The sequence below is a fragment of the Sphingobium baderi genome, assembly GCF_001456115.1.
Classification (GTDB): Bacteria; Pseudomonadota; Alphaproteobacteria; order Sphingomonadales; family Sphingomonadaceae; genus Sphingobium; species Sphingobium baderi_A.
This window is the reverse complement of sequence record NZ_CP013265.1, coordinates 53,952-109,791: the sequence shown is the minus strand read 5'-3', so window position 1 is coordinate 109,791 and position 55,840 is coordinate 53,952. Positions and strand designations below refer to the sequence as shown.

General features: G+C 62.9%; 56 protein-coding genes and 1 pseudogene (2 of these 57 only partly in view). 19 read left to right on the top strand and 38 right to left on the bottom strand.

All coding sequences use genetic code 11. The features are described from left to right. The 15 genes and pseudogenes from arsH to ATN00_RS20600 form a co-directional block, all read right to left on the bottom strand. Positions 1-126: the 5' portion of an arsenical resistance protein ArsH gene (gene arsH / locus ATN00_RS20670; protein ID WP_056383962.1), read on the bottom strand. Its footprint begins 615 nt before the window's first position; only the first 126 of its 741 coding nucleotides appear in the window; its start codon is at positions 124-126; the stop codon falls past the left edge of the window. Then, positions 126-557, bottom strand: a complete 432-nt coding sequence (arsN2, locus tag ATN00_RS20665; protein ID WP_056383886.1) for an arsenic resistance N-acetyltransferase ArsN2 — start codon at positions 555-557, stop codon at positions 126-128. The genes arsH and arsN2 overlap by 1 nt, the downstream gene beginning before the upstream one ends. Continuing rightward, positions 554-1,621: an ACR3 family arsenite efflux transporter gene (gene arsB / locus ATN00_RS20660; RefSeq protein WP_056383883.1), complete on the bottom strand. Its 1,068-nt coding sequence runs from the start codon at positions 1,619-1,621 to the stop codon at positions 554-556. The genes arsN2 and arsB overlap by 4 nt, the downstream gene beginning before the upstream one ends. Then, positions 1,618-2,058, bottom strand: a complete 441-nt coding sequence (gene arsC, locus ATN00_RS20655) for an arsenate reductase (glutaredoxin) (protein ID WP_056383881.1) — start codon at positions 2,056-2,058, stop codon at positions 1,618-1,620. The genes arsB and arsC overlap by 4 nt, the downstream gene beginning before the upstream one ends. Further along, positions 2,055-2,591 (bottom strand): arsenate reductase ArsC, encoded by a 537-nt coding sequence (locus ATN00_RS20650; protein WP_062069247.1) that lies wholly within the window; start codon positions 2,589-2,591, stop codon positions 2,055-2,057. The genes arsC and ATN00_RS20650 overlap by 4 nt, the downstream gene beginning before the upstream one ends. Before the next feature lie 12 nt (positions 2,592-2,603). Further along, positions 2,604-2,942: an ArsR/SmtB family transcription factor gene (locus ATN00_RS20645; protein WP_013849891.1), complete on the bottom strand. Its 339-nt coding sequence runs from the start codon at positions 2,940-2,942 to the stop codon at positions 2,604-2,606. A gap of 52 nt (positions 2,943-2,994) precedes the next feature. Next, positions 2,995-3,393 (bottom strand): zincin-like metallopeptidase domain-containing protein, encoded by a 399-nt coding sequence (locus ATN00_RS23785; protein WP_231746509.1) that lies wholly within the window; start codon positions 3,391-3,393, stop codon positions 2,995-2,997. Between the two features lie 17 nt (positions 3,394-3,410). Continuing rightward, complete coding sequence (locus ATN00_RS20635; protein WP_062061480.1) at positions 3,411-4,403, bottom strand: tyrosine-type recombinase/integrase; 993 nt, start codon at positions 4,401-4,403, stop codon at positions 3,411-3,413. After that, positions 4,400-5,341 carry a tyrosine-type recombinase/integrase gene (locus ATN00_RS20630; protein ID WP_062061477.1) on the bottom strand — a complete coding sequence of 314 codons (942 nt, stop codon included), beginning with the start codon at positions 5,339-5,341 and terminating at the stop codon, positions 4,400-4,402. Before ATN00_RS20630 ends, ATN00_RS20635 begins: the two co-directional genes overlap by 4 nt. Further along, the gene (locus ATN00_RS20625; protein ID WP_062061472.1) at positions 5,338-6,549 is read right to left on the bottom strand and encodes a tyrosine-type recombinase/integrase; all 1,212 of its coding nucleotides are present in this window, start codon (positions 6,547-6,549) and stop codon (positions 5,338-5,340) included. The genes ATN00_RS20630 and ATN00_RS20625 overlap by 4 nt, the downstream gene beginning before the upstream one ends. A 116-nt stretch (positions 6,550-6,665) precedes the next feature. After that, positions 6,666-7,289 (bottom strand): annotated as a pseudogene (locus ATN00_RS20620) (ArdC family protein); the annotation flags it as partial. Positions 7,290-7,381: 92 nt separating this feature from the next. Further along, entirely contained in the window at positions 7,382-9,394 is a 2,013-nt protein-coding gene (locus ATN00_RS20615) for a ParB/RepB/Spo0J family partition protein (RefSeq protein ID WP_062069245.1), read from the bottom strand. Positions 9,395-9,505: 111 nt separating this feature from the next. Continuing rightward, positions 9,506-13,705: a strawberry notch family protein gene (locus tag ATN00_RS20610; protein ID WP_062069243.1), complete on the bottom strand. Its 4,200-nt coding sequence runs from the start codon at positions 13,703-13,705 to the stop codon at positions 9,506-9,508. A 66-nt stretch (positions 13,706-13,771) separates the two neighbouring features. Then, complete coding sequence (locus tag ATN00_RS20605; RefSeq protein ID WP_015449216.1) at positions 13,772-14,638, bottom strand: DUF7146 domain-containing protein; 867 nt, start codon at positions 14,636-14,638, stop codon at positions 13,772-13,774. Positions 14,639-14,700: 62 nt separating this feature from the next. After that, on the bottom strand, positions 14,701-15,027 hold the full coding sequence (locus ATN00_RS20600) for a single-stranded DNA-binding protein (protein WP_062069241.1): 327 nt from the start codon (positions 15,025-15,027) through the stop codon (positions 14,701-14,703). 665 nt (positions 15,028-15,692) lie between these two features. Here ATN00_RS20600 and ATN00_RS20595 point away from each other — a divergent pair. The 4 genes from ATN00_RS20595 (at position 15,693) to ATN00_RS20580 (ending at position 19,654) form a co-directional block, all read left to right on the top strand. Beyond that, complete coding sequence (locus ATN00_RS20595; protein ID WP_062069239.1) at positions 15,693-16,781, top strand: replication initiation protein; 1,089 nt, start codon at positions 15,693-15,695, stop codon at positions 16,779-16,781. Positions 16,782-16,975: 194 nt separating this feature from the next. Next, the gene (locus ATN00_RS20590) at positions 16,976-18,178 is read left to right on the top strand and encodes an AAA family ATPase (RefSeq protein ID WP_062069236.1); all 1,203 of its coding nucleotides are present in this window, start codon (positions 16,976-16,978) and stop codon (positions 18,176-18,178) included. A gap of 47 nt (positions 18,179-18,225) precedes the next feature. Continuing rightward, positions 18,226-19,239 carry a ParB/RepB/Spo0J family partition protein gene (locus tag ATN00_RS20585; protein ID WP_028056255.1) on the top strand — a complete coding sequence of 338 codons (1,014 nt, stop codon included), beginning with the start codon at positions 18,226-18,228 and terminating at the stop codon, positions 19,237-19,239. A 64-nt stretch (positions 19,240-19,303) separates the two neighbouring features. Beyond that, on the top strand, positions 19,304-19,654 hold the full coding sequence (locus ATN00_RS20580) for a hypothetical protein (RefSeq protein WP_197413763.1): 351 nt from the start codon (positions 19,304-19,306) through the stop codon (positions 19,652-19,654). 44 nt (positions 19,655-19,698) lie between these two features. Here ATN00_RS20580 and ATN00_RS20575 read toward each other — a convergent pair whose 3' ends face one another. The 3 genes from ATN00_RS20575 to ATN00_RS20565 form a co-directional block, all read right to left on the bottom strand. Then, positions 19,699-20,382 (bottom strand): RES family NAD+ phosphorylase, encoded by a 684-nt coding sequence (locus ATN00_RS20575; protein ID WP_013041559.1) that lies wholly within the window; start codon positions 20,380-20,382, stop codon positions 19,699-19,701. Then, entirely contained in the window at positions 20,382-20,780 is a 399-nt protein-coding gene (locus ATN00_RS20570) for an MbcA/ParS/Xre antitoxin family protein (RefSeq protein WP_007686501.1), read from the bottom strand. The genes ATN00_RS20575 and ATN00_RS20570 overlap by 1 nt, the downstream gene beginning before the upstream one ends. Positions 20,781-20,876: 96 nt before the next feature. After that, the gene (locus tag ATN00_RS20565; RefSeq protein WP_231746508.1) at positions 20,877-21,740 is read right to left on the bottom strand and encodes a hypothetical protein; all 864 of its coding nucleotides are present in this window, start codon (positions 21,738-21,740) and stop codon (positions 20,877-20,879) included. A 125-nt stretch (positions 21,741-21,865) separates the two neighbouring features. Here ATN00_RS20565 and ATN00_RS20560 point away from each other — a divergent pair, with 125 nt between their 5' ends. From ATN00_RS20560 to ATN00_RS20550, 3 genes are read left to right on the top strand one after another with little or no spacing between them, the layout of a single operon-like run. Continuing rightward, positions 21,866-23,539, top strand: a complete 1,674-nt coding sequence (locus ATN00_RS20560) for a Mu transposase C-terminal domain-containing protein (protein WP_030540650.1) — start codon at positions 21,866-21,868, stop codon at positions 23,537-23,539. Further along, positions 23,536-24,372, top strand: coding sequence for a TniB family NTP-binding protein (locus ATN00_RS20555; protein ID WP_030540651.1), 837 nt, complete (start codon positions 23,536-23,538; stop codon positions 24,370-24,372). Before ATN00_RS20560 ends, ATN00_RS20555 begins: the two co-directional genes overlap by 4 nt. After that, a complete protein-coding gene (locus tag ATN00_RS20550) occupies positions 24,369-25,631 on the top strand; it encodes a TniQ family protein (protein ID WP_048575061.1) in 1,263 nt (420 codons plus the stop codon). The genes ATN00_RS20555 and ATN00_RS20550 overlap by 4 nt, the downstream gene beginning before the upstream one ends. Positions 25,632-25,885: 254 nt before the next feature. Here ATN00_RS20550 and ATN00_RS20545 read toward each other — a convergent pair whose 3' ends face one another. Continuing rightward, complete coding sequence (locus ATN00_RS20545; RefSeq protein WP_062069231.1) at positions 25,886-27,091, bottom strand: MarR family transcriptional regulator; 1,206 nt, start codon at positions 27,089-27,091, stop codon at positions 25,886-25,888. 121 nt (positions 27,092-27,212) lie between these two features. On the opposite strand from ATN00_RS20545, the gene ATN00_RS20540 reads away from it, so the two are divergent. Beyond that, positions 27,213-28,235 (top strand): site-specific integrase, encoded by a 1,023-nt coding sequence (locus ATN00_RS20540; RefSeq protein WP_062069229.1) that lies wholly within the window; start codon positions 27,213-27,215, stop codon positions 28,233-28,235. On the opposite strand, the gene ATN00_RS20535 is transcribed toward ATN00_RS20540, so the two are convergent. Further along, positions 28,202-29,068, bottom strand: coding sequence for a recombinase family protein (locus tag ATN00_RS20535; RefSeq protein ID WP_006961816.1), 867 nt, complete (start codon positions 29,066-29,068; stop codon positions 28,202-28,204). The genes ATN00_RS20540 and ATN00_RS20535 overlap by 34 nt on opposite strands. Positions 29,069-29,209: 141 nt before the next feature. Then, positions 29,210-32,119, bottom strand: coding sequence for a Tn3 family transposase (locus ATN00_RS20530; protein ID WP_021224283.1), 2,910 nt, complete (start codon positions 32,117-32,119; stop codon positions 29,210-29,212). 141 nt (positions 32,120-32,260) lie between these two features. Here ATN00_RS20530 and ATN00_RS20525 point away from each other — a divergent pair, with 141 nt between their 5' ends. Then, the gene (locus tag ATN00_RS20525; protein WP_197413762.1) at positions 32,261-32,578 is read left to right on the top strand and encodes a hypothetical protein; all 318 of its coding nucleotides are present in this window, start codon (positions 32,261-32,263) and stop codon (positions 32,576-32,578) included. Continuing rightward, on the top strand, positions 32,575-33,024 hold the full coding sequence (locus ATN00_RS20520) for a hypothetical protein (protein WP_062069227.1): 450 nt from the start codon (positions 32,575-32,577) through the stop codon (positions 33,022-33,024). Before ATN00_RS20525 ends, ATN00_RS20520 begins: the two co-directional genes overlap by 4 nt. Before the next feature lie 180 nt (positions 33,025-33,204). Here the strand turns inward: ATN00_RS20520 and ATN00_RS20515 are convergent, their stop codons facing one another. Then, positions 33,205-34,236, bottom strand: coding sequence for a tyrosine-type recombinase/integrase (locus tag ATN00_RS20515; RefSeq protein WP_231746507.1), 1,032 nt, complete (start codon positions 34,234-34,236; stop codon positions 33,205-33,207). A gap of 153 nt (positions 34,237-34,389) precedes the next feature. On the opposite strand from ATN00_RS20515, the gene ATN00_RS20510 reads away from it, so the two are divergent. Then, entirely contained in the window at positions 34,390-35,325 is a 936-nt protein-coding gene (locus tag ATN00_RS20510) for a helix-turn-helix domain-containing protein (RefSeq protein WP_062069225.1), read from the top strand. A gap of 132 nt (positions 35,326-35,457) precedes the next feature. Here ATN00_RS20510 and ATN00_RS20505 read toward each other — a convergent pair whose 3' ends face one another. Next, a complete protein-coding gene (locus tag ATN00_RS20505) occupies positions 35,458-35,943 on the bottom strand; it encodes a restriction endonuclease (RefSeq protein ID WP_062069223.1) in 486 nt (161 codons plus the stop codon). A gap of 330 nt (positions 35,944-36,273) precedes the next feature. Here ATN00_RS20505 and ATN00_RS20495 point away from each other — a divergent pair, with 330 nt between their 5' ends. The 4 genes from ATN00_RS20495 to ATN00_RS20480 all read left to right on the top strand — a co-directional run bounded on the left by ATN00_RS20495 (position 36,274) and on the right by ATN00_RS20480 (position 39,046). Continuing rightward, a complete protein-coding gene (locus ATN00_RS20495) occupies positions 36,274-36,831 on the top strand; it encodes a 2'-5' RNA ligase family protein (protein ID WP_156415398.1) in 558 nt (185 codons plus the stop codon). A 209-nt stretch (positions 36,832-37,040) separates the two neighbouring features. After that, on the top strand, positions 37,041-37,607 hold the full coding sequence (locus ATN00_RS20490) for a hypothetical protein (protein WP_062069214.1): 567 nt from the start codon (positions 37,041-37,043) through the stop codon (positions 37,605-37,607). 396 nt (positions 37,608-38,003) lie between these two features. Next, positions 38,004-38,675 carry a ParA family protein gene (locus ATN00_RS20485; RefSeq protein WP_062069211.1) on the top strand — a complete coding sequence of 224 codons (672 nt, stop codon included), beginning with the start codon at positions 38,004-38,006 and terminating at the stop codon, positions 38,673-38,675. Continuing rightward, entirely contained in the window at positions 38,672-39,046 is a 375-nt protein-coding gene (locus ATN00_RS20480) for a hypothetical protein (RefSeq protein ID WP_062069208.1), read from the top strand. Before ATN00_RS20485 ends, ATN00_RS20480 begins: the two co-directional genes overlap by 4 nt. Positions 39,047-39,144: 98 nt before the next feature. On the opposite strand, the gene ATN00_RS20475 is transcribed toward ATN00_RS20480, so the two are convergent. The 10 genes from ATN00_RS20475 to ATN00_RS20430 form a co-directional block, all read right to left on the bottom strand. Continuing rightward, positions 39,145-39,861, bottom strand: a complete 717-nt coding sequence (locus ATN00_RS20475; protein WP_062069205.1) for a sigma-70 RNA polymerase sigma factor region 4 domain-containing protein — start codon at positions 39,859-39,861, stop codon at positions 39,145-39,147. Then, the gene (locus ATN00_RS20470) at positions 39,858-40,157 is read right to left on the bottom strand and encodes a hypothetical protein (protein WP_180275584.1); all 300 of its coding nucleotides are present in this window, start codon (positions 40,155-40,157) and stop codon (positions 39,858-39,860) included. The genes ATN00_RS20475 and ATN00_RS20470 overlap by 4 nt, the downstream gene beginning before the upstream one ends. A gap of 143 nt (positions 40,158-40,300) precedes the next feature. Continuing rightward, entirely contained in the window at positions 40,301-40,501 is a 201-nt protein-coding gene (locus ATN00_RS20465; RefSeq protein ID WP_062069190.1) for a DUF5818 domain-containing protein, read from the bottom strand. Continuing rightward, entirely contained in the window at positions 40,494-40,763 is a 270-nt protein-coding gene (locus tag ATN00_RS20460; RefSeq protein WP_143560113.1) for a hypothetical protein, read from the bottom strand. Before ATN00_RS20460 ends, ATN00_RS20465 begins: the two co-directional genes overlap by 8 nt. 80 nt (positions 40,764-40,843) lie before the next feature. Next, a complete protein-coding gene (locus ATN00_RS20455) occupies positions 40,844-41,734 on the bottom strand; it encodes a CsgG/HfaB family protein (RefSeq protein WP_062069184.1) in 891 nt (296 codons plus the stop codon). A gap of 169 nt (positions 41,735-41,903) precedes the next feature. After that, entirely contained in the window at positions 41,904-42,581 is a 678-nt protein-coding gene (locus tag ATN00_RS20450; RefSeq protein WP_082635351.1) for a hypothetical protein, read from the bottom strand. Then, the gene (locus ATN00_RS20445) at positions 42,568-43,026 is read right to left on the bottom strand and encodes a hypothetical protein (RefSeq protein ID WP_143560112.1); all 459 of its coding nucleotides are present in this window, start codon (positions 43,024-43,026) and stop codon (positions 42,568-42,570) included. The genes ATN00_RS20450 and ATN00_RS20445 overlap by 14 nt, the downstream gene beginning before the upstream one ends. A 118-nt stretch (positions 43,027-43,144) precedes the next feature. Further along, positions 43,145-43,549 carry a thermonuclease family protein gene (locus ATN00_RS20440; protein WP_062069168.1) on the bottom strand — a complete coding sequence of 135 codons (405 nt, stop codon included), beginning with the start codon at positions 43,547-43,549 and terminating at the stop codon, positions 43,145-43,147. 64 nt (positions 43,550-43,613) lie between these two features. After that, complete coding sequence (gene mobF, locus ATN00_RS20435) at positions 43,614-46,874, bottom strand: MobF family relaxase (RefSeq protein WP_062069166.1); 3,261 nt, start codon at positions 46,872-46,874, stop codon at positions 43,614-43,616. Positions 46,875-46,876: 2 nt separating this feature from the next. Continuing rightward, positions 46,877-49,231, bottom strand: coding sequence for a type IV secretion system DNA-binding domain-containing protein (locus ATN00_RS20430; RefSeq protein ID WP_062069164.1), 2,355 nt, complete (start codon positions 49,229-49,231; stop codon positions 46,877-46,879). Here ATN00_RS20430 and ATN00_RS20425 point away from each other — a divergent pair. Next, entirely contained in the window at positions 49,230-49,454 is a 225-nt protein-coding gene (locus ATN00_RS20425; RefSeq protein WP_062069162.1) for a hypothetical protein, read from the top strand. The genes ATN00_RS20430 and ATN00_RS20425 overlap by 2 nt on opposite strands. Positions 49,455-50,060: 606 nt before the next feature. Then, positions 50,061-50,285: a hypothetical protein gene (locus ATN00_RS20420; RefSeq protein ID WP_062069159.1), complete on the top strand. Its 225-nt coding sequence runs from the start codon at positions 50,061-50,063 to the stop codon at positions 50,283-50,285. A 219-nt stretch (positions 50,286-50,504) separates the two neighbouring features. On the opposite strand, the gene ATN00_RS20415 is transcribed toward ATN00_RS20420, so the two are convergent. From ATN00_RS20415 to ATN00_RS20400, 4 genes are all read right to left on the bottom strand, one after another. Continuing rightward, a complete protein-coding gene (locus tag ATN00_RS20415; RefSeq protein ID WP_062069156.1) occupies positions 50,505-50,810 on the bottom strand; it encodes a hypothetical protein in 306 nt (101 codons plus the stop codon). 342 nt (positions 50,811-51,152) lie between these two features. Then, complete coding sequence (locus ATN00_RS20410) at positions 51,153-51,734, bottom strand: hypothetical protein (protein WP_062069153.1); 582 nt, start codon at positions 51,732-51,734, stop codon at positions 51,153-51,155. Positions 51,735-52,267: 533 nt separating this feature from the next. Then, entirely contained in the window at positions 52,268-53,416 is a 1,149-nt protein-coding gene (locus ATN00_RS20405) for a DUF2493 domain-containing protein (protein ID WP_082635350.1), read from the bottom strand. 74 nt (positions 53,417-53,490) lie between these two features. Continuing rightward, a complete protein-coding gene (locus tag ATN00_RS20400) occupies positions 53,491-53,937 on the bottom strand; it encodes a DUF736 domain-containing protein (RefSeq protein ID WP_062069150.1) in 447 nt (148 codons plus the stop codon). A 920-nt stretch (positions 53,938-54,857) separates the two neighbouring features. On the opposite strand from ATN00_RS20400, the gene ATN00_RS20395 reads away from it, so the two are divergent. Together ATN00_RS20395 and ATN00_RS20390 are read left to right on the top strand one after the other, a co-directional pair. After that, entirely contained in the window at positions 54,858-55,445 is a 588-nt protein-coding gene (locus tag ATN00_RS20395) for a hypothetical protein (protein ID WP_062069147.1), read from the top strand. 81 nt (positions 55,446-55,526) lie between these two features. After that, on the top strand, positions 55,527-55,832 hold the full coding sequence (locus ATN00_RS20390) for an integration host factor subunit alpha (RefSeq protein ID WP_062069382.1): 306 nt from the start codon (positions 55,527-55,529) through the stop codon (positions 55,830-55,832). Here ATN00_RS20390 and ATN00_RS20385 read toward each other — a convergent pair. Continuing rightward, positions 55,805-55,840 carry the 3' end of a hypothetical protein gene (locus tag ATN00_RS20385; RefSeq protein WP_062069144.1) on the bottom strand. The gene runs 165 nt beyond the window's last position, so 36 of the gene's 201 nt are visible here — the last part of the coding sequence; its start codon lies off the right edge, out of view; its stop codon occupies positions 55,805-55,807. The genes ATN00_RS20390 and ATN00_RS20385 overlap by 28 nt on opposite strands.

The window sequence follows — 55,840 nt, the reverse complement described above, 5'->3', positions numbered from 1 at the left end:
GTAGAGGAGGAGGATGCGAGGTTTCGGCTCAAGCGCGCCGAGCCCGGCGGCGAGATCGGGCCGGATCATTGCACGGTCCAGCGCGGGCATGTGATCGGGTTCGGGAAGGATACGAAGACGCGACATCAGGCAATCCATTTGTACAAAAGGGCGGCGCTCGCCGGGCATAGCGATCGGAACTCGGCCGATTGCGCGATGACGGCAGGAACGTCGGTCCGTTCGGCTGTTTCATAGCCGTGACGGCGAAAGAAAGGCTCGGCGGTCGTGGTGAGCAGGTACAGGCTAGTCGCGCCCTCATCAGCTGCAGCGCGTTCGACTGCCGTGAGAATGGCACCGCCCAATCCGCATCCGCGCCGATCGGCCTTCACGACCAGCGAGCGCAGCAGGCGGTCGGAGCCGTCGCCTTCGATCCCGCCATAGCCGACAATGCCCGCATCATCCTCGAACCGAAAGAAGCGGCGTCCCGCCTCGGCGAGATCACTGGCAGGCAGACCCGCCGCGCTCAGCTCCGCCATCAGGTCGGAAAGCGACCTGGGATCCAGCAGTGTAGCGATCATGCAGGAACGCGTTGCTCGTACCAGGGCCGCGTCTTCTTCACGATGCTGACGACAGACAGCATTACCGGCACCTCGACCAGCACGCCCACCACGGTCGCGAGCGCGGCCCCGGAATTGAGGCCGAACAGGCTGATCGCGGCTGCAACCGCGAGCTCGAAGAAATTGGACGCGCCGATCAGCGCGGCCGGAGCGGCGACGCACCAGGCCACGCCGAAGCGCCGACTGAGCCAATAGGCCAGGCCCGCATTGAAGTAGACCTGGATGAGGATGGGAATGGCAATCAGTGCGATGACCAGCGGATGAGCCAGGATCGCCGGGCCCTGGAAGCCGAACAAGAGGACGAGCGTCGTCAGCAGCGCAACCAGCGACACCGGCCCAAGCGTTGCCAGCAGCCGATCCAGCGCCGGCTGCCCGCCTGACGATAGCAACGCCCGACGAATGATCTGCGCGACGATGACGGGCACGACGATATAGAGCAGGACCGAGATGAGCAGCGTGTCCCAGGGCACTGTGATCGAGGCGACGCCCAGCAGCAGTCCGACCAGCGGTGCGAAGGCGAAGACCATGATCACGTCGTTGAGCGCCACCTGGCTCAGCGTATAGGTCGGCTCGCCGTCGCATAGGTTCGACCAGACGAACACCATCGCCGTGCAGGGGGCGGCGGCGAGCAGGATGAGCCCGGCGATATAGGCGTTGATCTCGCCCTGCGGCAGCAGCGGCCGGAAGAGCCATCCCAGGAACAGCGTGCCGAGCAGCGCCATTGAAAAGGGCTTCACCGCCCAGTTGATGAAGAGGGTGACGCCGACGCCCTTCCAGTGTTGGCGAACCGACCCCAACGCGCCGAGGTCGATCTTGAGCAGCATGGGGACGATCATCAGCCAGATCAGCACAGCCACGACCAGGTTCACGCGCGCGATCTCGGCCGATGCGATGGCTGCGAACAGATTCGGCAGCGAATAGCCGAGCGCGATGCCGACAGCGATGCAGAGCGCCACCCAGACGCTCAAATAGCGTTCGAAGCTGTTGATCGCCGGCTTGGGTTGTGCCGCAACGGTCGCGTTCACGCCCCGATCCTCTTGCCGGCGGCGTCGATGACCTGCTCGCCATCTTCCTTGGTGAAAGCCCCGCGCTGGGCGGACGGGAGAAGATCGAGCACCTCTTCCGATGGACGGCAGAGTTTCACGCCGAGCGGCGACACAACGATTGGCCGGTTGATGAGGATCGGATGCTCGATCATCGCATCAATGAGCTGGTCATCGCTGAACGTCGGATCGGCAAGACCCAGCTCGGCGAAGGGCGTGCCCTTCTCGCGGAGCAACTGGCGTGCGCTGATGCCCATGCGGGCGATGAGCGAAACCAGGCGCGGGCGGTTGGGCGGCGTCTTGAGATATTCGATCACATGCGGCTCGATCCCGGCGTTGCGGATCATCGCCAGCGTGTTGCGCGACGTCCCACACTCGGGATTGTGATAGATGACGATATCGATTGCGGCATTGCTCATGCACCAGGCACCTTTTCGCTTGGGAGGTCGGCGCGGCCCTGTTCCTTGCCGATCCGGTTCAGCCGGTTCTGTAGACTCATCTTGTCGAGGCCTTCGAACGGCAGGTTGGTGAACAGCGAGATGCGATTGAACAGCATCCTGTATGTATCGAAGAAGGCCGCGTGCTGCACCGTTTCGCTGTCCTCGATAGCGGCCGGATCGGGCACCCCCCAATTGGCGGTCAGCGGCTGCCCCGGCCAAACCGGGCAAAGCTCGTTGGCGGCATTGTCGCAGACCGTAAACACGAAATCCAAGGACGGCGCATCGGGGCCGGAAAACTCTTCCCAACTCTTCGAGCGGAACCGGCTTGCGTCGTAGTTCAGCTTCTCCAAGAGATGAATGGTGAACGGATGGACCTCGCCCTTGGGCTGGCTTCCGGCGCTGAACGATTTGAAACGGCCTAGCCCTTCACGGCTGAGGATCGCCTCGGCCATGATGGAACGGGCGGAATTGCCCGTGCAAAGAAACAGTACGTTCAACAGGCGATCAGTCATGTTGATGTCCTTTCAGGCAGCACGACAGGCAAGCAGTTCATCCGCAAGTGGATGGCAGAGCTCGGCCCGGCCACCACAGCAGTCCTTGACGAGGAACAGCATCACGGAGCGGAGCGCATCGAGATCGGCGCGGTAGTTGATGATCCGGCTGCGCCGCTCGGATGTGACCAGGCCGGCACGCGCCAGGGTCGCCAAATGCACCGACATCGTGTTCTGCGGGACATCCAGCGCCTTGGCGACCTCGCCGGCAGGAAGGCCTTCGGGTTCGTGACGCACCAGAAGGCGGAAGGCGTCGAGGCGCGTGGCTTGGGCAAGCGCGCCCAACGCGACGATGACAGATTCGTTATCCATATATCCACGATAGCGGATATATGGATATGGTGCAATCGGCGACATGGCGAGATCAAGCAGCCGCCTGCTCGTCCAGATCATCCTCGCAAGCGAGATCGGTTGCCCGCAGCAGAAACCCGGCGGCTTCCTCCGCTCGCGCAGCCGCCGTCAGCAATGCGCGATTATCCTTGCGCAAAATGGCGAGCCAGGAGCCGATATAAGCCGCGTGATCGTCGAGATGGGTGGTTGGGAGACCCACATCGGCGCCAACCAGCGCTGCTGTCAGTTCGGCGACCAACTCCTCGAACGCATATGCCTGATCGCCGAAGCGCTTCCCGAACGATCGGGCAAGCCGGGCTGGATGGCCTGTCCAGTGACATTTATGCCGATATCGGCATAAATCGCATAATGCCGTGATCCGGATTATGCCGCATGGGTTCCGCTGGAAGCTGGATTTCCGGGCATCGGCCATGCGTCTGTTCGGCATAATCAGAGCCCTTCCAAGAACGCGAGGAGTTGATCGTCGGGCCGGAACCGGCCTGACGGGGTGGGCGGAGCCGCGACGCGAGCGAGCGCCTTCTCCTTCATCCGCATGTCGGCGTGGATGTAGATCTGGGTTGTCTCGACGTTCTCGTGACCAAGCCAGAGCGCGATCACCGCAGGATCGACGCCGTGGTGAAGCAAGTCCATCGCCGTGCTGTGGCGCAGCGTATGCGGCGTGACCCGCTTGGCGCCGATGCTCGGACACGCGCGCGATGCCGTGAGGCAGTGCTTGCGGACCAGATGTTCGAGTGCGTCGCGGCTCAGCCGTTCGCCCCGGATCGACGGGAACAGCGGTCTGCTCTCGTCCTTGTCGTTGCCGATCCACGCCGCCAGCAGCTTGGCAGTCTCGCGACGAAGCGGTGTGGCGCGCTCCTTCCGGCCCTTGCCCATGCAACGGATGTGTGCGCCACTTCCGAGCACGACATCCCCGCGCGTGAGGCCAACCAGTTCGGATGCCCGAAGGCCCGTCTGGACCGCGAGCAGCAGCAGCGCATGATCGCGCCGCCCTGCCCATGTCGTGCGGTCCGGCGCTGCCAGCAACGCCGCGATCTCGTCGGCGTCGAGGAACGTCACCGTGCGCTTCACATAGCGTTTGTTGGGCATCGCGAGGATGCGCTGGCAGTGCAGCAGCCAGGTCGGATCGCTCATCGCCACGTAGCGGAAGAACGAGCGGATCGCGGCGAGCCGGGTGTTGCGGCTGCGCGCGCTGTTGCCACGCGCCGTCTCGGTATGGACGAGGAAGTCGGCGACCAGATCGGCGTCGATATCCTCGACCGTGAGCCTGACCGGCGGCTTGCCGTGGTGGGCGCTCGCATACCGGAGCAACAGCCGGAACGTGTCGCGATAGCCTGCGACCGTATGACGGCTCGCCTCCATCTGGACGCACAGCCGGTCGGTGAAGAAGCGCTGGATCAGCGCAGGCAAGGCAACCGCGCTCATTGGACTGCCTCCCGGCCATCGGCCGTTGCTCGCGCCATCGCCAGATCGAGCAGTTCCGGGACCGCTTCCAGATACCAGTATGTGTTGGAGGGATCGCTATGGCCCAGATAGGTCGTCAGCCGGATCATCTCGCGCGCCGGGTCTTTGCCTGTGCGATACCAACCGATCATCGTCTTCACCGCGAAGGTGTGGCGAAGGTCGTGGATGCGCGGCCCCCGGCCATGCTTGCAGTATGGCTGTGGAGTCCGAAGCCCGATCTGCTGGCAAGCCCGCGCGAAGTTGTAGCGGGCCGCGCAGTCAGTGAGCCTCGTCCCCTTGTCTGTGACGAACAGCGGCTTGGCCGGATGGCCGAGCAGCCGGTCGCGTTCGGCAAGATAGTCGATCAACGTCGCGACGACGCTCGGATCGAGCGGCAACAACCGCTCTTTGCCGAGCTTGCCTTGCCGGACGCGCAGCACGCCATGATCGGTATCGAGGTCATCACGATCAAGCCCGAGCGCCTCGTTGATCCTCAGGCCCGTGACCGCGATCAGCCCGAACAACGTCGAGCAGGTCAGCCCGCGCAGGCCGTAGATCGATGGCAGCGTCTCGGCCGCTGCGATGATCGACCCGATCTCGGCATCGGTGTAGATATGCGGGCGCGACCGCTGGAAGCCTCCCGGCAAGAGGCCGCGCGGCGGCGGTTCGTGCCCCGGATCGAAGCTGCTCAGCCACTGCGCGAACAGCCGCACGATGCTGAGCCTCGCCGCTCGCGTCGATGGGCAGGCTTCGGCCAGCGTGGCGTGCCAGCGCAGGAACAGCGCCGTATCGATATGGGCGGCGCCCTCGTGGTCGGCGAACCGGGTGAAGCGACGCAAGATGCGCTCGCTGGTGCCAAGGTCGTAGCCGAGGCTGCGGCGAACGCTCAGATAGCGGTCGAGCTGGGAGGCGAGGCTCATTGCGCGCCTCCCGCCACCGGCCAGGGCAGCGCGACCGATCGCAGTCCGTCGATGTCGAGCCGGGCATATATCATTGTCGATGATCGGGAGCGGTGCCGCAGCACGTCGCCCACCTCGTCGAGCGACGCGCCCGTATTCACGAGCTGGGTGGCAAGGCTATGACGCAGAAGGTGCGATCCCACATAGGGCGTCGCCGGCTTCTGGCCGGTCGCCTTGAGGGCATCCTTGAGGATGGCGTTGACGATCTGCCCATCCTTGAACGGGCGATGAGGCGCGCGATGGGTGACGAACATCGTGCGGCAAGCCGCCGGTCCTCGCTCCTCGCGAAGATAGCGGCTCAGCGCGTCGCCGACCTCCACGGTGATCGGCACGCGGTCGTGCAGTTGGCCCTTGCCACGCACCGTAAGCTCGCCCGAGCGCCAGTCGATATCATCGAGCTGGATCGCGATGACCTCGGCCGCGCGCAGGCCAAGCCGGGCCATGAGCAGCAGCATCGCATAGTCCCGCGCGCCATGTCGGGGATTGTCGCGCACGCAAGCCAGCACCGCCTCGACGCCTTCCGGCGACAGGTGGCGCGGCAGTCGCGCTCCCCAGACCTTCGCCGTCTTCGGCACGCTCAGCGCCAGATTGGTCGCCGTGGCCCCGCAGCCGAACAGATATTGAAGGAAGATACGGACATGGGTGGCGACCGTCTTGTCGCGACGGGCGCTGGTCAGCACATGCTCCATGAAGCCGATCACGTCAGCGGGACGCAGGCTGCCCGGATCGATGATCGTCTCGCCGAAGCGATAGTCGAGGAAGCGGCGCGCGAAGCCTATCGTATGGGGGATGCTCCGCGGACTGAGGCCGCGCTGTTTGACGAGATAGGTCTCGAAGTCCGCCAGCAGTGTCGCGCGCGCCTGCTGCACCTCGGTCAACGGCACCGGCTGCGTCACGCCGATATCGAGCAGATGCTGCGCGAAGCGACGGGCCAACTTATACGGCCATGCCGTGCCCGCATGCTTGCGCGGCACCTGGCGGCCCACCTGCTCGGCCATATCGAGCGTCAACGCCGAAGGACTGATACCCTCAGCATCCATCACGCGGCCCACTTTCCGCAGGATCAATCGATAGGCATTGATCGTGGCGGGCGTGTAGTTCTCCGCCGCAAAACTCTCGGCGAACGAGTCCAGATAAGGCTCGATGCTGGTCTGCAAATATTCAGGCATGATCGTCGTGCTCCATGTTGTTGGAGCGACGAAGATTATGCCGAATGGGATTGGCGCGATCATACTGCCAACCGCGCGCTGCCGACCAGATGCGGCATAATCCGGATCACGGCATTATGGCCGGCCTCATGCGCGATGGTGGCTGCCCAGGCGGCGCGCGTGTCGAATTGCTCGATCGGCGGCATGGTGATGACGTCCTGGCGCAGATCGTAATAAGCACGATCGCCGCCACATCGCAGCCGCGCGGGCAGCCGGTCGACGAAGCGCTCCGCCCGCGGACCGAGCCGGTCGCCCGGCGGGACGAGGGAGAGGGCTTCGGGATAGAAATCGCCCGGGAGTGCGTCGATCTGGTCGGCATTGAAGACCGCATAGGACCGCATGACCCGGCGCTGCTCATCGACGAGCTCACCCGGACGTTCGTAGGAATCGACCTTCTTCGAATAGGCCTTGTAGAAGATCGCAAATTGCGACTGCTCACCGGCGCGGACCTGGCCGCCGAGGCTTTGTGCTTGCCGATAGGTCATCCAGTAGCGCGACCGATAGCCACACTGCTCGGCAGCCAGCCATAGCCAAAAGGTGTTCATGCCACGATAGGGCTCGCCATTGGCCCGCAGAGGGCGCCCTTGCGCGGCGCATGATCGCCAGGGCCTTACCCAGGGACGCACACCGGCCTCGAGCCGGTCGATGATGGCGCGCGTGATGGTCTCGGCCGGCGAGGGCCGGCCCGATGATTGGGTCATGGTGGATACTCCGCGAAAGAGCGGCTGTCTCAGCGCCGCCGATGAAGGGCGGCGGGCGACACGAAAGCGCCGCCCGCCGTTAGGCGTTGGCCTCAGGCGGCCTGTTCGAGGTCGCCAGCATCGCCATCGGGGGCGATCTCCCCTGATCCGCCGTCGCTGTCGTCTTCATCGCTGAGGAAAGCGGAATAGCTCCGGAAGCTTTCGGGCTTTTCGATCGCGCCGAACCGCATCTCGTCCGGCAGCCAGGAGAGCGCCTTTTCCCGGACTTCGGCCTCAACGATGCCCTGCCCCGAACAGAGCGCAGCGCAGGCATTGGCAAGGTCACCCTTCTTGGCGTCCTTGTATCGGCCGCGCAGCACCGGCCCGCCGATCTCGTCGAGCGCTTCGAGCATGACGTCCTTCTTCACCCGCCCGAAAAAGTTCTGGGCATCGGGCCGCCACCATTGCGCGACATCAATGTCGAGCAGCCGTCCGAGATGATCGTGGAAGCCGTTGCGGCGCCCGCCATCGTCGACGTTGAGTGTCGGCTCGAGCGTCTGCGCCAGGACATGGGCGAGCCAATCGGCGCGCGCCTGTTCATCCAGTTGCCGGAAGGCATCGAAGCGGGACGACAGCGTGTTCCCGCCTGCCCAGCTCACATCGAGCGCCTGGCGCTGTTCGGTCAGGACATTGCTCGCCGCGCTGCCTTCATCGCGGAAGCTGACGATCGGGAAGCTCGCGGCGGCCGCCTGCAGCGTCGAGTGGTCCCGGACATAGCTGCTGGCGAACACCGTCCGGTGCGCCATCAGGAATATCGTGAGATCGAGCGCGAACCCGGCATCCGAGGCGACATGGGCCGCCAGGATCTGCCGGCGCTGGGTCGCGAGTTCGTCAACCAGCATCGCGCTGAGCCGGGAGGCCGCGACCTTGCCGGACGGTGATTCGGGTTCTGCGTCCTCGCCCGCCTGACGAATGGCGCGCTCACTGAACATGCGGCTGTGCACCCGCGGACTGCCATCGGGCGCCAGATAGATGAAGGTGCCCAGCTGGTCCTTGATCGCATCGTCGACCATCGTGCGCGACGCCTCGATTGTATCGAGTTCCCGCTCTATGTCGGCGAGCCGCGCCGAAGCCGCCTCGGCCTCGGGCGTGCCGTCCTCGAGTTCAGTTTCCAGCTCTCGGATGAGCGCATCGCCCTCATCCGAGAGACTGTCGACGCGCTCCTGCTCGTCCCCACTCAATTCGCGCAGCGGCGGATGATATTCGTGGAGCTGGCACTCCATATCATAGGGCACATGCGTCGCGAGAACCGGCGTCACGAACGCCAGCTTCTGTTCGGCAGCGAGTGCTTCCGCGGCCGCTTCAAGCTTCTGGGCGGCCAGCTGCTCGATGAGCTCCACGTCGATCCAGCTCTCGTCCACATCTTCACCGAACAGGTCGCGCTCGATCCGGCCGCCCGCGCCGACATAGGCGTCGCGGCCGACGAACCGTGCCTTGGCGTCGGTCGCCTTGACCGTTCCGTTGAGGAGCGCACGGCGGATATTGTCGGGATTGTCGCCATAATAGGACCGGCTCATGCTCTCGAACACGCGCGCCTGGCGATCGACGTCGGGCGTGACGGCATAAGCCTGGGCGACCCCCAGCGTGATCTCGCCCGCCGCCAGCGCCGCGAATACGAGAGGAGCCAGTTCGGCAAGCCGTACCCGCTGCTCAACGAAGCGGGTCGTGACGCCGAAACGTTTCGCCACATCCTCGGCACTCGCGCCCTTGTCGAGGAAGTGCTTGAAAGCCGAGCACTCATCCGCCGGGTTCATCGCGACGCGGTGGAAATTCTCGGCAAGGCTCGCTTCGGCCGATCCGGCATCATCCTCGAGCACCAGCACCTGAACCTCATGGTCCCCGGCAAGCCGCCCTGAATCGATCAGGCGCTGGAGCGCCCGCAAGCGGCGGCCGCCCGCCTTGACGGTGAAATGTCCTGCCTTTTTGAGCGGCGTGACCACGAGATTCTGCAACAGGCCATGCGCGGCGATATTGTCGGCGAGGCTATCGAGGTCGGCATCGCGATTGGATTTGCGGACATTGTCCTTCGAGAGCGAGAGGTTCTTGACCTTCACGGACTGGATCATCGGTTGTCTCCTTCGAGGGTTGCGCCGACCTCGTCGGCCGGCTTGAGCCACTCAGGCCCACCCGGCCGAAGGCCCCCTCCCCTCTCTTCGGTCGCTGGGCGCGGCCGCTGTTCAGCCTGCGAGTCCGTCCAGGATCTCGACGGCGCGGCTCGAGGGAACGAACAGCCGCGTGCGGTGCTGGATGATCTCAGTGAAGCAGCCCACCGCCTTGAGATGCGGCAGCGCCTCGGGCTTCCAGTCGAGCAATTCGAGGCGTTGGTCGCCAGCGACCAAGGCGCGCTTCAGCCGCAGCGCTCCGATCGGCATGATTTCACCCGAGGTGCGGACATGCTCGACCCGAGCATTAAGGTCGATCTCGACATGGGCCGCGATGCCGAACGCGCCCGCGATGCGTTCCACAAGCGGCGCCGGAATAAGGCGCCCGAGAAGCGACTGGCCGTCATCGCTCGTCAGCCGCCAGACCTGGACATGATCGTCGGGCAGTTTTCCCCAGACCGGGAGCAGCAGGCCGGTGACCAGATAGATGATCTGCGTGCGTGTCTGCGCCGCCATTGCGTCGCATTCAGCCTGCCAGGCTTCGTCGAAGCTCGCGCGATCCACGTCGGTCCAATGTGTTTCGGCGAAGAGGTCCTGCCGGTGCCGTTCGGTGCGCGTCGGCCGCACCAGCTCGTAGCGGCGCACGGTCCGTCCCTCTTCGTCCGTCAGCGAGAACGTGGGTCGGCAAATGGCGGCCTTGCCGGAACGCGGGTTGATCAATCGGCGCGCTTCCGGGTCGGCCAGAAGCCAATGCGCTCGTTCCAGGGGCAGCGGCCGATATCGTTCCTCGGTTTCGATGCGCAGGATTTCGGTTTCGGCGCCGCTCACGGGATCGCGCCGGATCACCGTGCGGTCGAGGATCGAAATACGGTCGGCCGCGATCGTCTCGACGCCAAGATCGAGGGTGCCGGCCTCGCGGGCCTTTTCCACCCGTGCTTCGATCAAGCCCAGATATTCGTCGAAGATCGCGTTCTGCAGGTCGATACGCAGCGCCAGGATGCGGTTCAACCACCGCTGGATCGTGGGCAAGGTCTCGGTGAGCCCCCCACCCTCGCCCGCCAGATTCAGCCCGGTGAGCGTTTGAAACTGATCGAAGCGCACCGATTGGAGCTTTCCCTGGAACAACAGGCGAAACCACTGGTCGAGCGATTCCCGCGCGAAGTCGGACTCCAGATTGTCACGGGGATCGAAAAGTCCCTGTCCACCGGTCTGGCGCTGGCCGCGGGTCAGCGCGCCGAGGCTGTCGAGGCGTCTGGCAATCGTCGAGATGAACCGCCGTTCGCCGCGGCAATCGGTGGAAACGGGCCGAAACAGGGGTGGACTGGCTTGGTGGGTGCGGTGCGTGCGGCCTAGCCCCTGGATCGCCGCGTCAGCACGCCAACCGGGCTCGAGGAGATAGTGAATGCGGCGCCTCTGATTGAGCGCGTCGAGGCTGGCATGATAGCTCCGTCCCGTGCCGCCGGCGTCGGAAAAGATCAGAATGCGCTTTTCGCCGCGCATGAAGCTGTCGGTCTCCGCGAGGTTCGTGCGCGCGCTGCGCCGTTCGATCCGCTGACGGCCCTCGGCATCGACGATGATCCGCCGGCTGCGACCCGTCACCTCGGCCACTGCCTCCGTCCCGAAATGCCCGATGATATGATCGAGCGCCGAGCCGACCACCGGCAGCGCACAGAGTTGCTCGAGGAGCTGGTCGCGCATGGCGATCGCTTCCCGGCACAGCACCGGCTGCCCGGCCTCGTCGATCATCGGTTCCGAGCGCACCGTGCCGCTATCGTCGGTATAGGTGCGCATCTGGCGCACCGGAAAGGTCGCCGTCAGATAGTCGACCAGGAATTCGCGCGGGGACAGCTCGATATCGAGCCAGGCCCGCTCCTCGGGGGACAGGTCGGCAAGGGCACGATCGAGCATCGCTTCCGAGGTCGACACGAGCTGGACGACGGCGCAGTCGCCGCGCGCGAGATCGGCGGCGATCGCCGGGATCAGCGACGGCAGCTTCATCGACAGCAGGATCTGGCCGAAGAAGCGTTGCTTGGTCGATTCGAAGATCGACAATGCCGCGGCCTTCGCGCCGCTATTGTAGGTGGCACCGCTGAAACCGTCGGTGACGCGCGTGGCGGCGAGCGCGGCCTGCAGATTGTTGTGAATGATCGCCCAGGCATCGGCATAGGCATTGTAGACGGCGATCTGTTCTTCGCTGAGCCGATGCTCGAGGATGTCATATTCGACGCCGGCGAAGCTGAGCGCCCGCGCGGCATAGAGGCCCTGCGCCTTGAGGTCGCGGGCGATCAACTCCATCGCTGCGATGCCGCCGCGGCGAAGCGATTCCACGAAGGCCCGCCGGTCGGCGAAGGCCGTCTGCGGTCCCCACAATCCGAGGCGTGTCGCATAAGCGAGGTTGTTGACGTCCGAGGCGCCCGTCGCCGAAGCGTAGAGAATCCGGGCGCGCGGAGCGAGATTTTGGAGGCGGACGCCGGCGATGCCCTGTTCGGATCCTTTCGTGGCGCCGAACCGGCCCTCTCCACCGGCCACCCCGGCCATGTCATGCGCCTCGTCGAAAACGATGACGCCGCTGAAATCCTCACCCATCCATTCGATCAGCTGGCGCAGCCGCGTGCCCCTGTCACCGCGGTTGGAGCGCAGGGTGGCATAGGTCAGGAAGAGGATCCCATCGCCCAGCGCGATCGGGGTGCCGAGCTTCCACTGGTTGAGATGCTGGATGTCGAGCGGCAAGCCGCCAAGCGCCGACCAGTCGCGCCGCGCGTCTTCGATCAGCGTCTCGCTCTTGGATATCCAGAGGTGGCGGCGGTTGCCGCGCAACCACTGGTCGAGGATGACGCCCGCCACCTGCCGCCCCTTGCCGGCGCCCGTGCCATCGCCAAGGAAAAAGCCCGTCCGATAGGCATTGCCGGCCTCTGCCGGCGACAGCGAAAGCCCCTCCTCGCTAGATACGAACCGGCCCGGAAGGTCACGCTCGAACGCCGCGCCAGCGTAGATCAGCGTTTCGAGCTGCGCGTCCGAGAGCAGGCCGTCGTCCAAGATCCTGGCCGGCAGCACGGGTTCATAAGCGACCGGGGGTGCGGCAATCGATCCCATTGCCTGCGATTCGACCAGCGCGCTTGGGTGCTCACGGGCATCGGCAATCAGCAGACGGCTCGGCCGATAGGGCAGGTAAATCCCTTGCGGTTCGCCCGCGGGCGCGGGCTCATCGAGACGGTGATAGGCGACCGCGCGGGTCGTGGGCAGGGTTACCGCCACACGCGAGCTTACGGGGCGGGTCCGCCGCGTGAGGCCCCGGAACAATCCGCTGGGGCGGGAGATCGGTTGCGGCGTGGGGGCGCACGGGGTCGCCATCGCATCGATGGCCGCGAGCGCAGCGCCGAACGTCGTACAGGTCTGGCGTGGGACGCAATCCCCTGCCCCGCCCTTTTCGAGGAGAATGAGCTGAACCGCTTGCCCGGTGCCGTGCTTGGCATAGGCATTGGGCGGCAGGTCGAGATGCAGCCGGAGATGTGCGCCCGCGGTGGCGTGCAGCCAATCCGCGTCCCCTGTCTCGATGCGATCGGGAAGAATAACGGCGCAGCGCCCGCCTGGTGCGAGGCGCAAGAGCGCGGAGCGCAGGTGGCGAAGCGCGGCATGGCGGTCGCGCCCCCGTCCCTGGCTCCGCGAGAAGGGCGGGTTGATGAGCACGACGCTCGGCACCAGTTGCGGATCGAGCATGTCGTCGATCAATTCGCCGTCATGCGTGCTCAATGTGCCCTCGGGAAGGGCATGACGCAGCAAACGCGCGCGCCAGGCATCGATCTCATTGAGGAGAAGGCGAGCGCCGGCAAAATGACCGTGTACGGCCAAGAGCCCGGTCCCGGCCGAGGGCTCGAGCACGATATCGCGTGCCGTGATCGCGGCTGCCCTGGCGGCAAGGAAGCCGATCGGTGCCGGTGTCGAGAATTGCTGGAACGCGACCTGCGTTTCGCTACGCACGCTGTGCGTCGGAAGCGCCGCCGTCATGGCGATCAGCTGGGCGAGCCGCACATTCGCATCTGCGGGGAGTGTTGTGTTCTTCAGATGGAGTATCTGCGCGAGTTCGAGCACATCATAGGCGTCGCGCAATGACCATGAGCCATCCGCGCTCGAGCCACCGAAGGCGGAGGTCATCCCGGCAAGGAGGTCGTTACGTGCAACCGAACGGCCTTCGGACAGCCGGTCGGCTATGCCTTGAGCAGCGGTCCGGGCGGGATCATCGAGCGGCAGCGTGAGCGCGAGGGGTTGTGTGGCCATGGGGTATCTCCGGGTCTGACACCTGGCATCAGCGCCAGGTCATCAGCCTGAAGGCCCCCTCCCCTCTCAGGCCGCCTCGGCGGCCCGGCGGACACGCCAAGCATCATTCCAATCCGCGTGCCGTTCCGGGAGGCGGAGCACCAGTTCGCGTCCATGGGCTGTGAGATGCGGCCGAGCTTTTTTGAGCATGGCGGCAGCGGCGGCACCGCGATCACCATAGACGATGATGCGTTTGACCCGTTCGGGGATGGCGACGAGTCCAAGGCGTTCGACGCCGCCCAGCGCCCAGGTTGGCGTTCCGAACCAGGCCATTGCCGAAAGGGCGTCCTCAATGCCCTCAGCAAGGCCAAGCTCCTCTCCGGCCGGCGCCAGACGGATGGCCGCGTTGCCAAGCAGGCCAAGGGCAATCTTCGGCTTTGACAGGGGCTTGTGCAAGATGTCAGCGAGATCGAGGCAGGTCCGCTGGACGGCCACGACGCCCAGATCGTTCTCGACCGCAGCGATCATCGCCGGAAAGAACCGGCGCTGGTCACCTGCCCCGACAATGGTGCGGGGATTGTAGCGCAGACAACGCGGATAGGGAGGAGCAAGACCGCGTGCGGCAAGGTAATCGGCCGCTGGCGAGCCGGCTATGGGCTGGCTTGCCTTCCATAGCCGAAGCGCGAGAGCGCGATGGTCGGCCATCGCCTTCGGGCGCGGCATGGTGAGCGGCACCGCATCGTGAAGTTTGCGCCGGCGCAGGGCAGTCAGAACGTCGCGCGTATCGCAGCCAGCAAAGCAGTGGAACAAGATCGCCCGTTCGCCCAGGCGCACTGACAGGCTGGGGCCATGATCGTCATGAGCCGGGCAACGGCATTCGCCGCGCGTCCCGCGCCACGTTCCGCCGAGGGCTTCGACAATGGCTTTGGCGCGATGGGAAGCAGCTAGGGGCATCAACTAATCCTTGCAAAGTGGTGGAGCGCCGCTGCGGGTTGCGCCCTCCCCTCTCCGCCAATTCAGCTAGGCATGCCCTTGGCTGCGAGGATACCGAATTCCTCGACGATGCGATCGGTTGTGTAATGGGTCACGCCGTCGCGTTCATAGGAGCTGTCCTTGAGCCGCCCGGCAATCCGCACCAGATCCCCGACTTGGGCTCGGTCGGCGATATGCTTGCGCTGGCCCTCGCTGAAGACGCTAACGCGGTTCCAGTGACTGTCTTCCTGCCATTCGTCATCGTCACCCTTGCGGCGGTAATTCGCGCAGACCGACAGCAGGGTGACTTTCGGTCGCGCATCGATTTCGCCGATCCGGCCGATGATCTCGAACTTGGCGAAGTTGATCATGCACCCTCCATTCGTGACGTCCTTTGGCGAGGAGCCTATCGTGGACGGCCAACTTCGCGTATCCCTCCAGGCAGGGGGATTGAACGTTTGCTTCAAGCGCAGCGCCAATCTCTTTCTCAAAATAAAAATATCAAAACGCCGCTGCTCGCAGCGGAAGCTTTTCCGATTCAAAAGGATTCAGATTCGGGAAGCCGAAAGCCCAGCGTTTCTAAGGGCTTGAGCAAGCCTATCCTGACCGGACGGGGGATTTTGCCTGCCCTTGTGGGGGCTCATTCCTGACCGATCGGGGGATGCAACCTGACCGGTTGGGGCTTTCCTGACCGCATGGGGGCCAGGCTCTGTTGGGCGCGATTCGCTCGTCATACCGCTCGTCAGGGACGTTCTTCGCCCTCCGTGCGGCCGTTTGCGAGGGTCAGATCGCTTTGAAACGCGACTCGGCGTACTTCCTTGTGTTTTGTCGTTTCGGGGTGAAGTTCCATCCTGACCTCTTGGGGGCCGAAACCGCCGTCTATCCTGCCCTGACTTGACGCAAGAGGACAGGTCAGGCAGATTTTCTTCCACGCCGGACGAATCGGTGCAGACTTCATGGCATGGATGACGAACAAGCCCTAGACCACGCTGTAACGCCCTCCCCCGCCGGTGATGATGCTTCTCCGGGGCGGGCGATGCGGGTGGCTGCCGCCCTGCAGGCCAAGGGCGGCGACGAGTTCGCCAAGCCCGGCAGCATCGTCGAGGTCAAGTTCGTCAAAGGCCAGTCGCTGAGCCTGACCGCTTCGCGTTTGCTTGCGCTGATGATTTTGACTGCGGGCGGTGATGCCTGGGAGGACCGCCCGCACAAGATGCGAAAGGCGGATATTCGCCGCGGCCACAAGGGCAATGAGCGCATCTCGGATATGCTCGAGGAACTGCATCGCACGCTTTTCGCGGTCGATGATAAGTCCTGGCGCGGCAAGAAGGCGACGCTGCGCTTTTCTCTGATCTCATCATCGCGCGAAGAAGTGGAGGACGAGGAGGGCGCGGAGGCAGGGTGGATCGAGTGGGAGTTCACGCCCGAGGCTCGGAAACTGATTCAGGAATCGGAGACCTATGCGGTCCTGAACCGGCAGGCGGTGCTCGGCTTTCGGTCGACCTATGCGCTAAAGCTATACGAGATCGGGGCATTGCGGCTGCATCGACGCCAGTCGCTATGGAAGGGCGACATGACGGCACTGCGTGCGCTGCTCGGCATCGCGCCAGACGTTTACAAGGACTTTGCGCAGCTGCGCCGCAAGGTTCTCGAAAAGGCGAAGGCCGAAATCGACCAGCTCGCTCATTTCCGTGTGGAGTGGCGGGAGATCCGTCAGGGTCGAACCGTCACCGAGATCGAATTTCGTTTTGAGCCAAAGGATGCGCCTGAGCAGATAGCAACCGTGGATGAAATTGCCCGACACTCTGCGGGGAGGAAGGCGAGGCGCGAGGACGAGGTTGAGACTGTGGCCGTCGAAGCCGTCACGCAGGCGGCGGTGGCGGGCTTGGTGTCAAAGGATAAGACTGGGGCAGGGGAGGTCACCTTCCCGAACGGCACGATCCGATTTGGGTCGGACACGCTCGCGGCCATTGGCCGTTCGGCCGGCGGTGGTTGGGACATCGATCTCATTGCCGATGCCTATCGCGCGCAGATGGGTGAGAGGCTGGCGAAGCTGAAGGGCGCCAAGCTGATCGCGTCCTGGACCGGCTTTTGCGAGAGCTTCCTGGCGCGGCGCGGGCGCCCTTGAGCCGAAATTGCACCGGTGCAATTTCAGGGTGGCTAGCCCCCAAGAGGTCAGGTTGTAGGCGTGCACGAAACGCTGGCGGCGCAATTCGAGGCAATTGGGCCGACCGGGCCTACTCACTTGCGAAAATAAGCCTTTCATTGACCTAAAAGTGCAAATTGAGCTATGCCCCCTACAGTTTCGCAAGGGGGCCTCTCTTGGCTGCATCACTCGATATTGAGGGCACGCAGGATCTGCTGTCCGTCTCAACGCTTGCACAACGGACCAGCTCTGTTCTCGAGCGGCTCCGCGACTCTGCGCGTAGCGCCCGGGCGGACGAACGGCGCGAGCCCACCTTCCCGATCGGTAAAGCGGCCGAACTGGTCGGCCGGACCGCGGCGGCCATTCGCGAGGCCGAGAAGGACGGCCGCTTGCCGCCGCCTCCGCGAACCGAAAATAATCGGCGCGTCGGCTATACCCTGGCGCAGCTCAACGACATGCGGGGATTGTTCGGCACCCGGCCCTGGCGGGCTGCCACCGACCCCTGTTGCGTCATCGCGGTGCAGAACTTCAAGGGCGGGGTCGGGAAATCGACCCTGTCGGTGCATCTGGCCCAATATCTCGCGATCAAGGGCTACCGGGTGGCCCTCATAGATTGCGACAGCCAGGCGTCGGCAACGACCCTGTTCGGCTATGTTCCCGACCTCGATCTAACCGAGGAGGACACGCTCTATCCGTTCCTGCGGCACGACGACATGGAGTCGCTCGACTATGCCTTGCGCAAGACTCACTTCGACGGCCTCGAGCTTGTCCCGGCCAATCTGCGGCTCTTCCAGTCGGAATATGAAATCGCGGCGCGGATGGCGCGGGGACAGGGGAACCTCATCGACCGCATGGCGCAAGGCATTGCAAGCATTGCCGATCGGTTCGATGTCGTCGTTCTCGATCCGCCGCCTGCGCTCGGTGCGATCTCGCTTTCGGTGCTGCGTGCGGCCAATGCGCTGGTCGTGCCAGTGCCGCCGACGGTGATGGACTTCTCGTCGACTGCAGCCTTCCTCGCCATGCTCGACGAGACCATCGAGACCCTGGCTGATCGCGGCTTGGCCCCGTCGCTGCAGTTTCTGCGCTTCGTGGCGTCCAAGGTCGATGAGAACAAGTCGATGCAGAAGGAATTGCTGAACCTGATGCGGACCCTTTTCGGCCACGCGATCGTGCGCACACCGCTCAAGGATTCGGCGGAAATCGACAATGCGACGGCGCGGCTGATGACCGTCTACGAGCTGGACGGCCCGGTCACCAGTTCGACGGTGCGCAACCGCTGCCTTGCCTATCTTGATGGCGTGAACAGTGAAATCGAGGTCGACATTCGGTCGATGTGGCCCAGCCATCTGGCGCGCTTGCGCAAGGAGGGCCTCGCCTGATGCGAGCAAAATTGCACCGGTGCAATTCCGGGTAGAAGGGGTGGATGATGAGCAAGAAAAACGCCAACTTCGCGGCTGATCTGGTCGCCGGAATCGACCCGGGGGCGCAAGCCCCAGCGGCGCGGCGCCCTGGCATCGGTGCGAGCGTCCTGGCGGGTCGAGAAAGCCGACTTGCCGAATTGGCGACGGGCAGTGTCGTCTCACGCACCCATGAACTCGTCGATCCGGCACGTTGCCGGATGTGGGTCGGGCACAACCGCGAATATGCGCTCCTCAACGAGGAGCGGTGCGCCGATCTTATCGAGAGCATCAAGGCGCAGGGCAAACAGGAAATGCCCGCCATCGTTCGCCGCGTGAAGGACGACCCTGCCTTCGATTTCGAGGTGATTTGCGGGGCGCGCAGGCATTGGACGATCAGCTGGCTTCGTGCCCATAACTATCCGGATTTCCGCTTCCTCGTCGACATCCGTAGCTTGACGGATGAGGAGGCATTCCGGCTTGCGGACCTCGAGAACCGGGCGCGCGATGATCTTACCGATCTGGAGCGCGCGCGCGATTATTTGCGCGCGCTCGACGCCTATTATGAAGGGCGCCAGAAGGTCATGGCCGAGCGGATCAACGTCACGGAAAGCTGGCTCAGCCGCTATCTCGACCTTGCCCGACTGCCGGCAGAACTGATGGCGGCCTTTGCCATCCCACAGGATCTCAGGATCAAGCATGTCACCGCGATCAAGCCTCTCTTGAAACCGGAGGACCGGCGGCAGCGTGTGTTCGCCGAGGCGGGGCGTCTCGCTCAGGTGCAGTCCGACCGCGCAGCACCGATGCCGGTTCCCGATATCATACGCGCTCTCGCTCTGGCCGCCGATCCCCCCAAGAGGTCAGGATCCCCCAAGAAGTCAGGAAAGCCAGAAACGATCGTGTCCGAAGGGGGGAAACCATTGCTGAAAGTGGAGGCGGTGGATCGTAAGGGTCTCAAGCTCACCCTGCTTCCGCATGCCGGTGGTACGCGGGCTGAAGCGGAGGCCGCGTTGAAAGCCCTGCTCGATCAGCATTGGAGCTAGGACAATCTTCAGCGGTTCTGAGATGTGAGAGTTTTGTCTTCACATGTTGAATATGGACTGCCCAATGACTGCAGCCTTCCAGGATGACATTCGCGAGAATGAGATCATCGCGCCCCGTCGTCTGGCGGAGCGCCTGCGCTTCTCCATGGCGCATTTGGCTCGCGTTGCTCGCCTGGATCCTAAGGCCATGACTCTGTATCCCTCCGCCCCGACCGTGCAGATTAAACTGGAGGAAATAGCCCGAGTTATAACGCGAGCGGCAGAGCTTGCAGGCGAAGAAGGCAAGGCGGTTATCTGGTTCAAGCATCAACCCCTTTCTGGAGTTGGGAAAACGGCTGCGGAATTGGTTGCGAATGGCGATATCGATATCGTCATGGAAGATCTCGATCGTATGGCTGCCGGGGTCTATTCCTGACAGGCGTCACTCAAGGCCGAAAGGTTAGCTTGTCCGCAGGACCTTTAGGCGAATGTCTTCTTCTCGTAGACGGTGACAATCGCCCGGCCATCCCAAACGTAGCACAGGTGCCGCTCCTGTCGGCTGTTGGCGAGTAGGCGAGGGCGGAACACCGCGGCGCACTCGCCGTCGGCGTCGCGCACGCTTTGGTACACGATGCCATCCGAACCTTGCTCACGCAGGTGCCGGCCAAGCGCCTGGCCGGCGGCATAGCTATCCGGGGCGTAGAGAGCAGGGCGTTCATCGCGCAGGCCGCGAATATCGTGGAGCATGGCGTCCAGGTCGACCGCGTAGACGCGCATGTCGAGTTCCTGCGCCGGTTCGTGGGTGTACGCCATGAAGCGGGTTCGGTGATGGCGCGTCTCGGCAACCGCAGTCTCGATGGTGCTGGCAGCGTAGAACAGCCCGAAACTGCCGTCACAGAACCGGCTGCCATCGGGATTTAGGTGGGTGAACGCTGCCATGATCGCCGATGTTCCGGGTCCCGATACGCGGTCCTCCGGTGGGACGAGGGCGAGGTCCCCGACCTCGTCGCGAAGCCGGTCGTTGGTCATCGCCTCGATCGCATAGACCGCTTCCAGGTCGGCCGGATCCGCGACATCCTCAAACAGCGATATGGGCGGGAACCGGCTTGCGACGATCCGGTAGCACGGTTGCCACCGCACTTGCGTCGTCGCAATGGCATCCATCAGCCGCGCTGCGCGTCGATATATTGACGCACCACGTAGAGATCGGCGACATTGCCCGAGGCCATCCGCTCGATCGCCGGGCGTCCGGCGAACAGCGGCGCCTCATTGGGTTTGCGTACCCATTCGTTGGCGGTACGGGGCAGGAGCATCTTCAGCCCCTTGTAGATCCCCATGACATAGGAGATGCGCTCCAGCGCATCCTTGGGAATCGCCGCGACCGCGCCGCGCTTCCAGGTCTGGAAGGTCGAGCGGCTGTCGAGCCCGAGAAGCTTCATCTGCTCGGCTTCCTTGAGGTCCCAGGCGTCGGCAATGCGGAAAAAGGTGCGCAGCGCCGGACCGCTCAGATCCTTGCGGCTGGGCGCTTTGGCGGGGACGCCGGAATGGGCAGTTGTGGCCATTGGCCATCTCCTTCTTTCTCTGTCTATGTATGATATCTGTACATAACGTCAAGAAGAGATCAGTTTTCATACACGCCGAATGCGCGCGATGCCGCGTCAGGGATGGCCAGAACTGCCGGCGAGCAGCCGGTCGATCTCACCCATCGCCGCGTCGAACTCGGCAAGAGCCGCATGGGGGAGGGCGGTAGCCTGGTCCAAAGACGCCGGCTGCCCATCCCTTCCCGGTTCTTCGACGACCAGCAGGGCCTTCCCCTTGACCGTCTCCCGCCGTGCCATGCGCGCCGCCACAAGGGCGTCGCCGATCGCATAGGTGCCGCGCCGACTGATCCCGAACGCCCAGGTGATCTGATCGAGCCCGAGTGGCGCAAAACCAGCGAGCAGGATCCACACCTGCGGTGCCCGCGCGCTCGAGCGCAGGTGCCCCAACTGCTCGCGCATCAGCGCCGCGCGCCGCCGCGCTTGCGCGACCAGCTCGGCAAGCCGGGTCACGCTGCGCTGGAGGCTGCGGGCCGCCAGCATGGCGCGTTCGCCCGGCCAGAGCTGCGGCTGCAGCGTTTGCGCCGTCACCGCGCCGGGGCAGGGGAGGGCGCGGGCCCACGCGCCGGACGCGGTCAGCAGCCGCCCCAGCGCGGCATCGACCGCCCAGAGCGGGGTGCGCGTGGCGGCCTGCTCGATCGCCACCGCGCGGTTCCCAAACGAACGGATTTGCACCGCGCGCTCCAGCGGCGCGAACCGCGGATCGGCGCGCAGCAGCGCGTGCAGGCGGGCCAGACCCGCGAAGGGCAGGGGGGTCTCGTCATCCGCGCCGGCCTGTTTCATTAGCGTGATCGCCCTGCCGATCGCTTCCTCCGCCAGCGCGTCTTCGGCTTGCATCGGGCGGTCGGCCCCGAAGCGAGCGGCCAGAGCGATGGTCTGCGCGGCTGTCAGCCGACAAAATAGGCTACATTTCAATAATATCATGTAATATCAATATATTACATCGGATGCTCTGCGAGTAATTCTGTCTAGGGCAATATACACGTCGCGGTGTTCGACAAAATAAGCTACATTTCGCGGACAGCAAAAATCATTGGGGAGCCCGTTCCGTGATTGAGCGCAAGCCGTCTCCAGCGCCCCGGCGGAGCCTCAAATCGCTTGAGGCGGGATTGGCTCTCTACCCCCATTTCCGGCGACATATATCGCTTTCCGGCCCGGTGACAGCGGCTCAGGTTCAGGCGATTTCCGAGGCAACCGGCCTTAAAGAGCGGCAGATACGGACACTGGCCGCGCGCTTCCGGGTGCATCCGGTCGCGGAAACGCTGGCTCCAAAACCGCGTGGACCCGCTGTTGGATCGCACAGGATCGATCCCGAGGTGAGGGCCGCCATCGAGACGTTGATCGACGAAATTGCGCTCAAGATGGTGCCGCCATCGCGTGCGGAAGCGGCGCGGCAGATTTGGGGCCTGTTGCACGCGGACAACGGAGATCATCGCTTTCCCGCCGATCTGATCCCAAGCGAGAAGACGATCGAGCGGCTTCTGGCTGAGATTCCGAGCCGTGTTTGGGCGAAAGCGACGATGGGATCGAAGACGCGGAGCGCCCATGAACCGCACCCCGGCGAATATGCAAGCGAGGGATTTCTCGACCTGGTTCAGATGGATCACACCAAGGGCGATGTCATCCTGGTCGATAGTCTGCGGCGCGAACAGCTCGGAAGACCGTGGATCACCTTCCTCATCGAAATCTGGACCCGGTCCATTCTTGGTTACTATGTCAGCTTCGGCGACCCCTCGATATTCCGGTGCGGACGGGCGGTTGCGAGCGCTGTGTTGCCCAAAGAGCCGGCCCTCGCCCACCTGGGCGTCGATGTCAGCTATCCGATGCACGGTTTGTTCCGGCGCTTGCATGCCGATCAGGCCAAACCGCATCGCTCCGAAGCCTTCCGGCGCGCCTGCGTCCGCAATGGGATTGGCCCCGATGTGCGGAGGCCCGGGCCGGCCCATCTTGGCGGGCATATCGAGCGGCTGATCGGCACGATGATTGGAAAACTGCGGCTTTTGCCCGGTGCGACCGGATCGAACGTGGCGGCGCGCGACGGCTATGATGCCGAGGCGGACGCGGCGATGACGCTTGTGGAATTCGAGCGCTGGCTGCTGTGCCAGATCGCGATCTATCATCACGCGCCGCATAGCGCGCTGGGCGGCCTGTGTCCGGCCCAGATGTGGGAGCGCGAGGCGGCGAAGCACAGCCCGCTGCTGCCCGTGTCGGTCGATGCGGGCGAACTGTTCCGCCAGTTTCTGCCGTCGAAGTCGCTCACGGTCCATGCCAAGGGTATCCAGATCAGATATCGCCATTACTGGCACCCGATGCTTGCCGCCAGGATCGGCCAAAGGGTCGAGATCAGCTGGGATGAGCGGACGATCCAGCATATCTACGCCGACCTCGACGGCCGCTATGTCGAATTGCCGGTTGTCGGCGACTATCCCGACGTCTGGGAGGCGGATTGGGAGGCCGCCAGGGCAGGAGTGCGGGCGCTAGGCCGGGCCTACCAGGCCGATGGCGGTCGCGCGGCGACGGCGCGGGCGGTGGCCGCCGCCAATCAGGAAATCCACCGCGCCCGCGTTCGCACGAAGGCGGCGCGGCGCCAGGCAAAGCGCCGCGAAGGCGAGGGGACGACGCTCGCGGACCTCCGGTATGGCGAAGCGCCGGAAAAGCCGCCCATTGACTGGAAACCGGTCGCCGAGCTCAGCGAAGACGACTGGTTGCAGGAGCGGACATGAGCGCCGCTGCGACCGCGCCATCGCTGGCGCCCTCCTTCTGGATCGATTTCGAAGAAGCGCGGAACGCGGTCGAGACGATCGTCGATGTCGCGCATGACGATCCCGAGGAACGCCCGACCTGCATCGTGCTCACCGGACAGTCCGGCATGGGCAAAACCTCGATCCTGCGCGAAGCGCAGCGCCGCCTTGCCGAAGCCTTTCCCGAGCCCGCCGATTGGGGCGAGGCGCGCTATCAGCCCGTGCTGCGCACGGTCATTCCCTCGAGTCCGACCTCGCTCAAGATCAACCTCGCCCTGCTCTGGAAACAGGGCTGGCCGATCCGCACGAACACGCACAAAACCGCCGATTTGAAGGTCGTCGACCTGCTGGCCGAACAGGGCACGCGGCTGGTCGCGATCGACAATGTCCATGTGATCCTGACCGCGAGCGGCGTTGCGCGGCGCGATACGCTCGATGCGTTCCGCTTCCTGATGAGCGCGGGCAATGTGCCGCTGGTCGTGGCGGGCCTCGATGTCGCCCGGCAGATCTTCGCCGACGATGTCGAGCTGGCGTACCGCTCAATCATCCTCAAATTGCCGTTATGGGAGCCGGGCGAGCCCGCGCAGCGCCTGATCCGCGCGCTGGCCCGCGGCATGGGGATGGAGGAGCCCGACCATCTCGCCGAACCCGCGTTCGCCGAGCGCATCTGGCGGACCAGCGGCGGGGTCACCGGGAACTTCAAGCGCATCCTGCACTGGTCGGGAAAGGTCGCGCGGCGGCATGACCGCCGGTTCGTGACCCAGGACGATATCACCGAGGCGCTGCAATTGTTTACGCCTTATAGCCCGGAATGAGCGGGCGGGAGATCGAGCCGCTGGCGTTTCGGGTGAGGCCGCTGCCCGAGGAATGTTTCGAATCCTGGCTGCGCCGCCTGGCCGCGCGTCATGAGACCACGCCCAAAGCGCTGTTTCGCCATCTCGGCATCGACGCGGCGCTCGCCGATCGCGACCTGGCCGTGTCGCCCGTACCGGCCACGTCGCGCGTACCGGCCACGTCGCGCGCATCGGCTTGGTTGGCCGCGCCGGCGCCGGCGGTCGCTGGCGTGCCGGACCGCCGCCAGGTGATGGTAGAACGGCTCGCGTGGGCGACGATGGTGCCCGCGAAGGCGATTTCTAGGACGTTCGTCGGCTGTGGGCGCGGCGATCTGTTGCCGCTGACGCTGCGGTCAATCGGCTGCGCCCAGTGCTGGCTTGACTGGCTGGTGTCCGGCGCGCCGTGGCGGATCGAGCGGAGCTGGATCTTGCGCGTGACGACCTTCTGCGACCGTCATGCGCTGTTGCTGACCGATCTTGCGGGGATCAGGGCCCTGGGGCGGACGCAGGCCGCCGAGCGGGCGCTCGCGGCCCGGGTCGCGCGCACGCGCGCGCAAATGGCGCGGTTTGCCTTCGTCAAAACCCGAGTGCTGTGGAACGGGATGATTGCGCGGGAGCAAATCCGCGGCGCCCGCCCCGGTGACCGGGTAGGTTGGGAGCGGTACCGGGCGGCGCTGGTCGGCAACCGCTTCCACTACGCTCCGGTGCGTCATCTGCTGCTGGCGGCGCTCCACAGCAGTGACGGGCTGAAAGCCGGGCGATGGGAGCAAATCTTCCGCTTCGATGCGCAGCCGGCACGCCTGCCGCGAAAGGCGGCTTCCGGCGTCGGACCCCAATTATCGGATCTGGCGGAGGCGATCGCCAGGGTCGGCCTGCGGCAGCTCGACCGCGAGCGTCGCCGGCTCACCATGGTCTGCGAGCAGCTCGAGCAGGCCAAGCGCAATTATCCCCGTGCCCATTTGATGCAGGGGCTGAAGGCTCGCCGCGCGGCGCTGGCGCGCGCGGTACGAGACGCCGCCGCGACGGAGAGCGCGGCGATGTCAGCGCAGCGCCGTGGTTTCCAGGAGGCGCTGTTTTACCTGCAAGCATCGGGGATGGTGGGCGCGGCGATGTCCGCCGGCTGCGCCGAGCCGGCTTGCAGCGCGAATGGCGATCTGTGGCGGGCGCGGCTCGCCGCCTGCTTCGCCGCTCCCAGGTTTCGCATCCTGCTCGATCTGCCGGGTCATGGGCGCGGATGGTAAAGCCGGACGGCGACGGTCGCCCATTGGGCATTTCGCGCGAATTTGCCCTCAGGAGGCCCGTAGGGCGTGGTGGCGGCCTCTGGGCGCCCCCTCCTATCCGAGACCGCCTTTTTGCGCTCCCAGGGGCTTTTGCGCGAACTTTCCTTTGATCGTTCAAAGACAGGTCATGGCCTGAAACGGCGGCGCGAGTCCCGTATCGGGCGCGTCGATTTGAAGTTTCTGCCGGGGTTTCCTATCTTGCCGTGTTGCCGGGGTCATTCGCGCGCCGTCTCCATACGGGCGAGCACGCGCTCGACATCGGCCATGGCCGCGTCGAACGCGGCGGACGTCGCGCCGGAGCTGGTTTCAACGGATCTGCTTTCACCCTCGGCCGCCAGCGTGGCACGGCGCGCGCGGGGCAGGGCGCGGATGATCGTGTGATGTTCGTACGCCGCCCGCTCGGCGAGGCCCGCTTTGACGAGGGCGGCGACGAGATCGCGCACGCCGTTTTTCGAAACGCCAAGGGCCTTCTCGATCTGGAGCGGGCGCAGCGGTCCGAAGCCCGCGAGCAGCCGGTAGAGCAGCGGCGCGCGCGAGGTCGAACGCAGGACGGTCATCGCCTCATGCACTTCGCGCACGCTCGCATGGGCTGCATCGAGCTGGTCGCTCAGCCGCTGCGCAGCTTCGCCGGCGGCCTCGGCCGTGATAATGGCGCGCTCGCGGGACCAGAGCTCGGGTCTGAGCGCCTCGGCGCGCACGGCTCCGGGCAGGGGCAGCGGCCTGGTCGCTGGCGCGCTCCGCGCGATCAGGGCGCCGGCGAGGAGATCGAGCGCCCACAGCGGCGTGGCCGTCCGCGTCTGCTCGAAGGAGACCGGCCCGGCGGGCAGGGGGAGCAGCTGGTAGCTGCGCTCGGTGGGCGCGAAATGCGGCGAGGCGGCCGCGGCCCGATGCAGGCGATCGAGCGCGGCGAGGGGCCAGTCGTCCGCGCGATCGTCGGCGGGCGGCTCGGCGAGCCGCGCCGCTTCCGCTACGGCGAACGCGGGGGCATCGCCGCGCTCGCCTTGCGGGGCGCCCTCGCCGCGATGGAAATGCGCTGCGGCGCGGATTTGGATGGCCGTGTCGGCGAGCGGCGCCCAGGCCGACAGCGAGAGCTCGGCGAGCAGCGTGTCGGCGACCAGCGAGGGCGGGGCTGCGACATGGGCGGTGGCGTCGGGCACGGGCTGGAGGCCGGAAAACCATGCGGAAAACCAGCTGTTCGCGCCGGAAAAGCCGCTACCCGTGAGCGCTTCGACGAGGAGCAGGCGGGCGAGCGCGGCGCAGAATTGATGCGCAACTTGCGCGGGCACATGCGCTAAACGGCCTTGCAGCTGGCCCCAGGTGAGCGCCGCGCGCACCCTTGCCGTCATCAGGTCTTCGATCGGCGCATCTTCGTCCGATCGGAGCGGATGGAATCGGGTCGATGGATCGCAAAAATCGGGCATGTCGCAAGGGTAACCTAAACTGCCTTAACTGCACCATCCCTAGCACGCCCTTTTTTGCACTATCGATAATAGAGTGTTATCGATAGTGACTTCGGCGAAATCGGGGTTATAGTCCCCCGGTATGCGCGCCAAATCCGTCCTGTCGATCGCTGCACAGACAGAGCGTCTGCCCATGCCCAAGCGCTCGGTTTCCGCGGAGATCGTGACGATCCTGGCACCCGGCGAGGCGCCGCTGCCCCAGCGGCGGTCGGGCGCCGCGCAAGATCGCGCGGTCCAGCTCGTCGAGTTGCTTCAGGAGCTGACAGGCGAAGGCGCCAGCCTGGTCGAACTCAACTTCCAGAAGAGCATCGAGGCGCGGGCGCCCGCCAGCATCAAGGCGCTCGCGGTCGATCTCGATTGCTACGCGCGCTTCTCGGCCGAGCGCGGCGGGATCGGCCTGCCCGCCGACGAAGCGCGGCTTGTCGCCTATATTGACTATTGCGAGGCGCGGCGGCTCAAGCCGGCGACCGTGTCCCGGCGCCTGTCCTCGCTGGCGGTGGCCCATCACCTTCTCGACGTTCCATGCCCCGTCGGTGCCGTCGTGGTCCGCGATGCGCTGCGTGGGCTGCGGCGTCGGGCCGGAGTCCGGCAGCGCCAGGCCGGCCCGTTGCGGCTCGGCGAAGGGATCGGGCGGGAAGCCGTCAGGGGGTTCACGCTGTCGGTGCTGCTCGAGGCGTGTGGGCGCGACGTCGCTGGCCTGCGCGACGCGGCGATCCTGTCGCTCGGCTATGATGCGGGTTTGCGCGTATCGGAGCTGGTGGCCGTCGCCGTCGAATTGATGGAAGCGCAAGAGGATGGATCGGGGCTGCTCGAGGTGCCCCACTCGAAAACCGACCAGGAAGGGCAAGGGGCCTGGGTGTGGCTGTCGCCCGACACGATGCGGCGTGTCGCTCTTTGGCGCGAGGCCGCATCAATCCGCGCGGGCGCCTTGTTCCGCCGCGTAGCGGTGATCCGGACCAAACCCCGCGAAGCGCGCCGGGCGCTCGCGATCGAGGATCTGGCCTATCAGGCCCAGTCGGCCCGAAGCTGCGATTTTGGCCATGTTGAAGAACAAAGATTGAACATGGCGATCTACCAGGCTCGCTCTTGTCCTCCAATCTCGTAAACATCGGTCTCGATCGAGCACCTGTAGCTCTCTGCGATGTTGAACATCTCTGTCTGGAGAGATGCGATCTCATCATCGAGGCTGACGCCATCGGCACCCTGATCATAGGCGACGGTCAGCGTGTAATCGCAGTTCCCGGTCTTTTGCATCTGGTAATCCCGCTCCAGCATCGCCTCAATGCGCTCGCGAGCGGGCTTTCTGCCACGACCATGCTTGTTGAAGTTCTCGATGGTCAGATGCAGGGCGATGGTGACAGAAGGCGGCTTTTCCGGCAGCCCGATCCTTGAAGGAATGACGTCAAGCGCCCGATAGACGGTCATTCTTGAGATCTTGAGGTCGCGCGCGACGCTGGCCTTGCTCGCGCCGGCGGTGATCCGGCGTCGGATTTCATCGTCATCGATGTTTTTCTTCCGGCCTTTGTAGACGCCTTCGGCGCGCGCCGCCTCGATCCCGGCGCGCTGCCGGTCCTTGATGAACGTCAGTTCCATGTCCGCGACCATGCCCAGAATGGTGATCACCATCCGCCCCATGCTTCCGGCCGTCGTCACCTCCGGCTCAAGCACCCGCAATGAGGCTCCCTTCTGGTCGAGTTCATGAACCAGATTGAGAACATCGCGTGTGGAGCGACCGAGCCGATCGAGACGCAGGACGACGAGTTCGTCATCGGCGCGCAGGAACTGCATGATCGTCTCAAGCTCCGTGCGTCCAGTGCGCGATGCGCCCGAGCCTGTTTCGGAGCGGAGGATTTCACAGCCCGCTGCCTTCAACCGGGCAACCTGGATGTCGAGATCCTGGTCGATGGTGCTGACGCGGGCGTAGCCGACGCGGGTCATGGGCAAATCCGTCACATTAGGGTGGCTTTGCCCTCGTACAGTAACATTGGTGACGGAACCACCCTTTTGTGACATGTCGTATATGTCACTTCCGATCGTCACGTTCGGGTGTACCCAAATGTTATAGGCCGATCAGCCGCCTCACGCTGCAAGCCGTCCAAAATCAATCCGGTCGTTCAGGTCGAGGTCGAAGCGGCCATAAGGGTTCACATGACTGTAGATCAACGGCGTGAGACCACGATAATCTTCCGGCGTCATCCGCCCCGCCCACTTCGGCTCAACCAGTACGGTCTGAAGCATGCGGGTGTTCACATACACCAGCGACGCTTGCAGGAGGTGTAGCGCCAGAACGGAGATTTCCTGCTCATGGATGCGGTTGGTGGCGATCTCGCCGCCCTTGCCGAAGAACACGAAACCATTAGCGCCGTTCCAGTTCTCAACCACATTCAGCCCTTCGTGGATCTCGCGGCGGAATGCCTCCTGACGCAAATACCGGCATAGGAAGATTGTTTTGACCGCGCGGCCGAGTTCACTCAGCGCCTTGTAGGTCGGGTGCATCACTTCGGCTCTGGCAAACCGGAGCAGGATCGCTTCCGGATCGGCGGTGCGCGATTGCATGGCAGCGGCATATTTGACCATTTCGTCATATTGTTGCTCGATCTCGTCCCAGTCGATCGGGCTGGAGAGGATCGGCAGTAAATTGGAAAGCCGCGTGCGCATGCCGGCTTGGGGAAGGGCCAGTTTCTGGCGTGCCACTGCTTTCAGCCGCGGGGCAAGCTCAAATCCAAGGAGTCGGCAGAACGCAAAGCCGACTGCGCTCTGGCCGTGGCTATCGACGTACTGGCGCTGGATTTCCATGTCGGTGCAATGGCGTAGCACGCCTTCGATCATGGAGGCGACCTCCGAGGAAGAGCACCGCTTGAGCTGGGAATAAACGCAGGTCGCGCGCTTCTCCACATGCCAGTAGATCATGACGCCACGGCCGCCATAGCGGGCGTGCCATTCCGTCATCAGGTTGCGGTCCCACGCGCCGAACTTCGTTGAATCGGACGCGCATGCCGTGCCCGCATCTCCCCATACTGCGGCATTGCGGATTGCCAGTGTCGCGTTTGCTACCCGCGCGCACGCCTCCCTCAGCGCTGGCGCGTGGATGAAACGGCGATGGACATGCAGCAATTCCTCGTAACTGACATCGGGTGTTGCGCCAGCGACCCGCTTGAGCCCGGCGTTCGTGCCCAAGCCATAGAGACACAGCAAAAGACGCTGAGCCAAGGCTGCTTTCGACAGGGTAACCCGCGAGGCCGACGTTTCGAAAGCATCCATCAATCCCGTGTCCAGAGCAGCCTCTTTCAACACGTCCAGCAGTCCGGTCATCGGCCAGCGCTGACCGATCTCGCTTTTGATCGAAGCGAGACCCTTCGGTTCGGGCAAGGGCTTGAACGGTGTAATCGATATCCGGTTGTCGCCGCGCCACAGGAGCCGGACCTTGTCGTTTTGTGGAATATTGGCATTGAGGAGCAACAGTTCCCGTTCAAGCTCCTCCCGGATCGAGGCGCAAAACGCCTGCGCATCTGGCGTCAGGCTGAGGCCGGAATAGTACGCATCTCGCCTGATCTCGAAGTCCTTGGGAAGATCGTCATCGGGATTGCGATAGCGATCCGCCCCGACCACCCAGATTTCTTTGGAGCGGATGCGGTCGCGCAGTTGCGTCAGGACGCAAAGCTCATAGCTGATCCGGTTTACCCGCCCATCGTCATCAATGACGGAACTGCGCCATCGCGCTGGAATCACCTCATCGATCGGAACATCCTGCAATGGCACGAAGCGGCATCCGCCATCCACCTTGCTCCTGATCCAGTCGAGGGCCGCCAGGACCGGCCGCCACACCGCGTTGTTCGACCGGAACTCAAGTACGGAAAGCAGGCTTGGCAGCATGCGCCGGTAATGATTGGCCCAGGAACCACGCATCACCTTGTAGATGCGCCGGTCCAGAGCGCCCTTCGCATGGCTCTCCTTGACGATCGCCGCCAGCTTGGCCTTACCGGCGATCGGGAAAATGACATCGCAGATGCGCCCCGATGGTTCATTGATCGAGGCGCTGGCGATCTCGACCAGCAGGCGCTCCTTTCCATAGACCCGCTCGATGTCTTTCGCGATATCGCCCACCACCTTGCGTTTCGAGCGCGTTCCGATCTTGTGAACGGTTTCGATCAGCAGGTCGATCATCGCGTCAGTGAGTTGCGCCTCCCGCGACATTAGATAAATCGCATAAAGGCCGAGCTGTCGCGCCGGCGCATGCCGGCGCATCTCCGAGGCCTTTTCACCGGCAACGCGGCGAACAATCTGATCGACCCATGGCTTGCCCGTAGCCGTCAGGAGATCATGGGGAAGATCAAGTCTCTGGATAAAGGCGAGTTTCTCGGTCACGTCGAGAATGTTGTCGAGCGTTGCCTGTCCGGCGTCACCCTTCATCCTGTTGAATCCGGTCGAGCTGTCCGGATCGGCAAGCGAGGCTTCCAATAACGCCACCGCATCTGACGAAAGCCGATCACTGGCTCCGATCAGCCAGGTGTCCAGATAATCTTGCCGTTGTGAGCGAACGACACGTTCAAGCTCCTTGCGCGACGGCCCATAAATACGCCGGTCCCGGCACCACAGGAAAACATGCTCAAGCATGGCATTGATCGACTGGCCGCCCGGGCACAGCTCGCCAGCAATCCATTCCGTCAATTGCGCGCGATCCACCCGCTTCATGCGGTGATATCCAAGATGGATCAGGATCTCCGCACAATGCCGTCGTGCTGTCCGACTGGAAAAGTCATAACCGGCTATCTCGCCAGCCTCGACACCGAGTTGCTCGGCCAGATACGAGAGGCCATCGGTAGGGATTGAGCCGGGATCGATCGCGAAAAACCCCAGGGAAGCGAAGAATTTCAGCTGCGCGGCGAGGCCAAGGCGCGTCAGGGCCGGCTTCGAATTTACAAAATCAATATCGGCAAAGCTCAGGCTCCATCGTCCGATCAAATCCCCGCCCGGAATACTCCGATCCATCAACCCACTCCCTATGATGGAGCGAACTGTCCTCTTCTATGATTTCCATCGTCAATACCGAATGCCACGTTCCCAAAACGTTCTCCGACTTGGCCAAAATCGCAGCTTGGGGCCGACTGGGCCAATCTGGGAAATCTGGGTATGGTCCGCGCGCAGGAAGTCGAAGGTTTCGTCGAAGGCCTGTTCAATGGCGAGGAGGAGGCCGGGCTGCCCGAACGCGCCCATGAAGCGGTCACGCATCTCGGGGAAATCAGAGCGATGATGGCGGGCGTCGCCGACCTCATCGAACGCACCAGGGACGAACCTGAGGATCGCAGGCAAATCAAGGAGACGATCAAGCATCTGCGGGTGATGACCGAGATCATGGAGACCGAGATCCATGCCGCGGTTCTGGCCTGCACGCGGGCGCGCGCCCAAGGCCTCCTCGGTATCACTACGCCGTTGGGAACGCGGCATTGAACCAGAATTCAGATGCGGAGCAGCGTCTTCGCGAAAAGCTGCGCAAGATCGAAGACCTGTTCGCCGGCGCTGCCACCGCAGGTGAAAAGGCCGCAGCGGGTGCCGCCGCAGAACGTATCAGGCGCCAGTTCACCGAAACGAGCCGCCGCGAAACGTCGGAAGAGTTCAAGTTCTCGATTCCAGACCCGTGGTCACGACAGCTCTTCACAGCCCTCTGCAGGCGCTATGGCCTCAAGCCGTTCCGCTATTCACGCATGCACCGGCAGACGGTAATCGTCCATGCGCCCGTCAGTTTCATCAATCAGGTCCTGTGGCCCGAGTTCGAGGAGCTCAGCGAGGCCCTCTCCGCCCATCTCCTCGAGATCACCAATCGGATCATCCGCGAGGAGGTCTATGCGACGCCCGGAGAGGCTGATGAAATTGCCGAGCCAGCACGGCTACGATAGCGAAAATCCTTGACTGATCGCTTAGGGTGTCATTTCGCCCCCTACCGGAACTGACCCGAATGATAGATGGGCTGGATACCGCTTGAAACCGACGGCTGCAACCGGCGCCAATTTGACGAAAGTCGGCGCGTGCGAGCTATCGCGGCCCCATCCCCGATCCCGCCCAGGACACCTGTCCTTCTACAAGAATCCCGCACCAGCGTGGTCATCGAAACGCTCAGCCGAGCGGACGTAGCCGAGCAGAACTTTGAGCGACTTGTGCCGCGACACCTCCTGCATCTTAGCGAGCGAGGCGCGGGTGCGCGCCGCCTCGGTCAAAAACCCGGCGCGCAGCGAATGCCCGGCGATCGTCTCGGGATCAAGGCCCTGTAGGGTGGCGTAGCGCTTGACCAGGCGCGCCACCGAGCGATCGGACATCGCCGCCATCGTGAACTCACCCTGGGTGCCCACGCGGGTAAATAGCGGCCCGGGCGCCCCGCCCCGGATCTGCAACCAGGCATTGAGATGGGCAACGGGGCGGAGCACTTCGCCTACCGGCACGGCGATGGTAGCCCCCCCGCCTTCCTGATCGGTCTTGGAATGGCGCACGAAGACGGTAAGCCCCTGGTCGACCAGCTGGATGTCGGCGAGCTGGAGCGCGACGAGCTCGGACCGGCGCAGCGCGGCGGCAAGGCCCAGCGCCAGGATCGCCCGGTCGCGCACCGCACGAGTGTTCAACCCGTCTGCCTTGGCGATCATGCCCGCCAGATCCTTCGCGCCGATCGCCGCCTTCTTCCGGGTCGGTCGTGCGCGCTGCTCGCGGCGGATGCCCGAAAGGGTATCGGCGATCAACTGGTGGGTGTCGCGGGCGCTCGGGGGCGGCAAACCGTCGTGATGATGCCGCCAGGTGATCGCCGCGAGATGGCGGGTGACGGTGCTGTCGGCGCGGCCCGCGCGGGCGAGCGACGCCAGATAGGTGGCGACGACCTCGGGGAGCGCGGGAAGCGGTTCGAGCCCCCTGCCCCAGCACCAGTCCTGGAACTGGTGCCAGTCGCTGGCATAGGCGCGCAGGGTGTTGGCGCTGCGCGCCCGCAGGCGATAGGCCCGGGCGGCCTCAACTTCCGCGGCGAGTTCGGGGGCGCAAGCTGGCGAGAGGTCGCCGGCCGCGACCAGCATGTTCGTTGTGCTCGTCCTTTCTGCCCGCCCTGCCCCGTCGCCGATCTTCTTGTCCACCCGCCCGCTCCGTGCTGTCCGTTCGTGCTTTCACCCGGAAAACCTGCCGCGTTGTAGCCCGATCTATCCTGTCCGTGAAGGGTACTTATCGGACAGTGTACCCAGCCTCATAGCTGAGTTTACCTTTTTGGCATTTCCTATACTCTCGGTCCAATGACCACCTCACCCGCTTCCTGGCAACTCACCCTCGCCCGCATCGAAGGCGCGCTGCCCTTGCTTACCCGAACGGAAGCCACCCTTCTCGCCCGTCGCTCGCTGCGCCGCCTGTGGGCGCACCATGTCCGCGCTTATCCTTTTGAAAACCTTGGCCCCGATCACGATCCTGGCCCGGATGCCGCCGAGCTGGTCCGCACCCACCACACCGCCGAGCGCGATGCATTCTGCTCGTGGATCGCGCGCCGCGCCGCCCCGCCACTCGCCGAAGCCGCCACTAGCGTGCTCACCGCCAAGGGCGTTCCCGAAACCTTTGAGAGCACCTACGAAGCCGCCGATAGCGCGCTCGACCGGCTCGAGGCGCTGCTGCCGGCCGAGGATCCGCTCGGCGCACTAGTCGCGCTCGTCACGCAGTTACGCGAGCAGGAAACCGCCTTCCTCGAGGGCGGCTCGGAGACGTACATCACCGCCGGCCGCACCTTCAGCCGCTCGCCCCCGCGCGGCGGCGCCTGGGCCGCAGCGCTCGCGGTCGCGCTACGCCCGCAGCTGTTCGCCCTGGGTGCAGCGCCGCTTGCGCTTGCCGGCGTTGCCCCGCGAGAAGCCTTCAGCAGTTTCCGCGAACGCTCCATCCCCACGATTCTTGCCGAGGCGCTGCGCACCGGCGCCGCTGCCGTCCGCACCGACATTATCGGTGCCCGCGCCGCGGTAGACCTCGGCAAGGCGCGGCTCGCTGGCACCAACCGTTCGTCGCGGGCCCGCGATGCCTGGCTGCTGCTCGCCGGGCTCGGCCCCCTCACCCGCGCCGAGATGGCCCGCGCTCTGGGTGTCACCAAACGCACCGCCTCGCAGGCCGCCACGACACTCGAAGACGCCGGGCTAATCGCGGCTGCCGGACGGCACGAAGGCCTTCGCATAGTGGCCCTGCGTGAAAGTTGAGCCGGGCGTAGCGTGCGCCCTATCGTCCGGCCGTCAAACCGGGGCATCGCTGAATCTGGTCGTAAAGGTACGCTGGCGAGCCGCTGGCGGTGGCTATCGCCTGTTTGTCTTCATCCCTGCTAGGTTAGGCGACTAGAGGTTTTCGTGGCGGGCACTCCCACGTGATTTTTTAGCTAGCGCGGCGCTGATACGAAAAGCAAGGTCAGGATCGGTGGCGGGGTCTTGGGCGATAGCCTTCAGATCCTTGTGAAGCACGACCTTGATGACCTCTTCGTCCTTGTTGATTTTTCTCAGCAAAGATTTGGCGCCTTTACGCAAATCTTCAGCAGTGGACACAATTACTCCGGTCGCATTCGCGTGGTAAAGGTCCCCGGCTCGCTTGGTCGCCACCCAGAGCCTATCGATCGCTGCCATGGGGACTCGCCCATCTTCGCGCAAGAACTTGGCCTCGCTGACGGTCACTTCGCCTGTCTCCCTATGGCGATGGATACCATCATCGCCACCATCGTTGCTCGGCCCTCGGACCTTCAACTGGTCGGGATCACGCTCGATCAGAGAGTGGGCTATCGCCTCTAGGTCGGCATTTTGCGGATCATAAGCTGGATCTGTCGTTTTCATTAGGCCCCCGAGGTCATGACCCTAAAGGTGGCCACGCATACCCGCCAGATCAAGGTGCCCTCGGCATACCGAAATTGGCAATCGAACATCGAGAAACGGGAAAGACCGAGGCGACGGCGAACACATGAAATGCGCCGGACCCTGCTGGCGGTCGCGGCCAGGTGCCAGACCAACGCCGACACCCCCTGACGAAAAACCCTGCCACCGGCATTGTCGGACACTTTCACAATCCGACATTGAGTTTCGGACATTCCAGGGGATAACAGGACCGCGCAATTCCGTGCGCGCCGGAGTTTGGGCGGAACCACGTGACGACTGTATGGGATTCATGTGGTTTTCGACACCAGACCGGGTATTGAACGCGCTATGCTCTTCGGCATCAATCTTCGCGCCAGTGGGGACGCCACACCTTATTGGGAACTCGTCGAGCGTGCTGCTGCATTAGAGGACGAGCCCACAATTGAGGCCCTTGAGTATCCGCCGCACATTACGCTCGCCAAATATGCCGATGCTAACCCTCAAGAGCTTCAGGCTGTTGTTACCGATCTGTCGGCTATGCGGCCCTTGAAGATATCTTTTGATCGTATTGGGGCGTTCGATCCGGGGTTCTTGATCCTGTGGGCGTCTCCAAAACCGCACGAAGGTCTGCTGGACCTGCATAATCAAGTGCACACCCGCATTGATCCGGGTCGATGCAAGCCGCCATACCGTCCAGACAATTGGACACCTCATTGCTCGATTGCGTTGCGAGTAGCTGACCACCACCGCGAGGCCGCAAATCGGATGGTGGTAGCCGATTTCACTCCATTCGTGCTGACATTCGACGTGGTAGACTGCGTATCCTCGCCGCCGATTTCGGTCATCGCGGAACGCGCACTGATCGGATAACAGGTGAAATACGTTCGGGGAGCTTTTGACTTAACCCATCACTCGCCCGCCAGCCCGCGTCGCAATGGTGTGAATTGGTCGGCAGGCGATCCTGCGTGAGCGTCAGCTATGCCACACGCCTGTTTCAAGCGCCACATTCGCCTATCGCCCCCCTCTCCTGTCGGCTCGGGCGTTGATTATGGCAGCTGCCTCAACCATGTCCTTGGTGTATGAACAAGCCCCAGCTTACGCCTGAGCAGCACCTGAAAGGTCAGCACCATCGACTGATGATGAGCGCCCTGGATTTTCGTCATGCTTTAAGTGCGGCGACATTCTTGATGCAGGACGTCGATTGGGAAATAGGCCGATGCACGCAGGAAGATCGGCGCCGGTTCAAGTGCTACGAAACGTCGATGGTCGTTTCCTACGGTCGGCCATTTTCAACGGCGCGCGGCATGGCAGCGCCATTCAACTGGAAGCATTTGGGGCGAGAGTTCGCAATGTCTGCCGGGGAAACGAGCCTGCACGAGATGCTGCTCGAGGCTCGCAATAAAACCTATGCGCATTCCGACGGCGATCACAGCGACATCACTGCTGCGATCTGGCGAACTGACCTTGGTGAGGGCAGGACTTTCGATTTCCTGTCGGTTGAGGGCGGCGAACTGCTTCTCTTCGACCAAGCACAAGTGCGCGCCATTCATGCATTTCTTTGGAGAGTGAGGAATCACGTAGATAGGGCCGTTCAGCGTCATCCTGCCCCAAGGGATGGCCTACCCGTTCATCTGATCGAAGTTTGATGGCTAAATACTGGTGCGGAGCCACCAGCCCTAGCTGCAGCGAGGCAGTCTAACGCTTAGCATTGGGTGCGATTGCTGAATTTTTGCATTGGAGGGCGCGCCTTTGATACGTACCCCCTCCCCTGCCCTGTTATGTGGCGTTCCGGCAGCCAGCTTCCTTTTGGGTGCCGCATGCCCGTCAATTCGCTGTCGTTTGCCAACCGCTTTATATCGGTATCGGATACGTTTATTTATGGTATACCTTTACGATACCGCTATTAGATATATCCCCATTATCCGCTATGGGTTGACAATCCTAATTGTGAACCGCTAGGAAATGTCCGGCAGCCGATTGCGCATGCAATGTGCGTCGATCACCAATCAAAGCGTAAGGTCTATAAAACGTAAGGTCTATATATGCCCGTCATTTCGATTATGACCACGAAAGGTGGAGCGGGGAAAACTACTGCTACACTTCTCTTGGGTACCGGATTAGCTGAGCAAGGCGCAGACGTTTGCCTGATCGATGCCGATCCGAATCAACCCTTGGTCCGATGGGCCGAGGAAGCGAACCTCCCGTCGAATCTATCGGTTGTCGGGAGCGTGACCGAGGAAAACATCATTGAGACGATCGAGGAGCAGTCCGCCAAGGTTAGTTTTGTCATAGTCGACCTTGAAGGTTCCGCGAACCTTTCAAGCGGATATGCAATCAGTAGCAGCGACCTTATTTTGATCCCGCTCCAGGCATCCAAATTAGATGCGAACGAAGCGGCCAAAACGCTGAAATTCATTCTGAGGCAGTCGAAAACCACCAACAAAAACATCCCGGCTAGAGTGCTATGGAGTAGGGCGCCAGCAGCGTATCAGACACGCAGCGGTCGAGATATGGGTACGCAGTTCGAGGAGGCGGGTATTTCGTTCCTCAACACCCGGGTAGTGGAGCGAGAGGCATTCAAAGGCGTTGTAAATTTCGGCGCTACACTTGCTGACCTTACAGATGAACAGGTCCCGGGGCTAGATAAGGCTCGTGTCAATGCTGCTGCATTAGTAAAAGAAATTATTGAGGTATTGAGGGAGGCGCGCAAATGACTTCGGGAAAGATCAGCCTCGACCTTGATGAATTCAAGCCTCAGCCGGTCAAGATTGACGCGGATTCACGGGCTCAGATCAAGGAAGCCTCCGATAACGCGGGATTTACCGGCCGCCATGCGGTCGCCAAGACTAAGCCAGCATCTCTGCCGGTAAGCGCAGAGCAGGGTGGGGCCAGTGAAGTAAAGCGTCGCGGCCGAAAGCGGACGACGGGTCGGGATGTGCCTTTCACCGTCAAATTGCGACGCGATACAAACAATCAGATTTATGAACTCGCCGATCAACTGGAATGTGGCGCAATCGCTGAGGTGATTGAAATGGCCTTGCAAGCGCTGACGGAAAAAATCGCACGAGGTGAGCCAACCCGTTGAATGCAAACCCTTGGATGATAATGAGGCACCGGCATATCATGAGCACGAAAGGGTATGTTCAAACGCAACTCGTTTCGCCACGCTTGAGCTTATATTTCTTATCGGCTTTCCACCCAACGTTCATAAGCAAACGCCATGGCAGGCATGGCGATAACTGAAGCTAGCAGCCCTACAAATCCACCAAACTCGGCGCCAGCGACTATAGCCGCGGCTCCGGCAGGCAGCACGAAAGCCCGCCCAGCGCCGATAAGCCCATCGACACAGCTTGCACGATGGACAGAGTCAGGTTCTTGAGCGTGGAGGATCGGAGACGGTGTCCATGTCCGCATCGGCGCCGCGACCTTTTGTGTCTTAGGTTTTCGAGGTTTCTTAACCTTGCTCTTCTTCGCCGCGGCCACCGGCAATCCCCGAGCGTCATTAATGCGGTCCACGAACCGGCTATTAGTGATCTCGAGGTCGGGCATGCTCCAGCCTCGCGGTAGCGGATAGGCAGGGTCAGCTATCAGTTCCGGTTCAGCCGCATCGATATACTTTGCTGCTATCCGCATCCGCCGTAAGGCTTCTCGGCGCATCATATCAATGCGTGTTCTAGTGATTCCGAAGCCGTCAGCGATTTCAGCAGCACCGGATTGCGGGACGCCGATTCCGTAACTGAGGCGGATCAACCGCTCCAGACGCGGTGATAAGGTACGCAGTAAGGTGGTCACGAGCTGGCGCCGTTCGAGATCCTCGTGCGGGGAGGGGGCAGCCTCAACAAGTGCTTCTGCTAACACTGCCACAAGATCGCTGTCGAGAAGATCGGCCGAGCGGGTCATATGAGCACCCCGACGATGGTGAGCAGGAAGGCCAGCGATCCCGCTATGATCTTACCAGCGGCCATGGCCTTGGCTGCCGTTCCGTAGCGTACATGGCTCCATGTACGGTCGATACCCGAGACGATTCCAAGGGAGCCATCGACGAGCAGGATCGAGCCCATGACGTAAAGCAGGATGGCAATTGCCTTGACCAGGCCGAGGAGGGACAAAGCACCGAGCGCGAACAGGGCGCCGATGGTGATTGTGGCGTAAGCCTGAAGTTTGGAGGCAAGGTCGAACAGGCCGAGGAGGCGCAAGGGGCTCCTCCAGGGCAGGGGATAGCGCAGCAGGACCATGGGACGGCGGCACTGACGGCATCCCTCAATAGGAGAACCACGCCGCCACTCATGCACTGGATGGCCGCAGTATGGACATTTGGGGAGGTGTCGGGGACCGTGCATCAGTTTGCCGCGGGCCCGAGATAATCAATCTCAATAGCAGCAGCGCCGCGCTTGCGCCCCACGACGCGCACGAGGTTATCCGCTCTGGCGATCGAGTCGATCTCGCCGATCAGCCACCACCACATCCCATCCGTGTCCTTTAGCATGGGGCCGCGCTGCGAAGTCGCTATGGTGCTGGTCAGTCCTATCGTTTCACTCATTGCCTCGGTTCTCCATTGGATCGCTAGGCTTGCCATGAGAGGCGTTAAAGCAGGCCATCTCGCAGTGGAGCATGGGTCGGCCGTGGCTGTGCAACCGCTTCCCGTTCATCATCACGGGGCGCGAAGCGAGCCGTTTGCAGCGGGTATTGGAGCGATCAAGGAACCCACAGGGCATTGCCAGCGGTTCTGCTGGCGTGATGGCGGTGTCCTCGATCGCGGCGTCTAGCGGCTCCTCGCCGAACAGATCCGACTGGGCGTTCATGATCCATGGCTCCAAGCTGGGGGGGAAGGGCAGGGGGCTCATCCTCCTGTCGTGTCCCCCCTTCCATTCCCTCTCCCCTCCTACTGCGCCGGTGTTCCAGGTCCCTGTGCGTTGCCGGTGGAGGCTGCTACAGGAGCCGCTACGGACGCAGCTGGAGCCGCAACACGAGCGGGGACAGCTGACGTCGCGAAAGGTGGCGAGATGCGCCCCTGCGCGTCTCTGGCGAGCTTGCGGAAGGCGTCGAGCAACGCGAAGGACGTGATTTTGCCGATATCGGTGCTGGTGTAGCCGCCGCCAAGCGCACCGATACCTGAGCCCATCAGTGCGCCGCCGATGATCGATATGTCTTTTTTGCGGGCTGAGCCGGTAGCGACAACTTTCTGCAGTCCGGTTTTCACCTCCACGAGAGTTAGCATCGTCTGGCTCTCCAGCTTCTTCGACTTGAAGCCAATCCCGCCTGGAAACAAAGTGCCGAGCCCGCCACCGCTTCCACCGGCATTGCCATCAGAATAAAGAACACGGGCGGTGAGCAGGTAGTCGGCAGCCAACAGGGTCGCTTGCGTATTGCCGTTCACGATAGTGCCGCCCGCGGCAAGCGCGCGTTCGCGCTGAAGCGCATCGAAACCTTCGCCTCGATCGAGCACCTGGAAGCAATTGGACTGCGAGGTCAGCAGCTTCAGTAGCGGCAGTGGGTCGATCTTCTGCGAGCCCCCGCCATTCTGTGCCTCGGCCATACGGATCATGGCGCGAAGCCCTGGAGGAATATCTTCCTCGCTCGGCGCGGCAGTGCGATCCTCGACCAGCGCAATGGTGCCGAGGGGAACATCGCAGCGGGGAACTTCTGAAGTTTCATCGATGCCGATACCACCTTTGCCCGTCTTCTGGGCGGTGGCAGGTGTAGCGGCCAGCGCTGCGAGTGTGAAAGCAAGGCCGGCGCTAAGGTGAGCAGCAGCGGTGAGCATGTGTCCCATAGCTAATTATCCCTGTTGAGCGTGAAGATTGGCCAGCTGAGGGCCTGAAGCTGCCCCTCCGATTCCAGCTAATGAGTCGGTAATTAGGGCCGCGCGCACCTTTTCAGCAGCATCGGTTTCGCACAGCCAGTTGCGGTATTGTCGGTTCATGGTGAATCGATCGTCCTGTTCAGTTGAGAGGGTTGGGTGATCGGAAGTCTGCACTGGTGCGAAGATTACCCCAGCGACTGCGGTGCAGGTCGATTACGCGGGTCCAGTGCGGGTCTATGCGCATGGGTGCGCTGACAGTCTGCGAGACTGTCGAAATTCCGAAATATCGTTGCGTTCCATGCCACTTGTCGCCTTCGACGATCCTGACACGGTAGGTTCCGGGCGGAACGGGTACGACAACGTCTGCATTGCGCCGTGCATAGACCGAGATCACATGCGCCGATGTGTGGGGGTCGTAGAGCTGGACCATGGCGTTGCCGTGTGCAGAGATAATGCGAAGCTGTGAGATCGCTGATTTGGGATCTACGGTCCGGTTGACGGTGACGCTGCCGGAGGTGGGGAAGGGCATCTCGGGATCGTTGTCAGGTAGCCACCCGGTTAGCTTGATGTCGCGCCAGGCGGGTATGGCGATGGCGATCAGTACGACCGCGCCTGCAATCGCCCATCCGTTTTGGCCCGAAGATTTACGCCGCTTCGGCCGCCAGCGGTTCTTCTGATAATCAAAGCCTTGGTTTTTCGCTGCAAACCATGCTCCGTCCTGCTCGACGCGCGATTTGCGATCGTTCCAAAGGGTGCCCCCGAGACCCCGGCGCTTGCGGTAGCGCTCGCGCATGTAGTCGCGGTCATTTATTCCCATGGCCGCCTCTGGATGTCGCTTCGAAGCGATCCTCATGCTCTTGTAGCCATTTCGCGTCGCGTTGGATCTGTTCGGGATCGGTCGGTTCGATCGGCATGGTGGAGGCGATCAAGGCGATGAGACAGACAAAAGCGGCGCAGGGGATGAGCACACCAAGCGCGACTTTCGCGCCATCGCGCCAGGTCGGCACGCGCATGGGGTTATGGGTGATGGTGGGGGTAGCGGTGGCTGCGGGCGTGGATGCGAGCGTCTCGAGGTCGGCTATGCACTCATCGAATGCCTTGACGCAGTCGGTGAGGGAGCGGCGCAGGGTAACGGGCATCTGTATCGTCTCTGGCTCGCGCAGGATGCCGTGTATCCGCCCCGAGACGCGGCGCAGGATGAGCGCATATTCGATCATAATATCGCGGGGGGTGAGTGGTGTGGGAGTTACATCCTCGCGCACGGAGTCCTCCTGTAACAGCCGTTGAGGTGGGGAAAGGGGATAGAGCTGGATAGCGCATCGATCTGCGGGCCGATTCCGGCCAACGACATCTCGAGTGACCCGCAGATTGCTGGGCCGATCATCGCCGTGCGCTTGCTGCCGCGCGCGGGCACTCTCGCGCGACCCGGGTGTCTTGATCCCACCGCGCAATATAGGCGGCTTGCCCACCTTCGATCTGTTGGCACGAAAGGCTCCGGCCCTGCGCGTAGACCATTGCAAGCGTGCGCCCGTAAGGATCTGTGCCCACGCGCTCGATAGACAGAGGCCCGGCCATGATCCTTTGCAGCGAAGCCATGCTCGCGGCGGCCCGCTGCCGGTCGCAGATCGCGCCGGGTTTGGGCACTGGCCTGCACCGGCTGTTGCCGGGATCGTCGGGGGCGTCCACGCCGAGCAAGCGGATACGCTCGCCATTGCATCTGATCGTGTCGCCATCCGTCACGGTGCAGCCCGCCAGCGCGGCGGCGGCAATTATTATCAAAGACATCAGATGATCCTTTCCAACCAAGATTTTGCGCGCCAGGAACAGCAGTCCGCCGGTTTGTCGTGTGTCATAGATCGAGCCCTAGGTTCTTCTCCGGCAGGCCGGGTATCTGATCTGGATCGCGGCCCGGCATGGGCGGGATGCCGCGCAGGTCATCGACGGTCTGATCGACGACGCCGAGGCCATCGCCCTCGAGCCAATGGCGAGGATCTTTGTCTTGATTCCCGTCTTTCCCATCGGCTTCGAAGGCCAGAGAGGCTTTCTCCATGTCCGCGTCGTATTTGGAGTAGTCCGTGTCCGAGGCGCCCATGGCGGGAAGATCATCAAGATCATGCCCGTTCATGAGCGCCTCGACGTGGATTGGTTCGGCTGTCTCGAGTTCGCTCTTGTTCAGCGCGGCCGTCAGGGCATCGTCAGCTGCCTGGCGCTTGGCATCCGGCCCGTCGATTTCCAGCTTTCCGGTCGCCTCGAGCGCGGATGTCTTGTCGCCAGGATTGTGATCGAGCTGGCGCTCCAGCTTCTGCTGGTCATCGACGATCATGGTGATGTCGTCGCGTACACGGGTTACACCAACGTTGAAGAGACGCTGGTTCGAGAGGTTATGCTCGTAGCTGAGCATGACGGTGATCGCCTTGTCGGAGGTTATGCCCTGCGCCATGTGCATGTTGAGCGAGTAGGCCAGGTCGATGCGGGAGAGCATGGGGTCGCCGCGCTCGAGCGTGACCTGTTCCTTCGCGGCATTCTCGACGATGACGCCGCCCGCATCGATAGCGACGATCGTCGCCTGCGCAGAATTAAGGAGACCGCGATCCTTGTCGTTGGTCGTCCAGCGGATCTTGTCGCCCTCGTAGATGGTGAGAGACTGGCGGGTAGAAAGCTCAAGGCGCTCGCGGGTGATGGAAGGATCGATCCGCTGCGGGTCGAAACGAGTACGGCGCCCATTTTCGCCCGTAACCTCGACCTTGCCGTTGGCGTAGACCTTGCTGACCTCGTAGACGCCACGGCCCAGCCCGATCTCATCGACGCGGCCGGTCACATGGAGAGATTGGCCAACAGTGTAGTTCTGCGCATAGCGCAGTTCCTCGCGGGTTTTGCTGACGCGATCGTAGATCGTGACGTCCATGCCACCACCCTTGAGTGTGCCCTCACTTACAAGGCCCTGCTGGATCTCCTGATTGATCGTCGCCCGGGTTTCGCGGCCTGACGCGAATACGGCTGTCACATCGCGCTCGTCTTTGGGCAGCGCCAGCCACGTCTCGGCTGCGTGTTCGGCAGGGCGGTCGTTCTCGATGACCTTGTCGCCGAGCACCTTGAGCGCCTGACTGGCCTTGCCGACGTTGGCTAGGGCGGCGACCGTGCGCAGCTGGTCGGTACGCTGGCGGATATTTTCGTCCATGCGCTCCATGGTGGCGCCGGCGGCCTGGACCATCGCGAAGGCCTTGCCCCAATCGATCGGCATCAGCTGCTGGCGGTCGCCGACCATGGCGAGCTTGTCGATTCCGAGCCCTTCGCTGATCTCGAGCAATTTGAGCATGTCGGCGCTGGAAACCATCGAGGTTTCGTCGACGACGATCGTGGTATCCTTCAGCTCATCGCGACGTTGCTGCGCGGCCGCGCCGGTGGGATCGGCAAGATATTGCTGGTTCTGCCAGATGAAGGAAGCGATGGTCTGTGCCTCGAGGCCGGCCTCCTTCATGGTCTCGACGGTCATTTCCCTGGGCACCATGCCCTCGCGCATGTCGGCGACCATCTTGTTCTGAAAGGCGAGGCCGAGCACCTTGCGGCCTTCCTCCTGCGCTACGGTAGTGACGGCCTGCAGCATGGTTGACTTGCCGGCGCCGGCGACGCCCTGAACGACCACATAGCGATCGGTGCTCGAAACGATCATGGTTGCGGCCGCGAGCTGTCCTTCGTTCAGCTGGTGCGGGGAGGCGGCCTGCACGCGGTCAGGGGCCGAGGCTGGAGCGATCATCGCCTCAGCCGTACCCTTGCCGGCTTCCATGCGGTCAAGGATCGCCTGTTCGGTGGCAAGGGCCTCCGGTGTGGTCACGGCCTGTTCCACGCGGCCAGAGACACGAATCTCGCCCGGTATGAGCTGGCCTTTCGCGACAAGGCGATCAACTCGGGCCGAAACCTCGTCGATCGTCACGCCCTTCAGTCCAAAATCCAGCGCGGTTTTGGCGACCTTGCCAATGTCGAAGGCTGCTTCGCGCTGACCGAGATGCCGGATGGCGGAGGCGACAGCGATCTGCGCGCGGGCCTCTGCCGGCGACTGGACAATGCGGGCGATACCCTTGTCTACCAGAGGATCGGGTGAGCGCAGGAGGCCGGATACGAACTCGCGCGCAGACTTCACGACTTCCACCATGGCCTGGTAGCTGCGACCGATCATGGTGTCCTGCTGTGGAGAGGCGGACACGCGCAACGCGGTGGCGAGAACATCCTTGCCGGTGAAGCCCAGCTCTTGGGCCTTGTCGATCCACCCCTTGATCAGGCCATCGCGATCCTCGACGTTGAGTTTCGGATCTCGTGTCCGGGCCGTCACTTCACGAAGGCCCTGAGTGCTCTTGATGCCAAGGTTCTGAGCGGTGGCGACGATGTCCGCGCGGCGCTGGCTGAAAACCTCTATCACCTTCTTAGGCACACCGGACAGTTCGAAGGTGCCGTGCTTGCCCTGCAGCTCGACCTTGTAGCCCAGCTTCTCCATCTCATTGCGCAGGAAGGCATGGTAGATCGAGCCGATGACCGAGTTGTTGCCCCATATGCGATCGGCATGGAGCGCTTGCCATTTGCCGTCCGGCATGCGCGTCATGTTGGCGACGATGGCGTGGATGTGCGCCTGAGGATCTAGTGCGCGGCTCGTATCGTGCTGGAAGAGGGCATAGACCAGATTTCCGGTCTTTACGGGCACGGTCTTCCCGTCCGCGGTCTTGCGCCCCTCGGCCAGGTTCTTCTCGACCCACGCCATGGTTTTCTGCACCGCGTTGATATGCGCACCCTCTGGACCAAGGATGCGTTTGTCACCTGCAATGTAGGCCATGACGGATACCGATTTGGGCGCGGAGAACGTCAGGTCGTAACCGGGCCTTCGGTTCTCCTTCGCCTCGATCTGCTCGCCGGTCGGAGTTTCGCCCAGAAGCACCTTCTCGAAGGCTTCGCGCGTTACGGCGGAGCCTTCAGCGATCGGGGTATCCTTCAGCCCCTCGCCGCCCCACTGGCTAACGTCGCCGGCCTGCTCGCTGGTATAGTAGTCACCGGCGACGAAATCGTCGTTGGTGAAGTATTTTGCGGCGCCGCCGGCGGAGCGGACAGAGGCGATGGAATGCATGGTCAGTCACCCATGCCAAGGCCGTCGTCATGACCATGACCATGATCATGATGGTGATCGATGCCATCGCCGGTCCCGAAACCATCACGCGCCTCCCGCACGCCAAGATCTTCCTCGTGGGGCAGGGGATTGTGATTTCGGAACTCCGATCCCCGCGACTGAGTGGAGGCGCTGTCCTGGCCGGCGTCGAGGTCGCGCACATCACGATCACGCTCGTCACGCCGATCGCCATCGTCTTTGCCATCGGCGGGGGTCTGGACGCCCAGATCCATGCGCTGAGCAGCCTCGTTCTCAACTGCCTCGCGCTGCTGTTCCTCGGTGGGCTGGGAGAGAATATCGGCGGCAAGCGCGATCGGCGTCACCCCCATTTCCATGTCCTCTGGCGCGGGGGTCAGGCTCTCACCACGCCCACCGTCATCTCCACCCTTCGGCTTTCCCCCACCTCCGCGAACCTTACCGTCCGGATCGCCCGGCTTTGACGGTGGTCGGCGCATGAAGCCCTCGGCAACCTTGGCATAGTGCTGCCACTCCAGCTGGATGCGCGCTGCAGGAAATCCATCCGGGAATTTTACGAAGCCATGCATCGAGGGCAGGTTCATGATGTCATCGGGAATAACGAGCGGTTCGATCTGCTTGCGCGGTGTCAGCGTCGATGCGTCGCGCGTGGAATTGTAGCCGTAGGAATAGCCCTCATCCATTTGCCGGATTTCGCGATTGCCGATGTAGCGGGCGCACTGCTCGGCGGTGTCGAGATCAGCGGCAGCTAGCATCAGCTTTGTGCGCGCAAGCGAGGAGAGGTTACGGGCGTTTTCTTCCCCGTAGACCTGCACCAGCTTGTCGAAGGAGTGCAGGCCAAGGATCATGGCTCCGCCGAAGTTACGGGCGGTCTGAAGGCCGTTCTCGATGGCGGGTAGCCGGTGAAGTGCACCCAGCTCGTCGAACATGAACCAGGTGCGGAGCGAACGGGTGTGCGGCATGGTCATGAGCGAGTGAATGGCAAGGTTAGACCAGAGGGTCAGGAGCGCCTTGTTCATCTCGAGGTCGGTATAAGTACAGGTGGTGAAAAGGATCGATCCGGGCTTCTTCTCGCCGGTGATCCACTTCTTGATCGAGTATGGCTCGCCCTCGTCGGGAAGGAACCGTAGCGCCTGCGCATTGGTGTTGAAAACGGCGCGGATCGATTCCGCCATTCGGGCGGCTTCCGGGGCAGTGAGCGGATCGGCAATCGTCTTCTGAAGATGACGGTGGACCTGCTTGAGATCGGCCGTCATCAGGTTGTCGGCGAGCGCCTGATTGGAGGTCTGCCCTTTCTCAATGAGCTTCATGCACATTTCGATGAAGAGGGTGCGCGCGGCGAGGGCCCAGAACGGTTCCGACGATCCACCATCGGAAGGGATCAGGGCTGCAGCGGCGGCGGTGAACTCGCTGTATGTCGAGCAGTCATTGAAGATCGACCATGACGGGCAGCGCACGTCCATGGGATTGAGGATCGTGTCGCGTTCAGGGTCGTAGAATGCTTCGACGTAAGCACCGGTAAGATCGAATACTACGGCGGTATCCTGACGTTCGCGCATCTGAGCCAGGTGTCGCCGAAGGACCGTGGTTTTGCCGGTGCCGGTGGTGCCGAGCAGCATGGTGTGGGATTGCTCGAGGCGGTGCGGGTAGGGGATACCGGCAAGATAATAGGGATGGTGGATGCCGGCAGCCTTGCGGGCATCGAATGGCATTTTGAGAACAGCTTGTGGTTTCTTGTCGGGGAAGAGGTCTTTGGCCTCCTCGACGAACTTCATATAGTTGTGCTGGTTGATCTCCTTGTAGAGCAGATCACGATCCACCAGCATGGCGCCGCGCTCGTGCCGCTCTTCCATGATCGAGCCGCCGCGCCGCCGAGAGAAATCGACATACCAGATCGAAGCCGGGATGGTCGCAAACGAGGCGATCAGGATCGAACCGATGACGCCGCGTACTGCCTTGTGCCAGGCGAGAGCGACCTCGGGAACATAGGGCACGTACCCCATGTAGGTATGGCGCACGGTATGGTCTGGCAGCTGCAGGTTGGCCTGCTTCATGGGATCGAGGGCACACCAGTCCCAGAGCCAGGACAGAATGCGCATGCAGATGAGCTGGAAATTGTTCTCGTCGAGGGTGAACGAGAGGATCGTGAAATAGGAGAGGGCGAAGATGCCCAGCCACATGAGGAAGGGCATCTTCGCGCCCTGCAGCCACATGATGACCTGGGTGTTGAGCAGCTGGCTCCCGCGCACGAAATTGCCGTTGTTACGAGGCGTGTCGCCGCGCGCGGAATGGTGCTTGAGAGGGACGGGCCGACCGTCGTTGCGGATATCAGCGCGAGCCATGATACCGCTCCATGCGCCGGGCCGTTTCCGCAAGGATGCTTTCGCGGTGTTCGGGGTGATCCTGGAGGATGATCGTGTCGAGCGCGGCCTGAGTATATTCGGCGACTTGTGCGACACGACGCGCACTGGAAGCAACGGTATCGCGCTGTTCGAAATAGTCGCTGATTATCGACCGCAGAAGTTCCGAAATCGAACGGTTCTGCTGTGCAGCGATCTTTCGTAGTGCCGCGTACTGTTGTGTTTCGAACCGGACGGTTCGTTGATGTGTCGATGACAATCCAACCTCCTAGCAGGGAGGCTGGTGGGCTTGCGTAAAGTGCGAGTTAGATATTGCAAAATCGAACTAAATGCAAGTTTCTTTGGGGGATCTTGCTACAATGCGTGTCCCAAAAAGTCCCACGTATGTAGTTGTAATATCACGTTAATTGTATGTGAACCCGTTGGGACACAACATGATACCCGTTGGGACACAATCGAATTTTCATCTAAAACTTTGTTTTTACGTCATAATCCTGCAACGACGTTGCGTTCGGTGTGCTACTGTAGCTGACATATCGTTGTTGGAGCCTCGGTCTGTTCCTGCGTTCGTCTGGTGCGGATATGATTCCGGTTTCCGGTGGGCACTGGGCCGCCGTGAGGCGGAAACGCCGGAGGGAATAGAGCGCTTCGCGCGGGTGAAATGGGCCAGATGGCGCATGATTTCTCCGTGAGTGAAGGGGTGATTTCGAAGGGTTGCCGTAGGGGAGTACGTCGCGGGTTTTCGCATGACGTGAGAGCGGTTATGGTGGCGGGGTTCAGAGCCGATCAGCCTGACCGAAAGGTACGAGTAATGGCGAAGTCACTGGACGCGGAAATGGCCGCGATCGAAGCCGAGGAACGCAAGCTGGTGGAGCGTCGCAAGGCGCATCAGCAGAAGGTGCGGGAAGCGGCGATCGGGACGGTCGAGAAGGCGGGGCTTTTCAAGCTCCCGCATGATCGACTGGAGCGGATCATGACGGCGGTGAAGACGCTGGGCGTGGATGAAGTGGAGAAGCGGCTTCAGGCTTCAGCCTGAGCCGGTTCGCCACCGAACAAACGACCGATGGCCGCACGGATGGGCTTGCCCATTCGGGCGGCCATTCCTTTAGGGGCGGGCCCCGGCGATGCGTAGCCTTGGCCGCCAGGCCAAGGCGAGCGAGCCGGGTGGAGTCGCGCAGCGGTCGGGACGGCATCAGACAAAAAAAGGGAAGCGCGGCCCTGTAGGGCTGCGCCTCCCGTGCGTAGCGATTCCGGCTCACCAATTGAGCGGATTTTCCATATACGCGGCATAGAGTGCTTCGGATGCCATGTGCATCTCGTGATCGATCTCGATCATGGTGTCGTTGAGGCGGTCTGCGTGGTTGTGGACCGTCTCGCGATCGTCGATCGTCATGGCGTTCCAGTCGATCATTTCGAGGAAGTCGTCGCGGCGGTCATGGATGCGGCAGGCGCTGTGCATTTCGGCTTCGAGCGAGGCGATGCGACGCTCGATGCGGATCTCCTTATCCGACTTGGGGATGAACTCGATCTTGTCTTCGGGGAGGGTAACTGACGTGCTCATAACGCTCACTCCTTAGTCAAAACGACAGTTACGGTCGGACCTTCGGCGCGCGGTCGGGTCAGGGACGCGAAAGGCGAGCCTTTCGCGCCGCGTAGCGGCGGTGGGGGTCACGATTTTCTTTGGTGGCCGCTGCGGTGTGATTGGGGCGGGAATGCCGATCCACCGAAGAAAATGGTGGGGCCCCGCCGTCCTTGACGCGGCCGCGCCCCGAAGGTCACAATGGGAAGACTGTGTGGTGGTTTTATCTATCGGCGTGGCGCGGTCGGCGATGCGTAGCCCTGGCCGTCAGGCCAAGGCGAGCGAGGCGAGCCCGCGCGGGCAGGTGAGGGGCTTCACCGGGCGCTATGACCAGACCATTCGAAGGGCGCAGCTGGGCGAGGAAATGGCGGCCATCTGGTTGAGCGCCGGCAGGTATCGGGCAAGGCCCGGCTCGGCATCGAGGCGGCTTGCCATGACGGGATCGGCGAGGCTGCCGCGCAGCTGCTCGATGCTGATCGTGCCGCAGCTATCGAGGTCGAGGCCGAGCATCGCAAGGATGGCGTAGGCGTTCGAGTTGGAGACGTTCATCTCGGGTGCGGCGTCGGGGTTCGTCGAGAGCGTCACCATGATGTCGGGTTCGTCATCGCGGCGCGCGATGCGGATGCGACGGCCAAGGAATTGGGCTGTCTCGATCAGGGCGATCGCGTCGACGTCGAACGTGAAGTGACGGGCAATCATGGCGATCGGCACCATGGCGGTGCGGGCCTCCCATGCGAAGACCTGTTCGTCGAGCGAGCCGTAGTCGTGGATGATGAGGTCGAGGCCGTAACGCTCGCCGTATGCGGCGAGGGTTTCGCGCAGGGCGCCCATCTGGAGGGCGTCGATCATGACGGGGCGCAGGTTGTCGGTTTCGGCGTCATCTTCGATGCGGAACGTGATGCTCATCGGGAACCTCCTTCGTTAAACTCGCCTCGTCTCTCCCTCTCTCCTCCAGTGCCGATCCGGCGACGGATCGGGGTCGTTAAAGGGCGCACTGGGTGAAAGGGCGAAATGACACCAGAAGGGGCAGGGCAGGGCGGTCCCGATGGTCCTGATCCGGGAGCCGCGGCGCTGGCAGACCGGCGCGGATCTGTGTTCATGCTCGCGGCAGCAGCGCGCGCCGGGTTCGATGCCCGGCGCGCGCTCCCCCGCCCTCGATTTCTCGGGGCCAGGTCGAGCGGCGCGGGACCGATCGTCTGGCCTGCGGCAGCTCCCTACCGGAGGGGGGAAGGCCGCCGCGCGCGCCGCCGCCAACGAGCCCCGACGGGGGCGATGTTGGCGGCGGCGCGCGCGGCGGCCTGGCGTGGGGGGAACCGTAGGGTTTCCCCCACCTGGCACAAGGGCACGACAAAGGGCCAGCGCCGGGGAAGTCCCCCGATGCTGGCCCGATGCTCCTGCCAAGGAAAGGGTAGGGGCGGCGCTGGTCCGCCCCTGTTATCTCATCCCCAATTGTGCCGCTTGGCGTCGGCGGGCATGGGTGCCTGTGCATCGTAGCGGAAGGCGTGAACCGGAACGCTTGCGGCCTTCAGTTCGTCCAGCAAGTGCGACTGAATGCCGGTGCCTTGGCAAATGATCGCTTCGACGGGCCGGAGGCTGACAAGCTGGTCATTGCGCTTGAAACCGGCGCTCTTTCCGAAGCGCTGGGCGTTGGGGGCAAAGGTGACAATCGGCACGCCAGCTTGTGCGGCCCAAGCTGCGGCGATGGCGTCGCATCCCTTGCGCTGGCCGGTGGTGCAAAGGGTCATGCTCGGGATGCGGGCCTTGATCTGGTCGAGGCGGGCGTAAAGCTGCTGATAGTCGTGCCATTCCTGACCGCCGGAAAAGACGACAAGGGGGCCGGTGGGATTGCGCTTTTCGCGCAAGGCGGTTGCGCGCGCCTTTAGGAAATCGGCCGATGCGATCTGGCTTGCGGTGGTGGCGCTGGAAACACGCGATCCGCGCGCGGTGCTCCATGGGCGGCCGGTCTGCGAACGGTAGCAATCGGCGGCATAGTCGCGCATGCATTCGATCGCGGCGCGCTGTTCCATCTTGGTACGCGCACGGATCTGCAAATCTTCCATTTCCGTTGCATAGATTTCGCTGCGGTCGTCCTGCTCGATCCGGCTTTTCAGGTCACGGCAAAGGGTGTCCTCCTCGCGGGCCAGCTTGTCCGCTTCGTAGTGAAACGAATTGACGATGCCCCATGCGATCGCCTGCGCGCTCGGCTCAAGGCGGGTATCGCGGAAAAGGTCAAAGATGGTGTTGATGATGGCGTGACATTCTGCCTGCGCCTCGGCGGGCTCGGGCATGTCCAGTTCCTGCCGCTCGCCTCCCATGTCGAGGATGGAAAGGGCGGTCACGTCGCCGAAAGCCTCGGTGAAGCTGTCGAGCACGGAATCTTGCGCGATCATGTCGGCAATCTCTGCCTGCCGTGCCAGTTCTGCCAGCTCGTCGGGGGTGGCTGCGGTTCCGGCTTCGTCCTCGGCGCGCTGGGTGTCGGCAATCGCCTTGTCGAGGTACTGCTTGCGCAGTTCGGCGGGCGTGGTGCCGATGGCCTTGGCCAGTTCGGCAAAGCTGCTATAGCTGCGGTTATTCGTTTCCTTGGTCATGATAACTCATCCTTGGCAGGGGATAGCGAAAGGGTCGGGAGAGGGGGGCTACCCTCTCCCTTCCCGTCGGGGGGTTAGAACGCGGGGACGTGATCCTCTTCGCCCTGTGCGATGCGGCCATCTTCGGTTGCGTTGCCTTCACCGAAATTGTCGTCACGCTGGCGGCGGCGGGTCTGGCGGCTGCCGTCCATGTTCTGGCGCATGGGGGCCGGACGGTTCCAGACGACGCGATAGCCGTCCTCGTCGTCACCAAAGACCATGATTGCCATCTTCTCGGGCAGGCTGGGGTCATCAAGGCTTCCCTGATAGAAAACCTCGCCGGTCGAATTGCTGGTCGCTTCCCAAAGCGCGCCGACCTGCACCCACTTGCGGGCGACGTTAAGCGCCATGATCTCGAACGCGGGGGCCTTCTCGTTATCGCTTTCGACGGGGCGAAGGCCAAGGCGGGCAAGGTCGACGGTGAGGGTTGCGATCGAACCGATGAGCTGGCCGTTCTTGAAGGCGAAAGTACCGATGTTCATGAGCATTACTCCTATAGTGCGGGGCCTATCCCCTTGTCTTTGGTCCGGGGCCTCTCCCCTTCCCTTCCGACACACTAATCTTACTCCCTAAACTCTAAATACTGAACTGCATTGATTTCTTGACAGCTATTTACCGTACATGGTGGACCTGAGCCTAAATAGTTGGCGCGGTAGCGACATTACAAAGAAACGTCGGCCCGATAGGGCCGTCATTACTGACCAACGGAGCGCAAAGGGGTCGGTTGTCATTCACCGCACACGGAGCCACCTTCGCCTGTGTCCCAAGTGGCACGCCGGGGATCGCTCGATCAAAAGACGTCGCGCTGCGACCTAGCGGAGCTTGCCGGTCCGCGCTGGCTGTCTGCGACCAGCAGACAAAAGCCAGCCAGCGCGGACCGGCTAGCGCAGCTTGGTTGGAGGCAGCTTTTGATTGAGCAACCCGGTGTGCGACGCCGGGACACTGGCGGGGGTGGCGCAGTGTGTGGTGAATGACCTGGCGCGAGGTTGGTGCCGGGAGCCGGCGTCCTCGCCGGTTCACGGCATAGACAAGGGAACCGGCCCCGAAGGGGACGACAACAGCCGCAGGCTACTGGCGCTGTGCGTGAGCCAGGAGCGCCGTTGAGGTGTAAAGGAAGGGCAGGAGGCTTCATTGCAGCGCAGGGCCTTCCAGGATCGTTGCAGACCCGCTGAGAGGAGGGCAGGGCGCCCGGGCAAGGGATCGTTGCCCGTCAGGGTGGAGACCCGCAGGGGCTCCATGAGCCGAAGGCGAGCAGAGCCCGGTCTCGCCGCAGGCGAGATGACCCCATTACTTTGAGATGTTGTGAAAGCCGATTGCCAAGAAGGGGTTAATGGAGGAGAATTCCGATATATCACGAAAGATCGATGATGCTTGAAATTGAGCATCAGCGGAGATTCAAGCCATGGCTTTTGAGATAGCTCGCGTTCCGTTGCCTGAAAGGGGAAGTTTCTGGTCTCCTTTCGTGTTCTTGATTCCTGCACTGATAGGCACGCCGCTGATTTATGCGTACCGCTGGTTTGTGCCTGAGCCTTATTTGCTGATTGGCGCGGGGGTGATGATTGCGGCTGTCTTTGGATACCTCTGGTACTGGTGGTTGAGCGGTGCAGATGAGCGTCGGGCGGCAGCGGAGCGTCGGGCGGTTCGTGATGCTGAACTGGCGGCATCGAAGGCGCGGTATCGCGCCCAGCAGGCAGCGGAACTGGCGGCACTGCAGGAAAGCCTGGAGCCCGCCTCGTTGATGGAGATCGAGGAGATGGTTGCAAATGCGCCGCCTGAGTGGCGCCGGGTGTTGGTGCGGCTGTTAGGGGAAGAGGCGCAGCAGGGCCGGCAGTTTTCGAAGGGGACGATTGGTCGGCTGAACGATTATGTTCATGGTCGCCTGTCTGAAGACGAGATGGCTGGGCCGCTTGTTGCATCAGATGGTCTCGAGCATGGAGCGCAGGCGGATTTCATTATGAAGTTGCGGCGTCGTTACGATCGCAGCTGGTGAGGCATGATGCGGCTTAGCCGTTTCTCTGGCCCGCAGGGCCTATCAGGGATTAGAAAGCTAGTGGTTGAGCGTAACATGCCCATGGAAGAGACTTCGACATTGACGCGCGCGGATCTTGCGGAGGCGCTGCACCGAACGATCGGAATATCACGGACCGATGCGCTTCACATGGTGGAACAGATCCTCGAGCGCATGTCGGATGCCCTTGCAGCGGGCGAGAATGTGAAGATTTCGAACTTCGGGACGTTCCTGCTGAACGACAAGGCGGCGAGGATCGGTCGTAATCCCAAGACTGGCATCGAGGTGCCGGTGTCTGCGCGCCGTGTGGTGACGTTCAGGCCGAGCCAAGGCCTGCGCGATCAGGTGGCGGGATCACGCGGAACGTAGGTTGCCAG

Excerpts from the sequence above, each read along its gene's own strand:
- ATN00_RS20580 (WP_197413763.1), top strand. The coding sequence starts at position 19,304 with ATGACTGCAGCCTTCCAGGATGACATTCGCGAGAATGAGATCATCGCG.
- ATN00_RS20440 (WP_062069168.1), bottom strand. The coding sequence starts at position 43,549 with ATGTCTTTGATAATAATTGCCGCCGCCGCGCTGGCGGGCTGCACCGTG.
- arsN2 (WP_056383886.1), bottom strand. The coding sequence starts at position 557 with ATGATCGCTACACTGCTGGATCCCAGGTCGCTTTCCGACCTGATGGCG.
- ATN00_RS20600 (WP_062069241.1), bottom strand. The coding sequence starts at position 15,027 with ATGATCAACTTCGCCAAGTTCGAGATCATCGGCCGGATCGGCGAAATC.
- ATN00_RS20565 (WP_231746508.1), bottom strand. The coding sequence starts at position 21,740 with ATGATATTATTGAAATGTAGCCTATTTTGTCGGCTGACAGCCGCGCAG.
- ATN00_RS20530 (WP_021224283.1), bottom strand. The coding sequence starts at position 32,119 with ATGGATCGGAGTATTCCGGGCGGGGATTTGATCGGACGATGGAGCCTG.
- mobF (WP_062069166.1), bottom strand. The coding sequence starts at position 46,874 with ATGCATTCCATCGCCTCTGTCCGCTCCGCCGGCGGCGCCGCAAAATAC.
- ATN00_RS20455 (WP_062069184.1), bottom strand. The coding sequence starts at position 41,734 with ATGGGACACATGCTCACCGCTGCTGCTCACCTTAGCGCCGGCCTTGCT.
- ATN00_RS20390 (WP_062069382.1), top strand. The coding sequence starts at position 55,527 with ATGGAAGAGACTTCGACATTGACGCGCGCGGATCTTGCGGAGGCGCTG.
- ATN00_RS20610 (WP_062069243.1), bottom strand. The coding sequence starts at position 13,705 with ATGGCCACACAACCCCTCGCGCTCACGCTGCCGCTCGATGATCCCGCC.
- ATN00_RS20585 (WP_028056255.1), top strand. The coding sequence starts at position 18,226 with ATGAGCAAGAAAAACGCCAACTTCGCGGCTGATCTGGTCGCCGGAATC.
- ATN00_RS20525 (WP_197413762.1), top strand. The coding sequence starts at position 32,261 with ATGGTCCGCGCGCAGGAAGTCGAAGGTTTCGTCGAAGGCCTGTTCAAT.
- ATN00_RS20410 (WP_062069153.1), bottom strand. The coding sequence starts at position 51,734 with ATGAGCATCACGTTCCGCATCGAAGATGACGCCGAAACCGACAACCTG.
- ATN00_RS20400 (WP_062069150.1), bottom strand. The coding sequence starts at position 53,937 with ATGAACATCGGTACTTTCGCCTTCAAGAACGGCCAGCTCATCGGTTCG.
- ATN00_RS20485 (WP_062069211.1), top strand. The coding sequence starts at position 38,004 with ATGCCCGTCATTTCGATTATGACCACGAAAGGTGGAGCGGGGAAAACT.
- ATN00_RS20510 (WP_062069225.1), top strand. The coding sequence starts at position 34,390 with ATGACCACCTCACCCGCTTCCTGGCAACTCACCCTCGCCCGCATCGAA.
- ATN00_RS20605 (WP_015449216.1), bottom strand. The coding sequence starts at position 14,638 with ATGCCCCTAGCTGCTTCCCATCGCGCCAAAGCCATTGTCGAAGCCCTC.
- ATN00_RS20555 (WP_030540651.1), top strand. The coding sequence starts at position 23,536 with ATGAGCGCCGCTGCGACCGCGCCATCGCTGGCGCCCTCCTTCTGGATC.
- ATN00_RS23785 (WP_231746509.1), bottom strand. The coding sequence starts at position 3,393 with ATGGCCGATGCCCGGAAATCCAGCTTCCAGCGGAACCCATGCGGCATA.
- ATN00_RS20570 (WP_007686501.1), bottom strand. The coding sequence starts at position 20,780 with ATGGCCACAACTGCCCATTCCGGCGTCCCCGCCAAAGCGCCCAGCCGC.
- ATN00_RS20615 (WP_062069245.1), bottom strand. The coding sequence starts at position 9,394 with ATGATCCAGTCCGTGAAGGTCAAGAACCTCTCGCTCTCGAAGGACAAT.
- ATN00_RS20625 (WP_062061472.1), bottom strand. The coding sequence starts at position 6,549 with ATGCCTGAATATTTGCAGACCAGCATCGAGCCTTATCTGGACTCGTTC.
- ATN00_RS20575 (WP_013041559.1), bottom strand. The coding sequence starts at position 20,382 with ATGGATGCCATTGCGACGACGCAAGTGCGGTGGCAACCGTGCTACCGG.
- ATN00_RS20450 (WP_082635351.1), bottom strand. The coding sequence starts at position 42,581 with ATGGGAATAAATGACCGCGACTACATGCGCGAGCGCTACCGCAAGCGC.
- ATN00_RS20460 (WP_143560113.1), bottom strand. The coding sequence starts at position 40,763 with ATGAACGCCCAGTCGGATCTGTTCGGCGAGGAGCCGCTAGACGCCGCG.
- ATN00_RS20425 (WP_062069162.1), top strand. The coding sequence starts at position 49,230 with ATGATACCGCTCCATGCGCCGGGCCGTTTCCGCAAGGATGCTTTCGCG.
- ATN00_RS20550 (WP_048575061.1), top strand. The coding sequence starts at position 24,369 with ATGAGCGGGCGGGAGATCGAGCCGCTGGCGTTTCGGGTGAGGCCGCTG.
- ATN00_RS20650 (WP_062069247.1), bottom strand. The coding sequence starts at position 2,591 with ATGACTGATCGCCTGTTGAACGTACTGTTTCTTTGCACGGGCAATTCC.
- ATN00_RS20540 (WP_062069229.1), top strand. The coding sequence starts at position 27,213 with ATGCGCGCCAAATCCGTCCTGTCGATCGCTGCACAGACAGAGCGTCTG.
- arsC (WP_056383881.1), bottom strand. The coding sequence starts at position 2,058 with ATGAGCAATGCCGCAATCGATATCGTCATCTATCACAATCCCGAGTGT.
- ATN00_RS20465 (WP_062069190.1), bottom strand. The coding sequence starts at position 40,501 with ATGAGTGAAACGATAGGACTGACCAGCACCATAGCGACTTCGCAGCGC.
- ATN00_RS20635 (WP_062061480.1), bottom strand. The coding sequence starts at position 4,403 with ATGAGCGCGGTTGCCTTGCCTGCGCTGATCCAGCGCTTCTTCACCGAC.
- ATN00_RS20595 (WP_062069239.1), top strand. The coding sequence starts at position 15,693 with ATGCGGGTGGCTGCCGCCCTGCAGGCCAAGGGCGGCGACGAGTTCGCC.
- ATN00_RS20480 (WP_062069208.1), top strand. The coding sequence starts at position 38,672 with ATGACTTCGGGAAAGATCAGCCTCGACCTTGATGAATTCAAGCCTCAG.
- ATN00_RS20395 (WP_062069147.1), top strand. The coding sequence starts at position 54,858 with ATGGCTTTTGAGATAGCTCGCGTTCCGTTGCCTGAAAGGGGAAGTTTC.
- ATN00_RS20475 (WP_062069205.1), bottom strand. The coding sequence starts at position 39,861 with ATGACCCGCTCGGCCGATCTTCTCGACAGCGATCTTGTGGCAGTGTTA.
- ATN00_RS20405 (WP_082635350.1), bottom strand. The coding sequence starts at position 53,416 with ATGACCAAGGAAACGAATAACCGCAGCTATAGCAGCTTTGCCGAACTG.
- ATN00_RS20630 (WP_062061477.1), bottom strand. The coding sequence starts at position 5,341 with ATGAGCCTCGCCTCCCAGCTCGACCGCTATCTGAGCGTTCGCCGCAGC.
- ATN00_RS20535 (WP_006961816.1), bottom strand. The coding sequence starts at position 29,068 with ATGACCCGCGTCGGCTACGCCCGCGTCAGCACCATCGACCAGGATCTC.
- ATN00_RS20490 (WP_062069214.1), top strand. The coding sequence starts at position 37,041 with ATGAACAAGCCCCAGCTTACGCCTGAGCAGCACCTGAAAGGTCAGCAC.
- ATN00_RS20505 (WP_062069223.1), bottom strand. The coding sequence starts at position 35,943 with ATGAAAACGACAGATCCAGCTTATGATCCGCAAAATGCCGACCTAGAG.
- ATN00_RS20430 (WP_062069164.1), bottom strand. The coding sequence starts at position 49,231 with ATGGCTCGCGCTGATATCCGCAACGACGGTCGGCCCGTCCCTCTCAAG.
- ATN00_RS20415 (WP_062069156.1), bottom strand. The coding sequence starts at position 50,810 with ATGAGCACGTCAGTTACCCTCCCCGAAGACAAGATCGAGTTCATCCCC.
- ATN00_RS20645 (WP_013849891.1), bottom strand. The coding sequence starts at position 2,942 with ATGGATAACGAATCTGTCATCGTCGCGTTGGGCGCGCTTGCCCAAGCC.
- ATN00_RS20420 (WP_062069159.1), top strand. The coding sequence starts at position 50,061 with ATGGCGAAGTCACTGGACGCGGAAATGGCCGCGATCGAAGCCGAGGAA.
- ATN00_RS20545 (WP_062069231.1), bottom strand. The coding sequence starts at position 27,091 with ATGCCCGATTTTTGCGATCCATCGACCCGATTCCATCCGCTCCGATCG.